The following is a 56,972-nucleotide window of genomic DNA, read 5'->3' on the forward strand; positions in this document are numbered from 1 at the left end:
GGACGGCACCGGCTACACCGTCGAGGGCTACGAGGACGGCCACTGGATCGGCCTCTCGCTGCTCGACAAGGTGCCCACGTCGGCGGACGCGTACAAGGACGAGATCTTCGGCCCCGTCCTGTGCGTGCTGCGCGTCGACACCTACGAGGAGGGTGTCGCCCTCATCAACGCCTCGCCGTTCGGCAACGGCACCGCGATCTTCACCCGGGACGGCGGCGCCGCCCGCCGCTTCCAGCTGGAGATCGAGGCGGGCATGGTCGGCGTGAACGTGCCGATCCCGGTGCCCGTGGGCTACCACTCCTTCGGTGGCTGGAAGGACTCCCTCTTCGGGGACCACCACATCTACGGCAACGACGGCACGCACTTCTACACCCGCGGCAAGGTCGTCACCACCCGCTGGCCGGACCCGTCCGAGGCGCCGGCCGGCGTCGACCTGGGCTTCCCGCGCAACCACTGACACAGCCCCTCGGTGCCCCGGAACCGCGAGCCGGTCCCGGGGCACCGGTGCGTCCGGGGAGCGGATCCCTACCGCTCGGTAGCCGTGCCGGCCCCCGAGAAATTCAGGTGAATTTGAACGGGCGAGCTGCGGTTCCCGTGTGCGGGTGATGAAACGGGTGGCGCAGGCGTTTCGCTCCCCATGCCTTCGAAAGCAAGGTCAGATTCTGCTGAGTCTTGGTGATTGCCATATAGGGGCGCACAAGCCTGGGAAAGCGATGTGACATGGGTCGCTCCGCTAGTGCGGATTCCGAAGGTAAACGACCATTGACGCAACGGTTTCCGTCAAGGTTCCATCAACGTCGGGAGCGGACGAAAAGACGTACGACGCGAGCCGCCGGAGGCGATATCGCTCCCGCCCGAATCACCTGACGCACGAGTCGATCGGAACCGCTTCATGACCGACACGCTCCGCCCTGTCGAGACCGCAGTCCTGGACGCCGCCTCCCCGGCGCCGGACAGCCCTCGAAAGCTCAAGCGCTCCATCGGCGTCGTCGGCGGCACCCTGCTGACGCTCTCCTGCGTGACGCCCGCCTCCACGCTCTTCGTGGTCGTTCCCGACCTGTTCGGCTCGCTCGGCACCGCCACCGCCCTCACGATCGCCATCGGCTCCCTGCTCTGCATAGCGGTGGCGTTCTGCTATTCGGAGCTGGGCACCCTCATCCCCAGCGCCGGCGGCGAGTACGCGATGGTCTCGACGATGGCCGGACGCCTCGCGGGCTGGCTGGTCTTCGTGCTCTCCCTGCTGGTCGTCATGATCGTGCCGCCGGTGATCGCGATGGGCACCGCCGACTACCTCGCGCCGATCGTGCACCTCGACCCCGCCATGACCGGTGCCGGCGTCATGCTCCTCGCCACCCTCGCGGGCCTGCTCGACCTGCGGGCCAACGCCTGGATCACCGGCATCTTCCTGGTCCTCGAAGTCATCGCGGCGGCCGTCGTGGCGGTCCTCGGCTTCGCCCACAGCGAGCGCGGCCCGGGCAGTCTGGTCTCGATGCAGGTCGCGGGCTCCGGAGGCCACACGGACACCGTCACGGCCATGCTGGTCGTGTCCGGACTCGCCATCGCCCTCTTCGTCACCCAGGGCTTCTCCACCGCCGTCTACCTCTCCGAGGAGCTGGAGAACCCGCGCCGCAACGTCGCCCGCACGGTCCTGGCCACCCTCGCCATCTCCACCGTGATCATCCTGGTCCCGGTCGTCGCCATCACCATGGGCGCCTCGGACCTCTCCGCCCTCACCGGCGGCGACATCAGCAGCATGGTCACCGCGTGGTCGAACTCCGCCGTCGGCACCTTCGTCAGCCTGTGCGTCGCCCTCGCGATCATCAACGCGGGCATCGTCATGGTCATCCAGAACTCGCGGGTCCTGTTCGCCTCCGCCCGTGACAAGGCCTGGCCCGAGCCCGTCAACAAGGGCCTGTCGCGCCTCGGCCGCTTCGGCTCCCCCTGGGTCGCCACGCTCCTCGTGGGCGTCCCCGGAGCGCTCCTGTGCTTCGTCAACCTGGACACGCTGTACGGCGTCACCGGCGTCTCCGTGACGGCCATGTACCTCCTCGTCGCCGTCGCCGCGCTGCTCGCCCGCCGCGGCCAGCACCGCCACACGCAGGCCTGGCGGATGCCGCTGTGGCCCGCGATGCCCGTCGTGCTCATCGCGGTCCTCGCCTACGTCCTCAGCCAGCAGGAGACCTCCTACCTGCTGTGGACCGGCGGCATCACGGCCGTCGCCACCCTGTACTGGGCCTTCTACCTGCGGCCCCGACGCGAGACCCGCTGGCTGGTGTCGATCCCGGAGGACGCGCAGGCCTAGGCGAAGTCCCAGGTCACCACCGTGCACGACCCGTCGTCCTTGCCACCCGCGCTGCGGTAGGTGGCAAGGGCGACGTCGTTCCCGGTGTCGACGCCGACCCACATGCCGTAGCAGCCGCGCTCCCGGGCCGGCGCGGCGAGCGCCCGCACCAGCGCGCTCCCGGTGCCGCGCCGCCGGAACGGTCCGGCGACCGCCGGCTCGTACAGGAACATCTCGGTGCCCTTGTCGGGGTGGACCGTCTCCACACCGCTGACGAACCCGACGGGCCCGCCGTCCTCGTACGCCAGGAACAGGTGGTGGCCCTGGGTCCCCAGGAAACGCCGGGCCCGTTCGGGGCGCAGGGGGTGGTCGAAGAGGTACTCGACGGCGGTCACTTCCCCGACCGTGATGGCGCGGCGCATCTCCATGGGCCGTTCGTACCACGGACGCGGTACGCCGGTACCCGCCCGTACTCCTGTGGGAGGGGCCGGGGTTCAGCCCGGTGGCTGCATCCGTCGCCGGTCCCCGCCCGTACCGTTGGAGCATGGATCTTCGACTGCCCCGACCGCGCGGGCCGCGCCGGGGCCCGCTCTCCGGCCGGACGTGGCCGGGCACCCGGGGGAGGTTCGCCGCCGCGGCCGCCGCCCTCGTCGTGCTCGCCGGCGCCGGCACCTGGACGGCCGTCGCCTCGGACGACGCGCCGCCCGTGCACCGCGCCGACCGCGTCATGGCGATGAGCGGCGGCGTGCGCGTCGACACCTCGTACTTCACCGCGGGCCCGTCCTCGCACCGCCGCCCCGCCGTGCTCCTCGCACACGGCTTCGGCGGCAGCAAGGCCGACGTCCGGGACGAGGCGGAGCAGCTCGCCCGTGACGGATACGCGGTGCTGACCTGGTCGGCACGCGGCTTCGGCCGCTCCACCGGCACGATCGGACTGAACGACCCGGACGCCGAGGTCGCCGACGTGTCCCGGCTGATCGACTGGCTCGCGCGGCGGCCCGAGGTCCGGCTCGACGCGGACGGCGACCCGCGCGTCGGCGTCACCGGCGCCTCGTACGGCGGCGCCGTGTCGCTGCTCGCCGCCGCGTACGACCGGCGGGTCGACGCGATCGCCCCGTCCGTCACGTACTGGAACCTGGCCGACGCCCTCTTCCCGAACGGCGTGTTCAAGAAGCTCTGGGCCGGTGTGTTCGTCAACACCGGTGGCGGCTGCGACCGCTTCCAGCCCCGGCTGTGCGCCATGTACGACCGCGTCGCCGAGTCCGGCAAGCCCGACGAGGCGGCCACCCGGATGCTCCAGGAGCGCAGCCCCTCCGCCGTCGGCGACCGCATCAAGGTGCCCACGCTCGTTGTCCAGGGCCAGTCCGACTCGCTGTTCCCGCTCGGCCAGGCCGACGCGACGGCCCGCGCGATCCGGGCCAACGGAGCACCCGTGGACGTCGACTGGATCTCCGGCGGCCACGACGGCGGCGACATGGAGACCGGCCGCGTCGAGTCCCGGGTCGCCGCCTGGTTCGACCGCTACCTGAAGGACGACAAGGGCGCCGACACCGGCCCCGCCTTCCGCGTCACCCGCACCGGCGGCATCGACTCCACCGACGGCGCCGCACAGCTGCGCGGGGCGAGCGCGGACACCTATCCCGGCCTGACCGACGGGCGGCGCACCGTCCCGCTGAGCGGCCGCGAGCAGAGCTTCGACAACCCCGCCGGCGGCGGCCCGCCCGCCATCTCGGCGCTGCCGGGCCTCGGCGGCTCGGGCGGCCTCGCCCAGCTGTCCTCCCTGGGCGTCGGGGTCTCGCTCGACTTCCCCGGCCAGTACGCGCACTTCGATTCCCCGGTGCTCCGCGACGACCTGCGGATCACGGGCACCCCCACGGCGACGGTGCACGTCACGTCGAGCGCCGACGAGGCGGTCCTGTTCGCGAAGGTCTACGACGTCGGGCCGGGCGGCCGGCAGCAGGTGCTGCCCTCCCAGCTCGTCACACCGCTGCGCGTCGAGGGCGCCAGGACCGGCAAGGACGTCACGGTCACCCTGCCCGCCGTCGACCACGAAGTGCAGAAGGGCCACCGGCTGCGCCTCGTCCTCGCCTCGACCGACCTCGGCTACGCCTCACCGTCCGCCCCGGCCACGTACACCGTGTCGCTGAAGGGCGACCTCACGGTCCCCACGGCGCCCGGCGTGAAGACCGCCGCCGCGCCGCTGCCCTCCTGGGTGTGGTGGCTGCCGCTCGCCGGAGCGCTGGCCGCGCTCGCCCTGCTGCTCACCGCCCGCCGCCGCACGGCACCGGCCGGACCCGACCCGGACCTCGCCGAAGTCCCGCTCCAGATCACCGGTCTGAGCAAGCGGTACGCCGGGTCAGCCGACCGGTACGCGGTACGGGACCTGTCGTTCCGCGTGGAGAAGGGCCAGGTCCTCGGCCTGCTCGGACCGAACGGCGCGGGCAAGACGACAACCCTGCGCATGCTCATGGGCCTCATCGGGCCGGACGACGGCGAGATCCGCGTCTTCGGGCACGCGATCCGGCCGGGCGCGCCGGTTCTCTCCCGGGTCGGGGCATTCGTCGAGGGCGCGGGCTTCCTCCCGCACCTGTCCGGCCGCGAGAATCTGGAACTGTACTGGCGGGCGACGGGCCGCCCGCCCGAGGACGCCCACCTGGAGGAGGCCCTGGAGATCGCGGGCCTCGGCGACGCGCTGGCCCGCGCCGTCCGCACCTACTCCCAGGGCATGCGCCAGCGCCTCGCCATCGCCCAGGCGATGCTCGGCCTGCCCGACCTCCTCATCCTCGACGAACCGACCAACGGACTGGACCCGCCGCAGATCCGCGAGATGCGCGAGGTCATGATCCGTTACGCCGCCGCGGGCCGCACGGTCATCGTCTCCAGCCACCTCCTCGCCGAGGTCGAGCAGTCCTGCACGCACCTCGTGGTCATGGACCGCGGCCGGCTGGTCCAGGCGGGCCGGGTGAGCGAGATCGTCGGCTCCGGCGACACCCTCCTCGTCGGCACCGGTTCGCCCGTGGACGAGCCCGTCGTCGAGAAGGTCGGCGCGCTGCCCGGCGTGGCATCGGCCGTCGCCACCGAAGGCGGACTGCTGGTCCGGCTCGCCCCCGGGGGCAGCGCCGAGCGCCTGGTCGTCGAACTCGTACGGCTCGAAGTGCCCGTGGCGTCGATGGGCCCGCACCGCCGTCTGGAAGACGCGTTCCTCACCCTGATCGGAGGCTCCGCATGAGCACGCTCGTCGAGCGCGGCGAGACGGCCGACGGGTACCGCGCCCGGCGCACCCTGCCGCTGCGCGTCGAACTGATCCGGCAGCTGAAGCGGCGCCGCACCCTCGTGATGGGGGCGATCCTCGCGGCGCTGCCCTTCGTCCTGGTCGTGGCGTTCGCGATCGGCGGCGACCCGGGCTCGCGCAACGGCCAGGTCACCCTCATGGACACGGCCACCGCGTCCGGCGCCAACTTCGCCGCGGTGAACCTGTTCGTGTCCGCGGGCTTCCTCCTGGTGATCCCGGTCGCCCTGTTCTGCGGGGACACGATCGCCTCCGAGGCGAGCTGGTCGTCGCTGCGCTATCTGCTGGCCGCGCCCGTGCCCCGGGCCCGGCTGCTGTGGTCGAAACTCGTCGTCGCCCTCGGCCTCAGCCTCGCCGCGATGATCCTGCTGCCGGTCGTCGCGATCGCGGTGGGCACCGCCGCCTACGGCTGGGGGCCGCTGGAGATCCCCACCGGCGGCGCGCTCCCCGCGGGCACCGCGACCCAGCGGCTCCTCGTGGTGATCGCGTACGTCTTCGTGTCCCAACTCGTCACCGCGGGCCTCGCGTTCTGGCTGTCCACGAAGACGGACGCCCCGCTCGGCGCGGTCGGCGGCGCGGTCGGCCTGACGATCGTGGGGAACGTCCTGGACGCCGTCACCGCCCTCGGCCACTGGCGCGACTTCCTGCCCGCGCACTGGCAGTTCGCGTGGGCCGACGCCGTCCAGCCGACCCCGGAGTGGAGCGGCATGATCCAGGGCACGGCGATTTCCATAACGTACGCGCTCGTGCTGTTCGCGCTGGCCTTCCGCGGTTTCCGGCGCAAGGACATCGTGTCCTAGGTCTCCGGAGGATCACCCACCGGTCTCGAAGGCCCCCCGTCGTGGCCGCTTCGAGATCCATCCGCAACACCCCGGAGCGCACGTCCAGGCCCCCTCGGCCGTCACAGTCACAGACGTCGGCCCACACACGGCCGCTCACCGAGGGGGCAGCATGGGGACGCACCTGACACGAATACGCGCACGGGCCGCCGGAGGCCGCCGGCTGCGCGGCACGCTGCTCGCGCTGACGGCCGCGGGCGCCGTCCTGCTGACGGGATGCAGCGCGAGCGACGGCAGCAATTCGGCGGACCGCGCCGACAAGTCCGGCGGGCGCACCCTCCCGCTGCCCGCCCCCGCCGGGCCCACAGGCGACGCCCAGGGCGCGCGGGAGGGCGAACAGACCGGGGCGCCCGACCGGGAGATCGCGCCGTCCCCCGACTACCTCTCCACCTTCGCCCTGGACGTCGACACCGCCTCCTACGGCTACGCCCGCCGCACCCTCGCGGGCGGCAGGGTCCCGGACCCCTCCACCGTCCGGCCCGAGGAATTCGTCAACAGCTTCCGCCAGAACTACCGGCGCCCCGACGGCAACGGCTTCACCGTCACCGTCGACGGCGCCCGCACCGACGACGAGCGCTGGTCACTCGTCCGCGTCGGCCTCGCCACCCGCGCCGCCGAGGACGAGCGGGAACGGCCGCCCGCCGCCCTCACCTTCGTCATCGACATCTCCGGCTCCATGGCCGAGCCCGGCCGTCTGGACCTGGCCAAGGACTCCCTCGACGTGATGACGGACCGGCTGCGCGACGACGACTCCGTCGCCCTGGTCACCTTCAGCGACAAGGCCGAGACCGTCCTGCCGATGACCCGCCTCGGCGACCGCCGGGGTCGCGTCCACGACGCGATCGGCAGCCTGGAGCCGACGGACTCGACCAACCTCGGCGCCGGCGTGGACAGGGGCTACGAGACGGCGGTCGAGGGACTGCGCGACGGCGCCACCAACCGGGTCGTGCTCATCTCCGACGCTCTCGCCAACACCGGCGACACGGACGCCGACAGCATCCTGGAACGCATCTCCGACGCCCGTCGCGAGCACGGCATCACCCTGTTCGGCGTCGGGGTCGGCAGCGACTACGGCGACGCCCTCATGGAGCGCCTCGCCGACAGGGGCGACGGGCACACGGTGTACGTCTCGGACCGCGACGAAGCCCGTACCGTCTTCTGCGACCAGCTCCCGCGGAACATCGACCTGACGGCCCGCGACGCCAAGGCGCAGGTCGCCTTCGACCCGCAGACGGTCGAGCAGTTCCGGCTCATCGGCTACGACAACCGCGCGGTGGCCGACGAGGACTTCCGCGACGACCGGGTCGACGGCGGCGAGGTCGGCCCCGGGCACACGGTCACCGCGCTCTACGTCGTCCGCACCCGCCCCGGCGCCTCGGGCCACCTCGCCACCGCGAGCGTCCGCTGGCTGGACCCCGACACCCGCGCCCCGCACGAGGAGTCAGGCCTGCTGGAGGCCGGTTCCCTCGACGGCGACCTGTGGACGGCCGACCGCTCCCTCCAGGTCGCCGCCGTGGCCGCCTATTTCGCCGACGGTCTGCGTGCGGGCGACGCCCGGTTCGACGCCCTGCCCGGCGCGCTTCCGCTCGGCGCACTCGCCACCCGCGCCGACCGGCTCGCCGACGACTCCGAGGACCCGGCGGTACGCGGGCTGGCGACCGCGGTCGAGCAGGCGAACCGGCTGAAGGACTGAGCCGAGGGGCCTGGAGGGCCGACCGGGGGCCCCGGAGGGCCGGACAGCGGGCGTCCGCCGCCGTCCGGCCGGTCCGGCCCGGTTCATCGACCCTGCACAACCCATTGAATTTCTGTTACGCCTGAGTAAGTTGACTGCGGAGTAAGTACCCCGAGCAAGTCCCCCCGACCGGGAGCCGTCATGGGCGTACGCAAGGATCTGAAACGGGCGAAGCGGCGCGCCGACCTGGCGGACCGCAGCAGGGTGGAGCTGGTCCGGGACGAGGACGGCACGGTCCGCGAGGCGCGTGCCGCACGCCTCGCCCCGGCCCCCGCCACCGGCAGCACCGCCGACCTGCCCTTCACCAACGCGGCCGAGGACCCCGACGCGGTCGTCCTGCGCCGCGCGGAGAAGGGCGTGTGGCGGCCGGTGACCGCGGCTGCCTTCGCCCGCGAGGTCACCGATGCCGCCAAGGGCCTGATCGCGGCGGGCCTGGAGCCGGGCGGCCGCGTCGCGGTGATGTCCCGCACCCGCTACGAGTGGACGGTCCTCGACTTCGCCGTCTGGGCGGCCGGCGGACAGACCGTCCCCGTCTACCCGACCTCGTCGGCCGAGCAGGTGGAGTGGATCGTCAGGGACTCGGGCGCACGGTTCGTCGTCGTCGAGACCGACGAGAAGGCGGACACCGTGGCCACCGGCACGGCACGGCACCCCGAACCCCCGCGCGTGTGGCGGCTGGACGCGGACGCGATCGGCGAACTCACCGCCCTGGGGCGGGACATCGCCGACGAGGAGGTGGCCAAGCGACGCGCCGCGCTGACCCCGGACACCGTCGCGACCGTCTGCTACACCTCCGGGACCACCGGACAGCCCAAGGGCTGCGTCCTCACCCACGCCAACCTGCACGCCGAGGCCGCCAACACGGTCGAGCTGCTGCACCCCGTCTTCAAGGAGGTCACCGGCCAGACGGCCTCGACCCTCCTCTTCCTGCCGCTCGCCCACATCCTGGGCCGCACCCTCCAGATCGCCTGCCTCATGGCGCGCATCGAACTGGGCCACTGCCCGAGCATCAAGCCGGACGAACTCCGGCCCGCGCTACGGCAGTTCCGCCCGACCTTCCTCGTCGGCGTCCCGTACCTCTTCGAGAAGATCCACGACACCGGGCGGGCCACGGCCGAGAAGATCGGCCGGGGAGCCTCCTTCGACCGCGCCGACCGTATCGGCGTCCGTTTCGGCGAGGCCTACCTGAACAAGTTCCTGGGCGTGGGCAAGGGCCCCGGCCCCGGACTGTACGCAGCCTGGGCGCTGTACGACCTGCTCGTCTACCGCCGTATCCGCAAGGAACTGGGCGGCCGGGCCCGCTACGCCATCAGCGGCGGCTCCCCGCTCGACCGCAATCTCAACCTGTTCTTCTACGCGGCCGGAATCATCGTCTACGAGGGGTACGGCCTCACCGAGACGTCCGCGGCCGCCACCATCGTCCCGCCCCTCGAACCCCGCCCCGGGACGGTCGGCCTGCCGGTGCCGGGCACCGCCGTGCGCATCGCCGACGACGGGGAGGTCCTCATCAAGGGCGGCATCGTCTTCGGCTCCTACTGGAACGATCCGGCCGCCACCGACGCCGTCCTCACCGACGACTGGTTCGCCACCGGCGACCTCGGTGCCCTGGACGAGGACGGCTACCTCACCATCACCGGCCGCAAGAAGGACATCCTCGTCACCTCCGGCGGCAAGAACGTCTCGCCCGCCGTCCTGGAGGACCGGCTGCGCAGCCGGTCGCCCGTCGGCCAGTGCGTCGTCGTCGGCGACAACCGCCCGTACGTCGCGGCCCTGATCACCCTCGACGCCGAATCCGTCGCCCACTGGCTCGCCGTGCGCAAACTGCCCTCGGACACCCCGCTGTCCGACGTCGTCGCGGACCCCCGGATGCGCGCCGACGTCCAGAAGGCCGTGGACTACGCCAACGCGGCGGTCTCCCGGGCCGAGTCGATCCGCCGCTTCGCCCTGGTGGCGGGCGAGTTCACCGAGGACAACGGTCTGCTCACCCCGTCGCTGAAGGTGAAGCGGCACGCGGTCACCACCGCGTACGCGGCGGACATCGAGGAGCTCTACCGGAGCTGAGCGGCCCCCGTGGCGGCACGGGGGAGCGGCCGGACCCCGCACACGGGAACAGCGGGCCGCCCCGAAGGGCGGCCCGCTGTCCGCGGTACCGGGAGGTCAGCTGCCGGTGGCGCCGTTGCCCGACAGGACCGGGATGTTGTCCAGGATGTGCGAGAGCGGCTCGTCGCCCTTGGCCTGGGTGGAGTTCTCGGCACACTGCTGGGTCTGCGGGGCCGACAGGACCGGGACGTCCTGGACGGCGGTGATCGGAATCGCGCCGACGACGGAACCGACGTTGACCTTGGCGGGCAGGCCCACGCAGGGCTTGTTCAGCGTGCCCTGCACCGCCGAGAGCTGGGGGCTCAGGTCGCCGTTCGTGGCCTGGTTGCCGAAGGCCTGCGTGGAGTCGGTGCCGTTCTCCGTGGTGACGCCGTTGTCGTTGCCGATCGCCAGCGCCTGCGGCGCGGCGGCAGCCGAGACGCCGGCGAGAGAAGCGGCAATGGCCGCGGTCGCCCACAGCTTCTTCATGTTCGTTGCCCTTTCGGATGGCGGACTCCGGTGCGGAGCCGCGTAATGATCAACGCTGGTGCGGGCCGTCGGGTGCTGCGTGTGCCCCGAACGGCCCAAGGGGGCCGAGGGATCCGAGTGCCGGTGCCGCTGTCGTCGTGGAGCCGACAGCGGCAGCGGGCCGCCGGGACACCCGGCGGCCCGCTGTGCGCGGTGCCGGAAGGTCAGCTGCCGCTGGCGCCGTTGCCCGACAGGACCGGGATGTTGTCCAGGATGTGCGAGAGCGGCTCGTCGCCCTTGGCCTGGGTGGAGTTCTCGGTGCACTGCTGGGTCTGCGGGGCCGACAGGACCGGGACGTCCTGGACGGCGGTGATCGGGATGAGACCGACGACCGAGCCGACGTTGCCCTTGACGGGCAGGCCGATGCAGGGCTTGTTCAGCGAGCCCTGGACGAGAGCCATCTGCGGGCTCATGTTGCCGGAGGTGGCCTGGTTGCCGTAGATCTGCGCGGCGTCGGTGCCCTGGGTGGTGGTGACACCGTCGTCGTTCCCGATCGCCAGCGCCTGCGGCGCGGCGGCAGCCGTGGCTCCGACGACGGAAGCGGCGACCGCCGCGGCGGCCATAACCTTCTTGATCACTTGCTGATCCCTTCTGGAGTAACCCCGTACACCGGAGCGCTCTGGACAACTGGAACCGGTCCACATGGTTGCTCCGGTTCACCCCAATGGCCCATACGGGTGGCGTCTTCGCCGAGTCCTCGGGCCAGAGGTTCCGTGAATTCCGCAACCCTGAACGCACCATCCGGGTGACGGGACGAAACCAATCGCGTCGGCGTCGGTTGATGTGGAAGCAGGAATACCTGTCTCTGCCAGGAAAGGACCGGAGTAATGCTCAAGAAGGCAATGGCCGCGGCGGCGGTCGCGGCTTCCGTCGTCGGTGTCTCGGCGACGGCCGCCCCGCAGGCGCTGGCGATCGGGAACGACGACGGCGTCACCACGACCCAGGGGACCGGTGCCGAGCAGGCCTACGGCAACCAGGCCACCGCCGGCAACATGAGCCCCCAGCTCTCCCTCGCCCAGGGCGACCTGAACAAGCTGTGCGTGGGCCTTCCCGCCAAGGCCAACGTGGGTTCGGTCGTGGGTGTCCTGGTGCCCGTCACCGCCGTCCAGGACGTGCCGGTGCTGTCGGCCGCGCAGACCCAGCAGTGCGCCGAGAACTCCACCCAGGCCAAGGGTGACGAGCCGCTCTCGCACATCCTGGACAACATCCCGGTGGCTTCCGGCAGCGGCGCCACCAACAGCTGACGGCTGTTCACGGGAGGCTCGGGCCGAGTTCCGCGTCATGCGGCCGGCCCGAGCCTTTCCGTGTTTTCCCGCCGTGGGCGACGAGATATGGGGAGCGGCCGGGAGAAGCGTTTCTTCCGATGTGAATTTTTCGTGCGCATTCGGTGCGGGCGATTCGAGTGAATTAACAAGCCGACCGGGTTTCGCAGTTTCTTCGCCCCGCTGTCGCTCGTTTGCAGCCCGTAGGTCATGGTGCGAGCCGTTCATGCTGTGCTCGCTCGGTTTCGGCCGTCAAACGGGCATGACCGCAGAGAAGGGAAAGTGCGTGAAGCTCAAGAAGAGCGCTGCAGTCGTCGCCGGCACGATCGCGGCCCTGGGCATGGCCGTCCCCGCCTTCGCCGACTCCGGTGCCCAGGGCGGCGCCGCCGAGTCCCCCGGTGTCCTGTCGGGCAACGTGGTCCAGGTCCCCGTGGACGTGCCCGTCAACCTGTGCGGCGACACGGTCGACGTCATCGGGCTGCTGAACCCGGCGCTGGGCAACGGCTGCGCCAACAACGACTGACGCGGCGACGGATCAGCCGCATCGGCTGAGCCGCGGCCGGCCTCGGACTGCCTCTTCGCGTCCGGGGTCGGCCTTCCTCACTTCTACCAGCAGGAAGATCAACGAGATTGCGACAGACTCTGAGTAGGGGAATGGTCGTGGCCGCGGCCGCGACGAGCATCGTGTCCCTGTACGGGAACCCGGCTTTCGCCGACGCGGGCGCGGAAGGGGTCGCCGCGGACTCGCCCGGCATCGCCTCCGGCAACAACGTCCAGGTTCCGCTGAACGTACCGGTGAACGCCTGCGGCAACACCGTCGACGTGGTCGCGCTGCTCAACCCGGCCTTCGGCAACTCCTGTGCCAACGGTCCGGGTTCGCGCGGAACGAGCGGGACGTCGAGTGTGCCCGGTGTGTCGCACCAGCCCGTGCAGCACGACGACTCCGGTTACGGGTACGACGACTCCGGTTACGGGTACGACGACACCGGTTACGGGTACGACGACACCGGTTACGGGTACGACGACTCCGAGCACACCGTGACGCCCGGCCCGTACGGGGGCTCCTCGGCGCACGGGGAGGCCACCGGTTCGCCCGGCGTCCTGTCGGGCGGCCTGTTCCAGGTGCCGGTGGACGTGCCGGTGAACGCCTGTGGCAACACCGTGGACGTGGTCTCCGCGCTCAACCCGGCCTTCGGGAACGAGTGCGGCTACGGGGACACGCCTCCGTCGACGCCTCCGCCGACGACCACGCCGCCGACGACGCCTCCGCCGACGACGCCTCCGCCGTCGACGCCTCCGCCGACGACCACGCCGCCGTCGACGCCTCCGCCGACGACGCCTCCGCCGGCGTCCACCCCCCCGGCGTCCACCCCGCCGCCCCCGGTCGAGGAGCAGACGCCTCCTCCTCCCGGCGGAACGCTGCCGCACACGGGCAGTGAGGGCACCCTCGCGGCGTCGGCCGCCAGCGCCGCCCTGCTGGCGGGCGGAATCCTCCTGTACCGGCGAGGCCGAGCCGCCTCCCGCCGGTAGCACCCCGCTGCGGGTGCCGGACGACGCAGGAACGCGTCCGGCGCCCGAGCGGGTACCCCGCGCGGCGGCCACTCGGAGCAACGGTCCCGCCGTGTCCGCGGCGGGCGGGCCGAGCCCGGTCGCTCGACGCGTCCAGGGAACCCGGCGTGATCGTGACGGAGAAGAGAGGGGGCGGCTCCCGGCCACGGTCATCCGTGCGAGTGATCATCACCGATGAAGACCGATGCCATGTCAGGCAAAAGGGGTATTTGTATGACTGTATGTCAGTAGTCGAAACGCATGATGCGGTTCCGAGCGCGCCGGGAGCGGACATGGCCCCACAGCAACTGCGGCCCCGAAGCGGGCGGTCGGCGTTCGTCGCGGCCGGCGTCGTAGCAGCGGTCGTCCTAGCGGCGGGTCCGGGACACGCCGCCGGAACCGGAGCGGGCCAGGTCACCGATCCGGCAGTCCCGCCGCCCGCCCCGACGCCGTCGGCACCGGCGATCCCCGCCACGCCCAGCGCTCCCGCCGCACCGACCACCCCCGCGACGCAGCCGGGGACGGCGACACCGTCCGCCGAGCCGCCGCCGTCCACCGAGGGCCGCAACGCCTTCGGGGCCTACCTCGACTACGGCCCCCCGGGCATCGCCCGCATCGCGAAGTTCGGCAAGTGGCTGGGCGGCGCCGACGTGCGGGTCGGACACACGTATCTGCCGGGTGACCGCTGGAGCAATATCGAGGGCGCGCCCGACTTCCTCGACGACTGGGCCCGATGGCGGCGCGAACGGGACGACCGGCTGTTCGTCCTCAACGTGCCGATGCTGGAGCGCAACGAGGAGAACATCTCCGACGCCGGAGTCCGGCTGCGGCTGCGGCAGGGAGCGGCCGGGTTGTTCGACGGTCACTTCCGGGCCCTTGCCGAACGTCTCGTCGAGCTGAAGGTGCCGGACACCGTCATCGTGCTCGGCTGGGAGATGAACGGCATCACGTACACCCACCGGTGCGGTCCCGACCCAGCGGCCTGGAAGAAGTACTGGAAGCGCATCGTCACCACCATGCGCGCCGTGCCGGGGCAGAAGTTCCGGTTCGAGTTCACCCCCAACCGCGGCCGCGACGCCATTCCCTGGACCCAGTGCTACCCGGGGGACGACACCGTCGACATCATCGGCATGGACGCGTACGACCAGCCGAACGGGCTGCCCTTCGAGGAGCAGGTGACGGAGCCGTACGGCCTCCAGCGGCACGTGGACTTCGCGAAGGCCCACGGAAAGCCCGTCGCCTACCCGGAGTGGGGGCTCTACCGCAACGGCGACGACGTGTCGTACATGAAGGGCATGCTCGCGTGGTTCGACGAGCACAAGCCGGTGTACAACACGATCACGGACTACTGCCCGCACGGCGTCTGGCAGTGCGGAGAGAACCCGGAGGCGGCCGCGGTCTACCGTGCGGCGCTCCTCGGACGCACCGACCCGACTCCCACGCCCACTCCCACACCTACGCCGACCCCCACTCCGACGCCGACCCCCACGCCGACGCCGACGCCGACTCCCACGCCTACGCCTACGCCGGAGCCGACTCCGACACCCACGCCGACACCCACGCCGGAGCCGACGCCGGTGCACCCGCCGGGCTGCACCCCCGTCGACCTGGGGGAGTGGGTCGAGTACTGGATGGGCGGCAAGCTGTGCCTGCGCTTCGACTGGTGGTCGCGCAGCCGGTGAGACGAGGAAGGCGGCGGGCCGTTCACGGCCTGCCGCCCTCCTGCTCCTGCCGGCCCCGCATCAGCTCTCTGCCCCGATTGCGCGCGGCGACGTCGCAGACCACCGCCGACATCAGCGGCGCGGTGCGGTGCCGGGCGAGCAGCAGACGCTGATTGACGACGGTCTCCGGGCGCCAGTGGTGCTTGTACGGTTCGTCGCCACGCAGCAGGCTCAGCGTTCCGCGCCCGCTCCCCTCGGTGTGCCGGGTGCAGGCGCTGAGCAGCATCACGGCCACGTCCGCCTTGCGTTCGCGCAGCCGGGGATGCGCGCCGTACAGATAGCCGCCCACGAGGCACCGGGACAGCAGGGTGAGGTCCACGGCCACCACCGAGTCGTCGAGCCGGAACTCGGTGACCACCGCGTCCCCGGAGCGCACCATCGGGACCACCGACCGGACCAGATGCTCGCAGAACCGCTCCTGGACGTGCTCGGCTGTCATCGACCGGCCCTCCCACTGGAGCCGGTGCAGTTCGAGGAGCCGGTGCAGCGCCGCGCCCACCCCGTCGGGGCCCACGACGTGCTGCTCCACACCCAGCGCGGTCAGCTTGCGCAGCTTGGCGCGGACGCGCTGGGCCTTCGAGGAGGCCAGTCGGCCCGCCAGTTCGTCCATCGAGGTGGCGGGCAGCTCCAGGCACACGGAGTCCCGCACCCGCCGGCGCGGCCCGCGCCAGCGTTCGTAGATCCGCTCCGCCGCACCGCCCGGGCGGACCTCGCGGAAGTCGATCAGGGCGCTGCGGGCGGCCTCGGACAGCCCCTCCGTGAGCGTGGCCGCCGCCCGGTCCGCGTACTCGTCGTCGAGCAGCACGTCCCCGTAGTCGGTGATCGACCCGCCGAGCGGTACGAGGGCGGGCAGCGGTCTGCGCTGCCGCATCAGGGGCGCGACGGCGCGGAGTTCGCCGCCGTCGCGGACCACCATCAGGCGCAGCCGTCCCGGCATGCCGTACGAGAGCCACCAGGAGTGCAGCCAGGCGTGGTTCTGGAACGGCGTGGCGGCCCCGCAGCGGCGGTACAGGCGCCCCCAAGCCGGTTCCAGTGCGGCGAACTCCCGCTCGTCGGTGACGAGTTCCGTCCTCGACGAGCCTCGTACCGCCGTCTGCAGGGTGCCGCTCACAGCTGTCCGTGCACTTCGACGGCGGGCGCCGGGCTCGGTACGGACGCCGGGCGGGCGGCCTCCGCGCCGCGCCGCGGGCGGACGAGCAGCAGAAGGCCGCCGAGCAGCCCGCCCGCGCTGGCGCCCACCAGCCCCGTCACCGTCGGCGACGGCGAGGAGGCCTGGGTGGGACGCACCGCGCGGGAGAACGAGACCAGTTCGACGTGGGTGCTGCTCCGGTTGTCGTTCGCGTGCCGGGTCAGCGAGCGGGCGACGGCGTTGGCCATGTCGGCCGCGACGTCCGGGCGCCCGGAGGTGGCCGACACGGACACCATCGGGGCGTCGGGCGAGGTCGCCGTCCGCACGTCCGACTGGAGCGTGCGCACCGGCACGCCCGCCCACACCTGGGCGTCCCCGAGCACCGCGAGCTGGGTGGCGACCCGGCCGTAGGCCTGGGCGAAGCCCAGCGCGGCCGCGGGGTCGCCCTTGTCGGTCGGCACGGCGATGACGTAGCTCGTGGCGGTGTACGTCGGGGGCTTCACCATCCCGTAGGCGCCGCCCAGCGCGCCGCCGAGCACCGTGCCGGCGGCGAGCAGCGACCAGGACGGCAGGGCCCTCGTGCGGGCGAGGGCCCTGCCCGTCGGACGATGGCCTCTGGTGTTTTCGGACATGAGGAACTCACTCCCAGTCAGGTGCACGAGACGGCGGCCGCGTACACGTCCATGAGCTGCGCGGCGCTGCGGGTGATGGAGTAGTGGTGTGCGGCGTCCGGCGCCGAGCGTGCGGAGGGGCCCCGCGCACGGAGCCGGGTCAGTTCGCCGACGAAGGAAGCCGTGTCGCCCCGGACCCGCACGGCCCCGCCCGCGGCGTCCGGCGGCAGGTCCTCGACGGCCGGGCAGGACACGTACAGCACGGGCAGTCCGGCTGCCAGCGCCTCCACGACGGCGAGGCCGAACGCCTCCTCCGCACTGGGAGAGGCGAGGACGTCCATGGCCGCCAGCAGCGACGGCAGATCGGCTCCGGGGCAGTCGCCGGTGGGGCGCTCACCGGTGAACAGCACCCGGTCCGCCACCCCGGCCCGCTGCGCCGCCCGTCGCAGCATGCTCTCCCCGGTGCCACCGCCCACCAGCAACAGCCAGTGGTCGTCAGGAAGTTCGGCGAGTGCGCGGATCAGTACGTCGAACCGCTTGCCCGCCGTGAGCCGGCCCACCCCGCCGACGACGTACGCGCCCTCCGGCAGGCCCAGCCGGCGACGGGTGAGGTCGCGCAGCTGCGGGTCGAACCGGAACCGGGCCACGTCGATGCCGTTCGGCACGATCTCGATGCGCGGCCCCGGCACGCCCCAGCGCCGCAGCCGGGCGGCGACGGTCGGGGAGACGGCGACGGTCGACCGGCCCAGCCGCTCGCTGGCCAGGTACAGCGCGCGTACGCCGGCACTGAGCCGGCGCCCCTCCATCTGCGAGTCGCCGAGCGAGTGCTCGGTCGCGACGACCGCCTTCACCCCGGCCAGTCGCGCGGCGAGCCGCCCGTACACGCAGGCCCGGTACAGGTGCGTGTGCACGAGGTCGTAGTCGCCGGCGCGGATCACCCGCACCAGGCGGGGCAGGGCGGTCAGGTCGCGGTTGCCGGACATGCCGAGGTGGATGACGCGCACACCGTCGTCGGCGAGGCCGTCCGCGACCGTACCCGGGTCGGTGAGCGTCACCACGTCGCAGTCGACCGGCAGATGGCCGAGCAGCAGGCGCAGTTGCTGCTCGGCCCCGCCGACACCGAGACCGGTGATGATGTGCAGGGCCTTCACCGGAGCCCCGCGACCGGGCGCCGGCGCAGGCGGTGCAGCCTGTACTTGAGCAGGAGGCGTACGGCGTTGTCGTTCTCGCCGATGTGGAGGCGGGGCAGGGCGTGCCGTCCGGTGAGCGGGCCGGGGTCGATCGCGCAGGCGTACCCGTATCCGGCCGCGCGGACCGCGTCGACCACCCGCCCGTCGACGGTCCCGTACGGGTAGCAGAAGCCGTCGACGGGGGCGCCGGTCAACTCCGAGAGCACCGCCCTGCTTTCGGCGACCTCCGCGTGCAGCAGGGCGTCGTCCGCCCGGGTCAGGTCGACATGGGTGAGCCCGTGCGAACCGACCTCGATGCCCTCGGACGCGGCGGCCAGCCGGATGCCCTGCTTGTCCAGGAGCGGTTTGCGGGGGCCCAGCGGGTCCCACGCGTTGTCGCCGCCGAGCCGGCCCGGCAGCACGAACAGGGTCGCGCCGCAGTCGTGGCGCCGCAGCAGTGGAAGCGCTGTCTCGACGAAGTCGGCGTACCCGTCGTCGAAGGTGAGGCCCACCAGGCCGTGCGCGGCGCCGCGCGCGTGGGCGGCCAGGAGGTCGGTCATGCTCACGCCGCGCAGACCGCGGCGGCGCAGCCAGCCCAGCTGCCGGTCGAGCCGGTGCGGCGAGACCGTGATGCGGTACGGGTCGTCCGAACAGTCGCCCACGGAGTGGTACATCGCGATCCAGGGCGGCGTTTCGGGGGAGTGCGTGCCGGTACGCCTGATGCTGTCAGCGGAAACGGACATGCGGGAGCCTCCGTGTGACGGAACGGAATGCGGGTGCGCAGGCCTGGACCTTGAGGGCCCAGGCCAGCAGGGCGAAGACGACGGTCACGACCGTGCCGCCGACCACGAGACCGAGCACGGGGGAGCGGGTGCCGCTCGCGGCGACCGCCCCCGCCACGGCGGCGACGGCCGCCGCCCGTACGGGTTTGCCGAGCTCCGACACCACGCGACGGGTCCGGATCGGCACACTGCGCGGCCCCATGCCGCACAGCAGGAGCACGGCGCTGACCGTGATGCCGAGGGCGTTGGCGGCCGCGATCCCGTGCACCCCCCAGACGCCGACGGTCAGCGCGCCGGCCCAGGACGTCACGACGAGCCCGACCGTCATCGCGATCAGCGGGTACCAGGTCGGCCGTCCCGCCGAGAAGAACGAACGGACCAGCGCGCCGACCAGGGTGTGGCCGAGCAGTCCCAGGGTGTACACGCGCATGACCGACGCGGTGGCCGCCGTGTCCCGTGCGGTGAACGCCCCGCGCTGGAAGAGCAGTTCGACGATCTGCGGAGCGCACGCGACGACCGCCGCGGCGCCGAGCAGCACCGTGCAGGAGACGAGCGCCAGGTCGCGTTCCACCCGTGCCCTGGCCTGCTCCGTGTCGCCCTCCGCCTGCGCCCGCGCGACCACCGGAAAGGTGACCGTGCAGAGCATCAGGGCGAGCACCATCGGCATCTGGGCCACTTTCTGGGCGTAGTTCAGATGCGAGATGGCGCCCGCGGGCAGTGAGGACGCGAGGAAACGCTCGATGAGGACCTGGCACTGCCGGCACAGGGCGAACAGCAGAACTGTCGTGATCAGCGTCAGGTCCACCGGCCGGGCCTGGGCGCCGGCGTCCGCGTCGACGGCCCGCGCCATGACGGCGAGGTCGTCGCCGGGCGCCTTCCCGGCCCTGAGCTGCCGCCACAGCGAGGGCAGTTGCGCCCCCACCATCAGGGCGCCGCCGAGCGCCACGCCGAGGGCCGCGGAGCGCACGCCCCAGTGGCCGCCGAGCACGAGCATCGTCGTGATGATCGCCGCGTTGTACGCCACGTAGATGGCCGCCGGCGCGACGAACCGCTGGTGTGCCCGCAGCACCGCGCTGCAGTACCCGGCGAGCCCGAAGCTCAGCACCCCGGTCGCCGTCAACCGTGTGCAGTCCACGGCCAGTCCGGGATCGGGCAGGCCGGGCGCCAGCGCCTCGACGAAATACGGCGCCCCGACGACCAGCACCCCGGACGCGGCCATGAAGGCCAGCGACAGCCGGGGCAGGGTGGCGCCGACCAGGGCGCGGACCGGGTCACCTGCCGTCCCCCGGGCGCGGCGCGCGACGGCCACGCTGAACGCCGGTACGAGCACGAAGGCCAGACCGTCCTCGATCAGCAGCGTCGCCGCGAACTCCGGCACCGTCCAGGCCACCAGGAACGCGTCCGTCTCCGAACCGGCCCCGAACAGGCGTGCAAGCGCCTGGTCCCGGCCGAGGCCCAGCAGCGCCCCGGCGATGGAGAGGGCGATCGTGACGAGCGCGGCCTTGGCGAGGAAACGTCCGGCGGCCGGTTCCTGCGGTTCGGCGGGGGCGGCAGGAACGGCTCTGCGGGCCGTGGGCAGCACTACGGGGGGCCGGGGGCGCGGGGGACTCACGGTGCGAGCCGGGACCGAGGAGCGCACCGAGCCGGCGCCGGCACGTCCGGCGCCTGCGCCGCCCGCCGCGTCACCGGCCTGCGCCGCGCCGGCCTGGTCGGCCTCCGCCGTGCCGACCTGGACTCTCTTTGTCGTGCCGGCCGCGCCGGCCCGGTCGACCTCAGCCGTGCCGGCCGCTCTGCCCCGGCGTGCCTCCGGCGCGCCCGGCGAGCCGACCTGGTTCGCCTCCGGCGCGCCCGGCGCTCCGCCCCGGTCTGCGTCCGCCGGCCTCGGGGCGCCGGCCGCCGAGCGGATCACGGTGCCCGCCGCCTCCGCCGGGTTCGGGGCGCCCGCCGGGTCCGCAGGGAGTTCGCCGTGCCGCCCGGTCCTACGCTCGCCGTCGGCAAAGGGGACGTTCTCGGGCGTGGAGCCGGGCTCCGGGTGTTCCTCCGTGCCCGTACCGGGCGGATCCACCGTCATCGTGCCGTCGCTCCTTCCGCCGGGGCGGGCGTCGCGGCGGACGCGTACACCGGAGCTGTCGTGGACGTGGGATCCAGCAGCGCCCACCACGCCGCCAGCCCGAGCACGAGGCCCGTCAGCACGGTCGAGGGCCCGCCGATGTCCGCGTACACGAAGTCGGTCAGCTGCCAGACGAGCAGCCCGCAGGCGACGAGCGCGCAGTCGAGGCCGGACGGGGTGCGTCGTACCCGGACGAGTCCGCGCAGTGCGCACACCAGGAGCGCGAGCCAGCTGCCCGCGAGGGCGAGCAGTCCGATCAGCCCCTGTTCGCCGAGCACCAGCAGATACATGTTGTGCGGGGAGAGCAGCGGCTGGCGGTGGTACGCCTCGCCGGCGCCGCCGACCTCGCTGCCGGAGGACAGGGCGAGGGAGGCGTGGCCGTCGCGGTGGCCGGGGAAGCCCTTCAGACCGACCCCGGTCAGCGGGTGCCGGCGCCACATGTCGACGGCGGCCGCCCACATCGTGTACCGGTCGACGACCGACTGGTCCGGCGCGTCGGCGACCTGGGTGATGCTGTTGATCCGTTCCTGGAGCATCGCGGTGCCGACACCGAGCCCGCCCACCAGGATCACCGCGGCGGCGGCCACGGCGGCGCCCGCCTTCACCGCGCGCCGCGCCCCGGCGAGCGCCAGCTGCGTTCCGCAGGTCACGGCGGTGGCGATCCACGCGCCCCGGCTGAACGAGAGCGCGAGCGGCAGCGACAACGCCACGGCGCACACCACGGCGACGGACCGCCCCCAGGACCTGGGCGCACCCTGCCCACCGGGTGCCGTGGACGGCCCGAGCGCCAGCGCCACCGCGCACACCAGTCCGAAGGAGACCACGGTCGCCATGCCCATCACGTCGGTGGGCCCGAAGGTGCCCACGGCGCGGATGTCCTCGCCCATGTACGTGGCCCCCGTCCCGGTGGCGTACTGGTGCACCCCGACCGCCCCCTGCCACAGGGCCAGGGCGATGAACGACCAGGCCAGCAGCCGGAAGTCGGCGCGGTCGCGCACCGACAGCAGGACGGCCGCCGGGACGAGCACGAAGATCTGCAGATAGCGGCCGAGCCCCGCGAGGCCCGCTCCCGGGCTCGCGGCATCGGCCGCGGCGACGGCGATGCCGATCACGGGCAGCCCGACGATCAGGGCGGCCGTGCCGGACAGGGGGCGCAGGCGGCCGCGCAGGAGCCGTACGGCGCACAACACCACGAGCAGGCCCGACATGGCGTCCGCGGGTGTGGCGCCGCCCTCCGTGCCGGGCGCGTGCTCCAGACCGAGCAGGGCGATCACCGCCATGGCGGGCAGGACGGGCAGCGCGCGCCGGACGGCGGACACGAACGTGTCCAGCGGCGTGAGGGGCAGGGCGTGGCTCAAGGGGCTCAGCTCCCCGTCGGGCGTACGAGCGAGGCGGCGGTGCGCAGCAGGATGCAGACGTCCTGCCACAGCGACCAGTTGTCGATGTAGGCGTTGTCGAAACGGCAGCGGTCCTCGATGGAGGTGTCGCCGCGCAGCCCGTGGATCTGGGCGAGCCCGGTCATGCCGGTCGGCATGCGGTGACGGGCCGCGTAGCCGGGGTAGGTCTGGCTGAACTTCGCGACGAAGTAGGGCCGTTCGGGCCGGGGGCCGACCAGGCTCATGTCGCCCCGGAAGACGTTCCACAGCTGGAGCAGCTCGTCGAGCGAGGTACGCCGGAGGAACTGGCAGAAGCGGCTCATCTCCTGTTCGTTTGCGACGCTCCAGCGGGTCGCGGCCTCGTGTGCGTCGGCCGGCCGGTGGGTGCGGAACTTCAGCAGCGTGAAGGGCCGCCCGTCCTTGCCGATGCGCTCCTGGCGGAAGACCACGCCGCGGCCCTCGCTCAGCCGCAGCGCCGCCGCGCACATCAGCAGCAGCGGGCTGACGAGCAGCAGCAGCGTCCCGGACACGGCGACGTCGAGGACCCGTTTGCCGACTCCGCCGCGTCGCCGCCCCACGGACAGCCTGCGGCAGGGGAACCCGGCGAGCGTGTGCCGGCTGCCCCTGTCGTACGCGGGCGAGTCCGCGTCGACCTCCCACAGGGCGCACCCCGCTTCGGCCAACGCCCGCAGCAGCGGCTCGCGTTCGCCGCGGGGCTCGACGACGAGCACGGCCCGTACGCCGTTCTGGATGAGCGCCCGCTGCACCTCCTCGCCGGTGGTGAGGACCGGCAGCCCCACGCCTTTCGCCGCGCGGTCGGAGACGACACCCACCGGCCGCAGACCGCAGCGCGGATGGCGCAGGAAGGCGGCGGCCACCCGCTGGGCGGTCGCGGCGGGCCCGATCACCAGGGCGGCGCCGGGGCGCAGGAGGAGCGTCCTGCGGCGTCGCCGGTGCACGGTGGCGCGGCTCGCACAGCTCGTCGCCGACTGGAGGGCGCAGCCCGCCGCCAGGGTGGGGGCGGACAGCGCGGCGGACGGGGCGAGCGCCGCGACGACGGCGGCGAGCGCGCACCACAGGACCGTGATCCGCACGCACAGGGCGGGCAGTTCGTCGAGGACGGCGGGTACCGGCTCGGGCCGGTACAGCGACGACCGTGCGTTGACGGCGACCATGCCGAGCAGCAGCGCGCCGAGGAGCAGCGGCCGGCGCTGGATCTGCGGGAGGGCGAGGCCCGTCAGCAGAGCCGCGGCGACGTCCGCGGTGAACAGCGGCAGCCACGCGGCCCGTCGGCCCGACGGCCGCCGCCCGGCAGGGAATCTGAAGCCGCCGTCCGCGCTGCGGGCGGGGATGACCGAGACGGCCGAGAATCCGTACTCCCGGGGCTGGGCGCCGGGGGAGGGAACGGTGCTTTCCGCAGTCACGTGTGGATGGACTCCCTGCACTCGGTGTGGTCCTCGCACGTGACGCGCCCGGCGTGCGGTGTCCGTCGGCCGTTCAGCAGGTCGCGGTACACCTCCGCGACCGCGTCGGTCATGTGGCGCACGTCGTGCGTGGTCAGTACGTGGTCGCGTCCCTCGCGGCCGAGCGAGTCGCGCAGGAGCGGGTCGCGCAGCAGGGCGCTGATCGCCTCGGCGAGCGGTCCGGGCGCCTGCGCCGGCACCAGACAGCGTGTGGCGAGCGCCGGCGGCAGACTCTCGCGGGCGCCGTCCACGTCCGTCACGAGGACGGGACGCCCGCAGGCCATGGCCTCCAGCGGAACGAGCGCCATGCCCTCCCAGCGGGACGGCAGGACCACCAGATCCGCGGCCGAGTACCAGGGCGCGGTGTCGTCGGCGGCCCCGGCGAAGAGCACGCCGTCGGGTGCCGCGGCCCGCAGCGGTGCCGCGTCCGGCCCGTCGCCCACCAGGACCAGCCGGGCGTCGGGCATCTCCCGCAGCACCGAACTCCAGGCCTCGAGCAGGACGTCCTGCCCCTTCTGCCGGCACAGCCGCCCCACGCACACCACCACAGGAGCCGCCGGATCCACCCCGGCCCCGGCGAGCAGCGGAAGCCCGGCCCGCGCGGAACGGGCGTCGGCCGGACGCAGGCGTGCCGTGTCGACGCCGTTGGGGATCACCTGCCACTGCGCGTGCACTCCGGCGCGCACGCCGGTCCTGCGCTCCGCCTCGCTCACGCACACCACGCGCGACGCCCAACGTGCCCCCCAGCGCTCCCAGACCACCGCCATCCGGGCGGCGGTCCCGCCGACGGCCTCGAACGACCAGGCGTGCGGCTGGAACACGGTGGGCACCCGCCCGCGCACGGCCAGCCGCACGGCCAGCCCCGCCTTGGCGCTGTGCGCGTGCACCAGGTCGGGCCGTGCCCGCGCGACGAGGCGACCGAGCCGGTGTACCTCCTGCGGCAACCGCGGTCCCGGCGCACGCGTCGCCCGCCAGTGCCGTACGTCGGCGCCGAGCGTCCGCAGCGAGCGGGCCAGGGGGCTGTCGTCCGGGCACGCGACCGTGACGTGTGCACCCGCGGCCAGTTGGGCCCGCGCCAGGTCCGTGACGACCCGGGGCACCCCGCCGTCGACGGGCTGGGTGACGTGAAGGACCCGCGACGGAGGGTCGGTTGACAGTTGCATGCGCGGTTCCTTGCTCACGGGCGGCGCGCAAAGGCGCGCGCGTCACTGCTTCGCGTCGACGGCGCCGAACTGTGCGCCGATCCAGGCCGCGTCCCGCTGCGAAACGATCCGGGGGGCCAACTGGTCACCCCTGCACCGGATCGCGGGGCCGGCCCGGCGCCCGGAGCGCCGCGCGGGCCGAGCGGTCCACCGGCGCGTGGCGCGGCGGAAGACCCGGGGAACGACGCATGACCGGCGATGCCCTTTCGGGGAGAAAAGGTTCTGGATCAGCGGACGGTCGGAATCTGTACATCACATGAATACGAGTCGACTCCCCGTCCTTCGGAGGCCTGTTGACGTCTGGCCGACGTCCGGTTCCAAGCGGCGCCAGGAGGAGCCCGACTCTAGCCCTCTATCCGCATTTGTCGTCGAAACCCTTGAAGTGTGTCGGAATGGTGAAGCTGCGTGTTTTGCGGCATCACCCTTCCGGGGCACAACCCGCGCGTGGCTCATGCGTTGACTTTCTGTGCCGGGCGCCCCGCCCGGATGTCGTGTCGATCTCCAAGGAGCACTTCTCCATGTCGCGTATCGCGAAGGGCCTGGCCCTGACCTCCGTTGCCGCCGCCGCTGTGGCCGGTACCGCCGGTATCGCCGCCGCCGACAGCGGCGCGCACGGCGCGGCCGTCCGGTCCCCCGGCGTCCTGTCGGGCAACGTCGTCGAGGTCCCCGTGCACGTCCCGGTCAACGCCTGCGGCAACACGGTCGACGTCATCGGTCTGCTGAACCCGTCGTTCGGTGACCGCTGCGCCAACGACTGACGTCCGCGCGGACCCTTCCGGCCGTCCTCCGAAGCGGAGGGCGGCCGGTTCGCGTTGCCCCGAATGGGGGGAATGTGCCGCAATCCCCCGCATGGCTCCTGACCAGGGGCGATGACGGTGTTATGGACGCGAGGTTGCTACGCAGAGCAGTCGTTCGGTTGCACACGGCGACAACCGCTTTCACGGTGATTCCAGGTTCGACCAAACATCGAAGGGAACATCCATGCGTGCTCTGCCCGCACGACGCATCGCCTCCACCGCTCTCAGCGCCACGCTTCTGCTCGGGATCGCCGCTCCGGCCGCCATCGCAGCCGACGGCGACTCGTCGCGTGGCAACAGCCACGCGGCGGCGGCACCCGTCCCCGGCGCGGACGCGCTTCTCGCGCAGGTCCAGTCCCTGGCCGACATAGGTGGCGTGCTGAGCCCGGTGACCGACCTGCTGAACACGGTCCTCAAGGCGGACAACGGCCAGCTCACCCCGGACCAGGCGACGAAGCTCGGCCAGGCCGTGAAGGACGCCATCGCCAAGGTCACCGCGGCCGTCCCGGCGACCCCGCCGGTCGCGCTGCCCGACACCACGACGCCGACCACCACCACGCTGCCGTCGGTGACGAAGAGCACCGAGGCCAAGGACGGCAAGGTGCCGGCCACCAAGGCGCCGACGGACCTCAAGGGCGACGCCCTGACCGCGCTCCAGGCGGCGGTCGACGCGCTGCTCAAGGCGGCCACCTCCGGCGACCCCGCCCAGGTCGTGCCGGCGGTCACCGCCGTGGTCACCGGCCTCGTCAACTTCGTCGTCGCCACGGTCCTCGGCGGCGGGCTCCCCGCGGCCAACCTGCCGGGTCTGCCCTCGCTGTCCGGCGTGACGAGCACGCTGCCCACGTCCGACGTCACCAGCACGCTGCCGACGGGCGGTCTCCTGCCCACCCGCTGAGCCCGGGGAGCGGTGTCTGAGGCGAAGCAGTCGCCACCCTGCCGTCATGCCGACCGTCTCCGGTCGGCATGACGGCTGTTTTGTATGAGAATGCGACACGCCGTTCGTTCGGGTGGGGTGCAGGAATTTTCTGCACGCGGGGTTTCCGGCGGGGGCGGGGCTCGTTAGCCGGGCGAAGAGGAATTCCCTCTGGTGACCTGAGTTGCCGATGAAAGGAACCCGATGAAGTCCCTGAAGGCCGCCGCTGTCGTTGCCGGGTCCGTGGTCGTCGCTGGTGCCGCCGCGCCCGCCTTTGCCGCCGATGCCTCCGACCTCACGCCCAGCAGCCTCAACGGCGCCGTGGAGACCCTGACCAGCCAGCGCACGCTGAACGCCGAGGACCTGATGCCCCTCCAGCACCAGTCGAACGCGCTCGACACCGAGAGCAAGGGTTCGCTGCTCAACTCCGTGGACGGCGTCACGGAGGCGGTCAACTCCTCCGGCACCCCGGCGAAGCTCCTCGGCGGACTTCCCCTCCAGAGCTGATCGGTTCATTTCATCGCGTGTCTTTCCGGGGGCCCTGCGGCGATTTCCCTAGGATTTGGGGCAAATCTCCCAGGAAAGGGTTGATGATGAACACTGCCAAGAAGGTCGCTCTCATTCTTGCCGCCGCCGGAATGGCCATGGGTGTCGCTGCCGGCAGCGCCGTCGCCGACACCGGTGCCGAGGGACTCTCGGCCAACTCCCCCGGCGTCGTCTCCGGCAACGTGATCCAGGTTCCCGTGCACGTCCCGGTGAACGCCTGTGGCGACTCCGTCAGCGTCATCGGTCTGCTGAACCCGGCGTCCGCCAACGGCTGCGCCACCGACTGACGTCGTAAGCGATACGGAAAGGGCCGACTCCGCAGAATCGCGGAGTCGGCCCTTTCGTGCCACAAGAATCGGCCCTTTCGTGCCACAAGAAGTGGGACCGGCTCTTCCGCGCTGTTCGAGAAGCGTCCCTCATTCGTGTGGTCGACCCTCCGGTCGTCCCCCGGGCGGGTGATGAACCGGTCGGACCCGTTCGGGTGCGTCGATAAGGTTCCGCGGTGACTTCAACCCCAAGTGAAACGCGCCCTTTCCGGGCCGCCGACCTCGGCACGCTCGCCGTCATGGCCTTCAGCGGTGAAGCCCCCGACGGAGACATGCCCTATCTCCTCGCCTACTCCCTGGGCGACGGCGCGGGCGGCCCCGAGGCCTCCGCGACTGCCATCGAGCGGCTGCTCACCAGCAACGGCCTGCCCGTCGGCGAGACGCTCCTGGACGCCTCGCGCAAGCCGAGCCTGCCGCTCACCCTCCTCGTCGAGGCCGGTCAGGCCGTCGTCACGATGCCGCACCTCAACGCCCAGTGCGTCGCACCGCCGGAGTGGCTCGCCGCCGTGGCCGAACGCGGTTACGCCTACTTCCTGTTCGCCACCCGCGCCTGGCCCGAGGCACAGCCCGGCAAGCCCGTCGCGCCGGAGAGCCTGAGCGCCTTCGCGGGCGACGAGGAGACCCTGCTCAGCGCCGCGCACGTGCTCCTGCCCGCGCGCACCCTGCGCGGCTGATGGCGTCCACCGCGGGGCGGGGGACACACGGCGAGCACGGCGCGTCCGTACGGACCGCGGGCAGCAGTCGCGCGTTCGCCCTGATGCTGGTGATCACCGGAGCCGCCGGGCTGCTCGCCGCCTGGGTCATCACGATCGACAAGTTCAAACTGCTGGAGAACCCGAACTTCGTGCCCGGGTGCAGCCTGAACCCGGTCGTCTCCTGCGGCAACATCATGAAGAGCGACCAGGCCTCCGCCTTCGGGTTCCCCAACCCGATACTGGGACTGGTGACGTACGGCATCGTCGTCTGCGTCGGCATGAGCCTGCTGGCGCGCGCCGCTTTCCCGCGCTGGTACTGGCTCACCTTCGACGCCGGCACGCTCTTCGGCGTCGGATTCTGCACCTGGCTGCAGTTCCAGTCTCTCTACCGCATCAGCGCGCTCTGCCTGTGGTGCTGCCTCGCCTGGGTCGCCACGATCATCATGTTCTGGTACGTGACGTCATTCAACGTACGAAATGAATTCCTGCCCGCGCCCGCCTGGATCCGTCAATTCCTCGGGGAGTTCACCTGGGTCCTGCCGCTGCTGCACATCGGCATCATCGGCATGCTGATCCTGACTCGTTGGTGGGATTTCTGGACGAGCTGACTATTGCGTCCGTCGGGGGAATCTTGCACTGGTGGCGTTCTCGGCATCGTTACGCGGTACGGACGCTGAGCCAGCCGAACCCTGAAAGGGCCGTACCTGAGATGAAGCCGACCACACGAGGAACTCTCGCCGCCGTCATGACCGGCGTCGTGGCAGCGGTGGGCGCCGCCGCCGCTGCCCCCGCCGTCGCGGCGGGCACGGTCCCGGTCCCCGTACCTCTGGAAGGCGTCGAGAACGCCCTCAACCTGCCTGCCCCCAAGATCTCCGGGCAGGTGCCGCTGCCGACGCCCGGCAGTCCCGAGGGCCCGCGGTACGTCGAGGGACGGCTGATCCCCGAAGGCGCCCTGCCGCAGTTGCCGCTCAGCGGCGGACTGCCCGGGGCGGACCTGCATGCGCCCCTCCCGCACGTCCTCGGCGACGGCTTCGAGCACATCGGCGTCGACGCGCCCGCGACCGGCCTGCGGACGCTGACCCCCGGACTGTCCCTGGACGCCCCGCTCGGTCCCCCGAACCCCCACCACCTCGGGCTCCCGGACACCAAGCTCCCCCAGGCCGCCGTGCTCACGCCGCTGCTCAGGACGACTCCCGCCGCGAACGTGGAGGCGGGGTCGGGCTCCTGAGGGGCTTCGACGAAACCCCTGGGGCCTGGCCGCAGCAGGGGGCGAGGCCCGGGTGTCCGGCTCCGGCCCGCCGCCGCCACTGATCCGGACCGAATCCGCCTAGGAGAGAACCATGTTCGTCAGTAGAGCATCGGCCGGGGTGTCCGGCGGGGCGCCGGGCAGCACGTCGAGGCGGGTGCCGAGGCGTGTGTCCGACGGAATGTCGGCGACCCGGCGCGGCGCCCTGCGCGGCCTGCTCGTGTCGGCCGTGGCCGTCGCGCTGGCCCCGGTCGTCGCGGCCTCGCGGCCCCCGCGGGCCCTGCGCCCCGTGGACCAGTCGTTCGACGAGATGTACCACGGCCGGCACATCCTCGGGACGAGGAGCGGCTCCGACGGCCGGGCCGCGTACGGGGCCGGCGGCGCGTGGGTGGTCACCGTCGACGGCCGTCCGCTGCATCTGATGCGTCGCGCGGACGGCAGTTACATGAGCATGGTCGACCACTACCAGTCGTATCCGACACCGCTCGACGCGGCCCGCGCGGCCGTCGACGGGCTCGGCCCCTCGGAGCACCTGCGCGACATGGACATGGGCAGGCCGGCGGCCGGCGGAGGCGGCCTGGGGAACGGGGCGCTCGGACGCGGAGGCCTCGGGCGGACGGACACCGGGGGCAGCGGGACCGACCGGGGCGGGGCTCTCGGGAGCGGCACGGAGGGGGGCAGCCACCACCATGGTGTACACGCGTAAGGACGTCAGCACGCTCACCCGCACTGAGCGGCGCCGCTTCGTCGACGCGCTGCTGGCGGTCAAACGCAGGGGCGAGTACGACGAGTTCGTCCGCATGCACATCGAGTACTACGTCCCCGACGGTGAGGGCGAACTGCGTGCGGCCCACATGGCGCCGTCCTTCCTGCCGTGGCACCGGCGGTTCCTGCTGGAACTGGAGCGTGCCCTGCGCCGGGTGGACCCGGCGGTGAGCGTGCCCTACTGGGACTGGACGCGGGACCGCACGGCCACGTCGGTGCCCTGGACCGAGGACCTGCTCGGCGGCACCGGACGGGGCTCGGACCGGCAGGTCATGACCGGGCCCTTCGCCCACGCGCACGGCAAGTGGACGATCAGGGAAGCGGTGACCGACGGCGAGTTCCTCACCCGCGAGCTCGGACGCCCGCGCAGTCCGATCCAGCTGCCCACGCGGAACGAGCTGAACTCCGCACTGGACGAACGCGTCTACGACACGTCCCCGTGGAACTCCACGTCCACCCGCGGGTTCCGCAACAAGATCGAAGGGTGGGGCTCCGGTTCCGGCAGCTCGGCCTGGCGCAACCACAACCGCGTCCATCGCTGGGTCGGCGGACACATGCTCGGCGGCGCCTCCGTGAACGATCCGGTCTTCTGGCTGCACCACGCCTTCGTGGACCTTCAGTGGTCACGCTGGCAGAAGCGGCACGGCGGCGCTCGGTACCTGCCCGACCGGCCGCCGGCCCGGGGCGAGTCGCAGCACGGCCGGATCGTCGCCCGGCACGAGAAGATGCCGCCGTGGGGCGTGACTCCGGACTCGCTGGAGGACCACAGCGCCATCTACCGGTACGCGTAGGTACGGGGGTGCGGGCCCGGCACGCGGACCGCCGGCACGGTGATGTGGCCGCCACGCGTGGTGTGCGGCCGGTCGGCGGGCGCGGTCGCATCGGCAGTGCGCGGTCGGCGCGAGCGTTCGGATCGGCGGTGGTGCCGCCGGACACATGGGAGACAGCGGAAGGCCCCCGGCGGTGAACGCCAGGGGCCTCGCTCGTGCGCGTCGGGCTCAGTTGCCGTAGCCGCCGTCGTCGCCGTAGCCGCCGCCCTCGTGGTCGTCGCCGCCCTCGTGGTTGTCGACGTTCCCGCAGTGGTTGCCGAACGCCGGGTTCAGCAGGCCGATGACGTCGACGGTGTCCCCGCACAGGTTGACCGGCACGTTGATCGGGGCCTGGACCGCGTTGCCCGACACGGCGCCGGGCGAGCGGACGGCCTCGCCGGCGGCACCTGCGTCTGCCATGGCGAGACCGGCCCCGCTGAGCATCACGGCACCCGTCCCCATGGCGACGACGGTGGCCTTCGCGATGCGAGACATCACGTTCTCCTTTGAGTCGATGAGCGCGGCTGCACGGACGCGACCGCACTGCCCCTTCAACGCGCCCGTCCACACCTGGTCACGGCGTCGGTCGGGGGATCACCCTTTCCGAGCTGGGCTTTCGATGCGTCCACTGCCGTACGGCCGAAGGAACGGGAGGAAGAACGGGAGGAAATTCGTTACGGCGCCCGGCCCGCCCAGGACTAGCCTGCCGGGCATGCCGACCGACGAACCGACCGACCTTCCCACCGACCGGCCCACCGACCCGCCGAGCGGTCGGAGCGACCTGCCCGATCTGCCGGACCCCGCCGAACTCGTCGGCCTGATCGGCCTGTTCGCGGAGGAGAAGCGGGTGCGCGCCTTCGCCGCGGTGGCCCTCGGGGCGGACGACCCGACGCAGGTCAGGGAACGGGCGGGACTCTCCCCGAAGGACACCGCCGTCGCCCTGCGACGGCTCCGGGACCAGGGCGTGATCGCCGAGGCCGACGGACGCCTGGGCGTCGCCCACCAGCGCTTCCGGGATCTCGCACGTGCCGCCCGCCCGCGCGCGGCGGCCACCGAGGACTACGGCTCGCGGGACGAGCGGTCCGAGACGGTGCTGCGGACCTTCGTGCGCGACGGCCGCCTGGTCCGGCTGCCGTCGCAGTGGGAGCGCAAGCTGGTCGTGCTGCGGCACATCGCGGAGCGGACCTTCGAGCTCGGTGTCGAGTACCCGGAGCGGACCGTCAACGAGAAGCTCCGCGCCTGGTGCGAGGACGCCCCCGTCGACCATGTGACCCTGCGGCGCTACCTCGTGGACCTGCATCACCTGCAACGCCAGTACGGCTTCTACTGGCGGCCCGCGGCGACGGCCTGAGGGCTCGTGGCGACGACCTGAGGGCTCGTGATGACGGCCTGAGAGCTCGCGGCGACGGCCCGAGTGCCTGCGGCGCCGGCTCGGGCGCCCGCGGGCCGGGTGCTCAGCCCAGCCGGCGCACGGGCTCGCCGGCCAGGAACGCCTGGATGTCCTCGACGGCCGCGCCGTAGTACGTCTCGTAGTTGGCCCGCGACACATAGCCGAGGTGCGGGGTCGCCAGCAGGCGCGGGGCCGAGCGCATCGGGTGGTCGGCGGGGAGCGGTTCGATGTCGAACACGTCGACGCCCGCGCCCGCGATCCGGCCCTCGTGCAGGGCGGCGAGCAGCGCGTCCTGGTCGACGATCGCCGCGCGCGAGGTGTTGACGAGGTACGCGGTCGGTTTGAGGAGCGCCAGCTCGGACGCGCCGACCAGGCCCCGGGTGCGTTCGCCGAGCGCGAGGTGGACCGAGACGAAGTCGCTGCTCGCGAGCAACTCCTCCTTGGAGGCCGCCCGTTCCACACCGACCTCGGCGGCGCGCTCCGCGGTGAGGTTCTGGCTCCAGGCGCTGACCCGCATGCCGAAGGCGAGTCCGACCCGGGCCACCCGGCCGCCGATCTTCCCGAGCCCGAGCAGGCCGAGCCGGCGGCCGTGCAGATCGGCGCCCACGGTGCTCTGCCAAGGGCCGCCCGTCCGCAGCGCGTCGTTCTCGGTGACGATGCCGCGGGCCAGGCCGAGCAGCAGCGCCCAGGTCAGCTCCACCGGGGGCGTCGAGGAGCTGGGGGTGCCGCACACGGTCACGCCGTACGTCTCGGCGGCGGCGTAGTCGATCACCGAGTTGCGCATTCCGGAGGCGATCAGCAGCCTGAGCCGGGGCAGCCGGGCGAGCAGCGACGCCGGGAAGGGCACCCGCTCGCGCAGGGTGACGACGATGTCGAAGTCCGCCAGCGCCGCCGCCAGCGCGTCCTCCGCCGCGGCCTCGCCGCCCACGGCGGAGCCGGCGGCCCGGGGCCGCTCGCGGAAGCTGACGACCTCCACGTCGTCGGCGAGCGGCGACCAGTCGGCCACCTCGGTCGCGACTCCCTGGAAGTCGTCGAGCACGGCGCAGCGAAGTCGCATGTCAGGTCCCTCCCAGGATCAACCGGACCCTATCCGAGCCGTGTCGGGGCCGGAGCGTCCGGATGCGGGGCGGCTCCCGGGAAGCCACGACGGCCCCTCCCGCCGCATGGCAGTATCTGGGCTCCATGAGTGCGTCCCCGGCAGTACGGAGCCTGCGCGCGGCGGTGTTCGCCGTGCTGTGCGTGCTGCTTGCCGCCGGGGGACACGGACTGGCCACGGGACAGGCACCGCCGCTCCGGGCGGACGCTGCCGGGATCCTCGCCGTCTTCGTCGCCGCCTGTCTGCTGGGCGGCCGGGAACGGTCGCTGCTCGGGATCGGCGGCGGGATGCTGGCCGCGCAGGCCGGGCTCCACTTCGGGTTCGAGGCCGCCCGGCCACGCATGGCGATGCCCATGCACGGGGCGCACATGACGCACACGCACGCCATGACACCGCACGCCACGGCCGCACATCTGGCCGCGGCCCTGCTGGTGACCTGGTGGCTGCGGCGCGGTGAGGCCGCGCTGTGGACCCTGCTGCGGTGGGCCGTGACGCTCGTCCCGGGTCTCGTGGCGTGGTGGCGGGTACGGACGGGAACGTCCTTCGCACCGGCGCGCCGGGGTGCCGTGCACCGCGTGTCGGTGCCGGCGCGTCCGCTGCGGCAGGTGCTGCTGCGGTACGCCGTCTTTCGTCGGGGACCGCCGGCCGGGCTCGCGTACACGACCTGACCGCGTTCCACACCAGTACGGAGTCCCCTGATGTCCCCGATGAGCACCACCCTGCGCCGCGCCGGCGTCGTCGCCGCCCTGAGCACCGCCGGAGTCCTGGCCGCGGCGGGTGCCGCCTTCGCGCATGTGACGGTCCACCCCGAGAGCTACCCCAAGGGCGCCACGGACGGTGTCCTGACCTTCCGCGTCCCCAATGAGGAGGACACCGCCAGCACCACGAAGGTGCAGGTGTTCCTGCCCACCGACCATCCCGTCCTGGGTGTTCTGGTCACTCCGCAGGCGGGCTGGACCGCCAAGGTGACGACCACCCGGCTGAAGAAGCCGATCAAGACGGACGACGGCACGATCACCGACGCCGTCTCGGAGATCACCTGGACCGGCGGCCGGATCCGGCACGGCGAGTTCCAGGACTTCGACGTCGCCTTCGGTCAACTGCCCGACGACACCGACCAGCTGACCTTCAAGACCCTGCAGACCTACTCGGACGGCAAGGTGGTCCGCTGGATCGAGGAGACGCCGAAGGGCGGCGAGGAGCCGGAGAGCCCGGCGCCGCTGCTCTCGCTCACCGCCGGGAGCGAGGGCGGAGCGGGCTCCGGTGAGGGGTCGTCCTCGGCCTCCTCGTCGGCGCCGGCGTCGGAGTCGACCGCCAAGGCCTCGACGGCGAGCGACAAGAGCAGTGACTCGACCGCCCGCGGCCTGGGTGTCGCCGGGCTGGTCGTGGGTGTCCTCGGGCTGCTCGCCGCAGGGTTCGCCCTCGCCCGCGGCCGGAACGCACGCTCCTAGCCGCCGCGCGGCGCCCGCGACCGGAACGCGGGCGCCCGTCCACAGCGCGGCAGCCGCCCCGCCGGTTCCGGTCGGTGGGGCGGCGGCTCGGTGTCAGTTCCCGTCGGCGGGGCGGACCGCCCAGCGCTGCTCGACCTTGGCGAGCCGCCAGTACGCCACCGCCGCCGCCCAGACGACGACGAACAGGCCGACGATGATGTACCCGACGTTGTCCAGGTCGAGGCCCGCTATCCAGCCGGTCACCGCGTCGCTCAGTTCGAGCTTGTCGTGCAGGACGCCCACCAGCTCGATGGTGCCGATGAAGAAGGCCACCGCGATGGACAGGCCGGTGATGGTGAGGTTGTAGAAGACCTTCCGGACCGGGTTGGAGAAGGCCCACTGGTAGGCGAAGTTCATGAACGTGCCGTCCAGGGTGTCGAACAGGCTCATCCCCGCGGCGAACAGCAGCGGCAGGCACAGGATCGCGTACCAGGGCAGCCCGGCCGCGGCGCCGCTGCCCGCCATCACCATCAGCGTGACCTCGGTGGCGGTGTCGAAGCCCAGGCCGAACAGGAAGCCCAGCGGATACATCTGTCCCGGCCGGGTGATGGACTTCGTGAAACGGCCGAGGACGCGGTTCATGAACCCGCGTGAATCCAGGTGCTGTTCGAGTTCGGCCTCGTCGTACTCGCCCGCGCGCATCGCCCGGAACACCCGCAGGATGCCGACGAGCGCCACCAGGTTCAGGGCCGCGATCAGGTAGAGGAACGACCCGGAGACCGTGGTGCCCATGACACCGAGCACCTGATGCGTGCTGGAGCCCTCGTTCATGATGCGCCCGGCCAGCTGGGTGCCTCCGGCGATGAGCGCGGCCAGCAGGACCACGACGCTGGAGTGCCCGAGCGCGAACCAGAAGCCCACCGACACCGGTCGCTTGCCGTCGGCCATCAGCTTCCGGGTGGTGTTGTCGATCGCGGCGATGTGGTCGGCGTCGAAGGCGTGCCGCATGCCCAGCGTGTAGGCCGTGACGCCGAGTCCGATGCCGAAGGCCCTGGAACCGACCTCGTAGTGCTCGGGCACCACGAGCAGGAACAGGATGCCGAAGGCGACGACGTGCAGGCCCGCGATCGCGGCGAGGAGCACGGCGGTCCGTACCGTGTCCTCGCGCCGCCAGCGGAACGTGGCGGCGGAAGGGGACGACTGCGTGGGCAGGGTCATGCGGTCACGCTCCAGCACCTCGTGGATCACTTCGTGAGATGCCGTGGCCGGTCTCCTGGCTGACGGGTTCGCGCGTCCGCCCCTGCCTTCCCGGCCGCACGGCCAGTGGCGCCGCCCGAGGAGGGCGGCACGGGACGGAAACTCCCCGATCACAGTGGCGAGGGCCGCTCCGGCCTGGGCCCCTGAGGGGCCGTCACCGGTCTTCCCGAACACCACGGCCCGACAACCGTAGGGGCGGCCCGGGCCCGCTGCAAAGCCGAGCGCCCGTGCGGGTATCGAAGATCACAAACGGCTGCCCGCGGCGCGGGACCGCCTGACCCGGGGTGCGGGACACGTCCGGCCGGCCGGTGGAGCGGCCCCTCGGCAGGGCCCGTGCCCCCGGGCGCCTGGGGCGGGCCGGGGCCACGGGCTCACGAAGCCGTCCTGAGTACGGTCACCCGCTGCCGAGCTGCCGAGCTGCCGGGTGGCTCAGTCCTGTGCGGCTCAGTCCTGCGTGGGTGACTTCTTGCGGCGGACCAGGACCACCGCGGCGCCGCCGATGACGACGAGGGCGATGGCGATCCCCGCGATGACAGGCGTCGCGTTCGAACTGCCGGTCTCGGCGAGATCGCTGTCGCCGGCGGACGTGCCGCCCACCGAGGCAGGGCTCGGCTCACTGACCGTCTGGGTCGTGATGTCGTTCGCGCTGCCCTGGGTCTTGCAGTCGAGGACGCCCTTGAACCGCTTCTGGAAGCCGTTCGGACCGGTGATCGTGAAGTCGTACGCCTGGTCCTCCTGGAGCGGAATGGTCACCGTCCCGGACGCGCCCGCCCCGATGGTGTGCTCGCTCCCCATCAGCTCGAAGGTGAACGGCTCGTCGCCCTCATTGGCCGCCGTGATGTCCACGCCACCCTCGGCGCAGTTCTTCTTGGCGGACAGAGCCGGTATGGCGCCCTTCTCGGCCCAGTTGGCGGTCGCCGTCGCGGAGACCGTCGACTCGCTGGAGCCCGCGAGGATCTGGGTCTGGCTGCGGGTCTCGGAGGTGAAGGCACGGCCGACCGGCACGGTCGTGGAGGCCTGCACCGTCAGCGCGGCCGAACCGTCCGCGCTGTCCTTCGGGACGTCGAAGTAGACGTGGCCGCCGTCGACGGCGGACGTCACCGGCTTGCCGTCCTTGTCCACGATCTTCACGCCTGCGGCGTCCGCCGGGGGCGCCACCGCCACGCTGTCCGCGTTGGTGTGCACCGTGACCGGGCCGAGCCGCTCGCCGGCATGGCCGGAGACCGCGGGCGGGGTGAGGCTCAGCGAGGCCTTGGGCTCGGGGAGGTTCCGCGCGCTCTTCTGCAGGTAGTCCGCGAGCTTCTGCGCGCCGGGGTCGGCCGCGTCCACGTCGGCGCCGTCCGAGTACCGCCAGATGGCCACCTGCGTGCCGGCGGCCGCGTCCTTCTCCGTGAGGCTCGCGACGCCGGCCTTCGCGGCGAGGGCCGCGAGGTCGTTCACCTGCGGGTAGGAGTTCTGCAGGATCCAGCGGATCTTGCCCGCGTCCTTGTTGGCGCCCAGCGACGTGCCGCTCCAGGGCGTCTCCTGGTACTTGGCGTCCCGCTGGGTCGGGTTGTGGAGGTCGACGCAGTAGGTCTGCAGCATGCCGCCGTCGTCGACGGACATCTCGAACAGACCCGCGGAGACCCACGAGTCCTCGCCGTGGTCGTGGATGACGGCGGAGCCGTAGGTCTTCAGGTCGCCGATGGTGGCGGTCGCGCCACCGAGGCTCTGCGGGGTCTCGTCGGCGGCGGCCGTGCCGGCGGTGGCGAGCGCCCCCGCGGCGACGAGACCCGACACCAACGTCGCGGCGGTGAGACGGGCTGTCACCCGCCTGCGCGCGAACGACGCAGAGAACGAACGAAACACAGAATTCCCCTTCGCGCAGGACCCGTTGATGTGGGGGAAGGTCCCGCCAGCAGAATCAGAAGCCCCGTGAGCTATGCCCGGCATCCTAAAGACGCGGCGCACCACGCTCCCCGGTCATTCCATCCGATAACCGATCCGACTCGGAATCGTTATCGCTCACCTGCTTGTGAGCTGCGCTTATCGACAAATCAATGATGGCGGATCGGTTTGAATTCGCCGATAAGTCGCAGTTCGGTCAGATCGCGCGGTCCTCTGACATCACGTCACTCCGACAGGCTCGGACCGCTGTTGGGAGGCCGCGTCCGGAGAGGCGGGTGGAGGTGTCTCCCAACTCGGTTCAGGGCGGGGCGGCGAGACCGGTCCCGTGTCCCCCTTCGGCGGTCGGCGGAAGGCCGATGTGCCGCGTGACAGGTCGTGTCCGACCGCCGTCGCGTCGATGTCCGCGGACGTCCAGCTCTGGCCGTCCCGCGTCTCCGTACGGACCTTCAACCGCCCCTGGACGAGGACCGGATCGCCCACGGAAACGGACGCCCCCACGTTCGTCGCGAGGGACCTCTTCGCCCACACCGTGAAGAAATTGGTGTGCCCGTCGACCCACTCGTTCTTCTCGCGGTCCCAGTAACGCGAGGTGACCGCCAGCCGGAACCGGGCCGACGCCCCGGTCGGCGCCTCCCGGTAGACCGGTTGCGTCGCGACGTTCCCCACCACGCACACCGTCGTCTCGTTCATGCCCGAACCCCTCTCCCGTGCGAATGCGTCCGACGCGGCGACCGCTGCGCTGCTGCGGTCGCCGCGAGTTCAGACTGCCTCCGCCGGGCCGGGCCCGCCGGGCCCTGTGGGTCACCGGCCGATTGTGGACAACCGTCTCACTCGAAGGAGTGGCAGCCGTCCGGCACGACGCGTCACCCGACGGAGGCCGGCGCCGCCCCCGTCACCCGCCCGTACTCCTCGCGGACCTCCCGGTACCGCAGCAACTCCGCGGCCAGGGGATCGAGCACACGGGCCCTGCCGCATCCGGTGGCCGCCTCGCGCAGCCGCCGTTCCGCCTCCTGCCCATAGCGCCGGGCCGGCCCGCGGGCCGCCATTCTGCTGCCCCACTCGACGAGCGGGCCTCCGACGATGCCCGCCACCATCAGCAGCACCGGCACCCCGAGGTTCGGGGACATCACCCCGACGATCTGCGCCACCAGCCACAGACCGCCGACGATCTGAAGGATCGTCATCGACGCCTGCGCGAGCACGGCGACCGGCCACCAGCCGGGCCGCGGTGGACGCCTCGCCGGTGTCGTGGCGCGCACCGCCATCTCGTCCAGGGCCTCGGGCAGCCCCTGCGCCCCTCGCACGGCGGCCTCGCGCACCGCCAGGGACCAGGGGGCGGGCAGTCCGTACGCCGCCCGGTCCGCGACCACCCGTACGGCCTGCTCCACGCGCTGGCGTGCCGTGGCCTCCTCGTCCGCGGGGTCCCGCACCGGCAGACGCGCCGTCTGGGGATCGCGCCGCTCCTGCGTCCACCGCCACAGCCGCAGCCAGGGCGTGCCGCAGGCCCGGTTGGCGTTGCGGCGCCAGGCGCGCTCGGCCGCCTCCCCGGCCGCGACGGCGCCCACCGCGTCCGCGAGCCGGTCCGAGAACTCGTCGCGGGCCTCCTCGCTGAGCCCGACGCGCCGACCGGTCACGTACGCCGGGCGCAACTGCGCGGCGGTCGCGTCCACATCGGCCGAGATCCGGCGCCCGGGCGCCTTGCGCCTGGTCACGAACTGGCCGAGGACCTCACGCAGTTCCCCGACTCCGTCCCCGGTGAGCGCGGACAGCGCGAGCACGGTCGCGCCCGGTTCACCGTGCTCGCCGAGCGCGATGCCGTCCTCGTCGAGCAGCCGCCGCAGGTCGTCCAGGACCTGGTGGGCGGCCTCCCCGGGCAGCCGGTCCACCTGGTTGAGCACGACGAACATGACCTCGGCGTGTCCGGCCATGGGCCGCAGGTAGCGCTCGTGGATGACGGCGTCCGCGTACTTCTCGGGATCCACCACCCAGATGACCGCGTCGACGAGCTTCAGGACGCGGTCGACCTGCTCACGGTGCTGGACGGCGGCGGAGTCGTGGTCGGGCAGGTCGACCAGGACGAGACCGCGCAGCTGCGCCTCGGCCTCCGGGCTCTGCAAGGGCCGTCTGCGGAGCCGGCCCGGGATGCCGAGCCGGTCGATGAGCGTGGCCGCGCCGTCGCTCCAGCTGCACGCGATGGGCGCCGCGGTGGTCGGCCGGCGGACGCCGGTCTCCGAAATGGCCACGCCCGCGAGCGCGTTGAACAGCTGGGACTTGCCGCTGCCCGTCGCCCCTGCGATGGCCACGACGGTGTGCTGCCCGGAGAGCTTGCGCCGCGCCGCGGCTTCGTCGAGGACCCGGCCGGCCTCCGCGAGGGTGTCGCTGTCGAGCCGCGCCCGCGAGACGCCCACGAGTTCACGCAGTGCGTCCAGACGCGCGCGCAGCGGGGCGTCGTACGCGAGTGGTGCCGGCGGGGCCTGCACGGCGGGTCTGGTGTCCGGCGCGGGCGGTTCCCCGCCGGTGGCCGGCTCCGTCACGCGCCGTGCGATGAGCCCGTCGTCCCAGACCGCGTCGCCGTCCGCGCGCGCGGACCCGTCGTCGCCGTTCACGCGCGCGTGCCCGTCGCCTTCACCGGCGGCGGCGCGCTGGGGGAGCCCGGCCGCGGCGGGCTTCCTGGCTCCGGCGCCCCTGCGGAACCGGCCCTCGGCGGCAGCCGCCTCCTTGCGGACCGCCGGCCGCTCCTTGGCGAGCCCGGTGTTCTTCCGGCGCGTGTCCTCGGAGGGGGTGTCATCCTTGGCGGCGCCCGCGGGGCGCTCGTCGCCCGCGCGGTTCCGGCCCGGTCGGCCGCCGCCCTCGGACGGGGCGTCCCCGGACCGGACGCCTCCGGACGAGGTGGCCCCGGTACGGGCGTCGGCCCGCCTGTCCTGGGAGCGGCCCTCCTGAGTCCCGCTTCCTTCGGACCGGGCCTCTCGCGGATTCCGACCTTCGGAACGGGCCGGTGAGGGCTCGGTACCCCCGGAGCGGGCCTCGTCGGACCGGGCCCCTGCGGGGCGGGCCTCGTCCGACCGGCCCCCTGCGGGGTGGGCGTCCGCTGATCGGGCCTCTGCGGACCGGGCGTCCGCCGGGCGGGCGCCCTTGTCCCGGCCCTGCGGCGTGCCGCCGCCTCCGGACCGTTCGTCCCGTGGGCGGCCTTCCCGCGGGCCGCCCTCCGCGGGGCGGCCCTCTCCCTCGGGTCCCCGGGTGCCGCGTCTCTCACCGTCGTGCGCGTCCCCGTCGTGCCCACCGGCGGGACGGTCGCCCCCGAGGCGTCCGTCCCCGGGGCGTCCGTCGCCGGGGCGCTCCTGACCGTGCGCGGCCTCCCCGCGGGGACTCTCTCCGCGCGGATCGTCCCCCTGCGGGTCGTCTCCGGGACGGTCGGCGTGATCCGTGTGGTCAGTGACGGCAGTCACCGCGGTCACCTCTCCTTCTGCAGTACGGACAGCGCGGCGATGAGTTCGGCCTGGGGTTCCGCGTGGACGTCGAGTGCGTCGAGCGGCGCGAGACGGCGTTCCCGCTCGTTGTTCAGGGTCCTGTCGAGGTAGTCCGTCAGCAGTCGGCCGCCCCGGTCGCGCAGCCGCAACGCGCTGTGGGCGCCGATCCGCTCCGCGAGCCCCTCGCCCGCGTTCCGCGCCCGGCGGCCGCCCAGGAGCGCGGTGGCGACCAGCGCGGCCACCATCTCGGTGTCGGGCGCGACGCTCTTCTCGAGACCGCGCACCTCCTCCTCCGCGTACTCCTCCATGACGCGCCGCCAGCGCCGTACGGCCATCCCGATGCGGTGCTCGGCGCTCTCCAGGGTCGGATCGCGGTCCATCAGGCCCGGGGCCTCCGCGGCCGGTTCGCGCCGCCACACCTCGTCCACGCGCTCGTCGGCCGCCGTGACCGAGCACAGCAGCAGCGCGCTCAGGCTCTCGACGAGGGAGTCGAGCAGCTCGCCCGCGGTGCAGTCCAGGGGAAAGGCGCGCCACCGCTTGAGCGCACCCCCGGAGAGCACGGCACCGGCCTGCAAACGGCCCTTCACGCGCGCGTGTTCGAGGTCGTAGGCACTCTCGACGGCCGAGGTGAGACGCAGCGCCGCGGCGTACTGCGCGGCTGCCGCACCGGCCAGTTCGGGCATCCGCCTCATCAGAGAGTCGAGCACTCCCTGCGCCGTCCGGGCCATCGCCTCGTGGCGGGCGCCCGGCTCCTGCGCGCGGTGCACGAGCCACGTACGCAGCGGCGCGACGGCACTGGCGGGCAGCAGACCGCCGCCCCACGCGGACTCCGGCAGCTCGGGCACGGTGAAGCGGGGCACCTCGCCGAGCCCGGCCTTGGTGAGCAGGGCGCCGTACTGGCGCGAGACCTCCGTCACCACCTGGTGGGGCACCCGGTCGAGCACGGTGACCAGGGTCGCCTTGTTCTCCTTGGCCGTGCGCAGCATGTGCCACGGCACGGCGTCGGCGTACCGGGCGGCCGTAGTGACCATGACCCAGATGTCGGCCGCGCAGATCAGCTCGGCCGCGAGCACACGATTGTCGGCGACCAGGGAGTCGATGTCGGGGGCGTCGAGCAGGGCGAGGTTGCGGGGGAGGGTGTCGGCGGTCTCGATGCGCAGCACCGGCTCCATGGAGTGCCCGGAGAGCCCGGGAAGATCGTCGCCCGGCTCCTGATGGGGTTTCCACACGCGCGTGAGCTGGGGCAGCACGCGCATCCCGCTGAACCAGTGATGGTCTTCGGGATGGCATACGAGCACCGGGGTACGGGTCGTCGGCCGCAGCACCCCCGCCTCGCTGACACGCCGTCCGACAAGGGAGTTGACGAGAGTCGACTTGCCCGCGCCGGTCGATCCACCGATCACGGCGAGCAGCGGTGCTTCGGGCTGTCTCAGCCGGGGCACCAAATAGTCGTCGAGCTGTGCGAGCAGTTCGTCGCGGTTGGCACGCGCGCGTGGAGCCCCCGCCAGGGGCAGCGGGAAGCGTGCGGCGGCGACACGGTCGCGCAGGGCGGAGAGTGCGTCGAGCAGCTGAGGCCGTACGTCCAAGGTCACCACATGCGAAGAATGCCCAATTTTGGCGGCATTCTGAAGCATATGGGTGTGTCTGCGCGCCGACAGGACACACGGGGCGGAAGGGATGACTGGGGCGCAGGCATAACGAGTGCACAACACCCGATGCGTGAGGCGCCAAAAGCGGTGCACGATTCGTACCCGCCTGCGATTATCGGGACCGCTTCACTGAACCTCCACATCGAGCCACGGAGGCGAAGCACGAGGGACAAGGAGGCGAGAGCCCTATCCTTGTGCCCGGCAAGGTCAAGGATCAGCCCACACCCGGGCACCGCGACACAGGCCACCACACCCGGCCCCCGTAGCTCAGTGGATAGAGCAGGCGCCTTCTAAGCGCTTGGCCGCAGGTTCGAGTCCTGCCGGGGGCGCCATGCTGCTCAGACCTGCGGATTCGCGGTTCGATCAAGCACTCGGGGCTGTGATCCATCCGCGTCATCGAGCTCGGGCCGAGCGCCTGTGGCCACCTTCGCCCTCCTCTCCGGCCGTACGCCCATGAGCGTGCTCAGCGCGCTGCGACGGACGACCTGACGGCGCGGACCCCGGGCCGGCCCGCGCGAGTACGGACGCTGGAAGCGGCTCTCCGGCGCGATCTCGGATTTCCGGAATGTCATCGCCCGGATGGCCGTCATCGTGGACGACGCACCGGTCCACGCCGCCTGCCGAAAGGCGCCGCGTGCCTGGTGCGCTGACGGCTCCTCAGTGGCGGCAGCGGCCCCTTCCGTCCGGCGCGTGCCCGCCCGCCGTGAGCGGGCGCGAGTGCCTGCGTACGAGGGCGTCCGTGCGTGCGACGGCGTCCGTGCGTGCCACGGTGTCCCTGCGTGCGGAGCAGTCCCTGGGAACGAAGGCGTCCCGCACCGTGAATCCGGTGCGGGACGCCCCGCCGATGTCGGCGGCCCGGTCGAAGAAGTCGGGCCGGAGAGGCCCGGTCGTCCCGGCTGCCCGGGTCGACCCTGATGGGGGAGGCCCGGTTCCGTCCGACCGGGCGCGCTGCCCGGACCCGCCCCGGTCGGGAAGGTCCGTCTCCGGCCGACCGGGCACGGCTGCCCGGACCGAAGGGGCCCGGGGCCGGTCCGCTCGGGTCAGGCCCTCAGCGGGTGCGAGGTCCTGCCCGACGCCTCGTCGATCTCGTCGTGTGCCTTGGTCAGCAGCCTCATCGCCAGCTCGTTCAGAGCACGAGCCCCCGCGACCTCCTCGCCGACCCTCGGCTGATTCGAGTCGGAGGGGTGGCGGCTGGCGTATCCGTGGGCGCGTACCTCACTGCCGTCGGGCAGTCTCAGGAGCGCGGCGGCACGTGTGCGGTGGTCGTCCTCCTCGAACTCCATCTCCACATGCCATCCGACCGCGGTCCGTGTCTTTGTCTCCATCATTGTGATCACCTCCGGGGCAGGCCCCAGCCCCTACTACCAGAATGTGCCCCTTCGCACCGCTCCGCACGAGGTGGCGGTCGACCAGGACGCGCAGTCACGCGGCGGTCACCCACAGGGCCCGGCGGGGAGCCGGCCGGCGATCACCCGCGCCGCTTGGCGATCTGCCACCAGCTCGCGAGCGCCACGACGACGATGAGGCAGAGCAGCCCCACCACCCAGCCCGATCCGCCGAAGTAGTAGAAGTGGAAACCTCTACCGCGTCGCCGTATCGCGAGTTCGAACACGGTGTCCACAGAAGTCATGGACAGGGACTGTAGGCCAGGCCGCGGCGCACCGTGCCGACCGTCGTCCGGGTGATCACGCCCGGGCCGTCCCTGGGCCGTGCGCGCCCGCTCGGCAGCGACCGACGGCGACGGCCGGCGACAGATCAGCTACGGACGGAGGCGGTGAATGGCCAGGTCACGGCCCCGCGACCGAACGGGTTTCCTTCGAGGGGTAGCCGTCAGGCAAGATGGGGTGTATCTGCCCACTGCCGATTTCAAGCGTCCGGACGGTTTCTCTTGGCTGAGTTCATTTACACCATGCGCAAGACGCGCAAGGCGCACGGCGACAAGGTGATCCTCGACGACGTCACCTTGAACTTCCTGCCGGGTGCGAAGATCGGTGTGGTCGGTCCGAACGGAGCCGGTAAGTCCACCGTTCTCAAGATCATGGCGGGCCTCGAGCAGCCCTCCAACGGTGACGCGTTCCTGTCGCCGGGCTACAGCGTCGGCATGCTGCTCCAGGAGCCTCCGCTCGACGAGTCCAAGACGGTCCTGGAGAACGTGCAGGACGGCGCCGCCGAGATCATGGGCAAGCTCAAGCGCTTCAACGAGGTCGCCGAGCTCATGGCGACCGACTACTCGGACGCGCTCATGGAGGAGATGGGCAAGCTCCAGGACGACCTGGACCACGCCAACGCGTGGGATCTGGACGCCCAGCTGGAGCAGGCCATGGACGCCCTGGGCTGCCCGCCCGGCGACTGGCCGGTCACCAACCTCTCCGGTGGCGAGAAGCGCCGCGTCGCGCTGTGCAAGCTGCTCATCGAGGCGCCCGACCTGCTGCTGCTGGACGAGCCCACCAACCACCTGGACGCCGAGTCCGTGCAGTGGCTGGAGCAGCACCTCGCGAAGTACGCGGGCACCGTCGTCGCCGTCACCCACGACCGGTACTTCCTCGACAACGTCGCCCAGTGGATCCTCGAGCTCGACCGCGGCCGCGCCATCCCCTACGAGGGCAACTACTCCACGTACCTCGACAACAAGGCCTCCCGCCTGAAGATCGAGGGCCAGAAGGACGCCAAGCGCGCCAAGCGGCTCAAGGAAGAGCTGGAGTGGGTGCGGTCCAACGCCAAGGGGCGTCAGGCCAAGTCCAAGGCGCGTCTCGCGCGCTACGAGGAGATGGCGGCCGAGGCCGACAAGATGCGGAAGCTGGACTTCGAGGAGATCCAGATCCCGCCGGGCCCGCGCCTGGGCTCCATCGTCGTCGAGGTCAACAACCTCTCCAAGGCCTTCGGCGAGAAGGTCCTGATCGACGACCTCTCCTTCACGCTGCCGCGCAACGGGATCGTCGGTGTCATCGGCCCGAACGGCGCCGGCAAGACCACGCTCTTCAAGATGATCCAGGGCCTGGAGACGCCGGACTCCGGCTCGATCAAGGTCGGCGACACGGTCAAGATCTCGTACGTCGACCAGAGCCGCGAGAACATCGACCCGAAGAAGACGCTGTGGGCCGTCGTCTCCGACGAGCTGGACTACATCAACGTGGGCCAGGTCGAGATGCCGTCGCGCGCGTACGTCTCCGCCTTCGGCTTCAAGGGCCCCGACCAGCAGAAGCCGGCCGGCGTCCTCTCCGGTGGTGAGCGCAACCGCCTCAACCTGGCGCTGACGCTCAAGCAGGGCGGCAACCTACTGCTCCTCGACGAGCCGACCAACGACCTCGACGTCGAGACGCTGTCCTCCCTGGAGAACGCGCTGCTCGAGTTCCCGGGCGCGGCCGTGGTCGTCTCCCACGACCGCTGGTTCCTCGACCGGGTCGCCACGCACATCCTGGCGTACGAGGGCGACTCCAAGTGGTTCTGGTTCGAGGGCAACTTCGAGTCGTACGAGAAGAACAAGATCGAGCGGCTCGGCCCGGACGCGGCGCGTCCGCACCGTGCCACCTACAAGAAGCTGACCCGGGGCTGATCGATCTTGCGGCACATCTACCGCTGCCCGCTGCGCTGGGCGGACATGGACGCGTACGGCCACGTCAACAACGCGGTCTTCCTCCGCTACCTGGAGGAAGCACGTATCGACTTCCTGACCCGCCCGGACAAGCAGTTCAAGCAGGGGTCCGTGGTGGCGCGCCACGAGATCGACTACAAGCGGCAGCTCGTCCACCGGCGCGAGCCGGTGGACATCGAGCTGTGGATCACGGAGATAAGGGCGGCGGCGTTCACGATCACGTACGAGGTCAAGGACGCGGAGCAGCTCTACGTCCGCGCCGCGACCGTGGTCGTGCCGTTCGACTTCGAGGCCCAGCGCCCCCGTCGCATCACCGCCGAGGAACGTGAGTTCCTGGAGGAGTACCGGGACGACGAGGGCGGCAAGGGCGCCGAGGCCGCCGAGGCCGGAAAGCTCGACGAGGACGGCGAGGCCGTCGCGGCATGACCGTCCTGCACCTCGTCGACGCGGGGGAGGCGGCGGACCTCGCCGCCTTCCTCTCCCGGCTGGTCCACTACGACCGCGCGGCGGCCGTGCGCCTTCAGGCGCACGGCACCACGCTCGCGGTCTTCGGCCGGCCACCGTCGTTCGAGGTCCTCGCCGTCCGTACGGCGCGCCTCGCCAAGCCGTACGAGAACGGGCTCGACCTCACCCTGGACGTGACCGTCTCGGCCGGTGAACTCCTGGAGTCCGTCGACGAGTCGGCGGCCACCGCCGCGGTGCCGGCCGCCGTCACCGGGCCGCCGTGGGCCGGGGTGCTCCCGCCGCGCGGCGGCTGGAGGCCCGAGCCGGGACTGCCCGCCGCGGACGCCGTGCGCGCCATGGTCGCCGGTGCGGTGGCCGAATTCCGTTCCCGTACACAGGAGTTGGCGCCCGATCGGCGTACGCGCGCCGAACTCGACCGGATCGGGCGGGAGATCTGGTCCCGGCCGATCGGCGACACCGGCCTTCCGGTACGGGCCGCGCACGCGGCGCAGTCACTGGGATTCCTGCGACCCGCGCGGCCCGGGACGGGGTCCGGGGCCGCGGCCGGGGAGAGCCCGCTCGGGCTGTACTCGTCGGGCGCGTGGCTGCGGCTGCGCACGCCGTACGGGTCGATCGTGGTCCGTCGGACGGGACTCGGCGCGCTGGACGTCAGCGTCCGCTGACCGCGCGCCCGACCGCCTTCGCGGGCCTCGTCCGCCGACCGTGCAGGGCACCGCCTGCGTGGGCTTTGTCCGCCGACCGTGCAGGGCACTGCCTTCGCGGGCTCGTCCGCCTGCCGGGCGCAAGGCACCGCCTTCGCGGGCTTCTCAGCCGGGCGCGCTGTCGTCCGGCCAGACGCCGATGTGGTCCGGCTCCAGTTCCAGCGCCACGCGGTCCCGCATGCCCAGCGCCTCGGTGTACTCGGCGGGGAGCTGGAGGCGGCCCGCCCGGTCGAGCATCGCGTACTCACGGGCCACCACCGCCTCCTGACCGGTCGTGGCGTCGACCTCGGTGCGGCGCAGCACCTCCGTGGACGTGCGGCCGTCGCGGATCGCGACCGTGCGGCGGACCTCGCCGGCGACCGCCTGGTCGTGGGTGACGATCACGATGGTGGTACCGAGGTGTTCGTTCGCCGTGCGGAACGCGGCGAAGATCTGCTCGGCGGTGTGGGAGTCCAGTTCGCCGGTGGGCTCGTCCGCGAGCAGCACGGCGGGGGCGTTCGCCAGCGCCACGGCGATGGCGACGCGCTGCTGCTGACCGCCCGACATCTGGTGCGGGCGACGGTTCCGGCAGTCGGCGATCCCCAGCAGCTCCAGCAGTTCCAGGGCGCGTTCGGACTGGGCACGGCGGGTGCGGCGGCCTCCTCGGGCGGCGCCGGACAGCTGCATCGGCAGGGCGACGTTCTGGGCCGCCGTCAGATAGGGGAGGAGGTTGCGGGACGTCTGCTGCCAGACGAACCCGACGACCTCCCTGCGATAGCGCAGCCGGTCCTTCGACCCCATGGTCAGCAGGTCGCGTCCCGCGACGCGCGCGGCACCCGCGGTGGGGGTGTCCAGGCCGGCCAGGATGTTCATCAGGGTCGACTTGCCGCTGCCCGAAGCGCCCACCAGGGCCATCAACTCGCCCTCGCGGACCAGCAGGTCGAGCCCCTGGAGCGCCTGGACCTCCACACCGTCGGTGGAGAAGATCCGGACCAGTCGGTCACAGGTGATCAGGGCGTCGTGGCCGTAGGCGGGACGGTCCCGGCGCGCGGTGGCACGGTCGGCGAGATCGGCGAAGGTGGGATCGGTGGTGGTCATCGCCTGCCTCCGGCGGGGGTCACGGGGACGCTGGTCGAGTACGGGTCCGGACGCACGGCCGGACGAGCCGAAGGGCCGTGCCGGGCCTGGCGGCTTCCTGAACCGGGGGCCTGCCGGTCCGGGCGGCTCCCAGGACGACAGGCCTCTCGGGCCGGGTGGCTTCGTGAGCGGGTGGTGACCTCTCGGACCGGGTGGCCTCCAGGGCCGCGGATCTTCCCGGCCGGCGGGTTTCCTGGGCCGGAGTGATGCAGGGCCGGCCCGCTTCCTGGGCCAGGGACCTGCCGAGCCGAGCCGCTTCGTGCGGCACGGTCCTGCCGGGCCGGGCGGCCCACTCCGCTCGTGCCCTGTCCAGCCGGGCGGGACTCGCGGCACATGACCGGGCGGGCCGAGGCGTGCGCCGGGGCCGTGCCCGGGGTCGAGGGGATCATCGGGAGTCCCCCGCCCTCAATTCCCGGACCGACCCCCGTCGACCCGACCACCACGCCTGCGCCGCCGCGATGCCCGTCGCCAGGGCCAGGACGGTCAGGGACGGAAGGATCAGCGAGACGGCGTCGGCGCGCAGCCGGGCGCCCCCCGACGAGGAGTCGGGCGTGGCGAGGGCGATCGCCGTCAGGTCGATGCCGGGGGACAGCAGACGGATGGCCGCCCAGCCGGTGAGCGCGCCGCCCGCCGCGGCCAGCAGAGCCTGCGGCAGGGCCTCCAGCACGAGCAGGCGGCGGCCCTGGGCACGGGTGAGCCCCATGGTGCGCAGGCGGGCGAGGAGCGCGGTCCGTTCGGGCGCGGCGCGCACGAGGGCCAACAGCAGCGCCAGCACGGCGTACCCGGCGCCCGCGGCGACCGCGGCCGTGTAGATCCGCTCCGCACCGGACTGCAACGGCGAGTCCACGTACCCGTCCCGCACCTCGGCCCGCAGCCGCACCTCCACACCGGTGCCCGCCGCGTCGCGCAGGGCGCCCCCGTCGAGGTGGCCGCCGGTCACGAGCAGCGCGGTCGGCCGGGCGGAGCGGGCGGGCAGACCCGCGCGGTCCACCACCAGGAAGTCGAGGTCGGAGACGGCCGGGGTCAGGTCCCGCACGGCGGTGATCCGCACGGTCACCTGGCTGCCGTCCTCCAGCCGCACCGCGAACGGACGTGTGCCGTACCGGCCGGCGACGGCGGGCGAGGCGAGCGCGGGGAGCACCTGCTTCTTCGCGTTCGCGGTGCTCCCCGTGCCGGTCCCCGAGGAGCCGCGCGCGGCGGGGACGGCCAACTCCGTGGCGGAGAAGCCCCCGAGGCCGACGCGCCGGGCCAGCCGCCCGTACGCCCCCGGCTCCACGCCCGCCAGGGCCACCACTTCCTGCTCGGTTCCGGAGCCGTCGCCGATCTGCGCCTCGTAGGCGATGCTCACCGGTGTGACCTCGCGGACGCCGGACGTCCGCCGGACCTGGTCCGGCAGGGCGGCCGGGAGCGGGTGGGTCGCCTCGATGCGGGCGTCCGCACCGGTGACCAGGAGCGCCGCACGGTCGCGGGCGTCGTGGACGCCCGCGAGGACCGAGCCGCCGAACGCGGCGGTGGTCAGGGCGGTGAGCAGGGCGAGGAGAGGCAGCACGGTGGAGGCGGAGGTGCGTCCCGCGCGGGCCAGCGAGAGGTGGGCGACGGCGCCCCTCAGCCGCCCGGCGGGCCGGGCCAGCCGGCGCAGCGGCAGCGGGTAGAGCCGGACCAGGACCAGCGCCGCGATGACGCCCACCAGAACCGGCGCCAGCGCGACCAGCTGATCGCCGGACGCGCCGCGGCGCCGCAGCGCGACGACGGCACCCGACGCCAGCACCAGCAGCGTGAGTTCCGCGACCGTGCGACGGCGTGAGGGGCGTACGGACGCAAGGTCCTCGCGGCCCCCGTGGATGCGTACGGCGCGGTGGGCGAACGCCGCCCGAGCGGGCAGGGTGGCACAGGCCAGGGCGGTCACCGCGACGGCGGCGCTGACGGCGTGGGCGAGGCGGCCCTCGGGCACGGCGAGCAGTGCCACCGCGAGGCCGAGCGCGCCCGCGGGCACCGCGACGACGGCCGTCTCGGCCAGCAGCCGTCCCGCGACGCCGCGCAGGGAGCCGCCGCGGGCGCGCAGCAGGGCCAGTTCGGCGCGGCGCCGGTCGACGGCGAGGCCGCCCGCCATCAGCAGCACGACGGCCGCGACCGTGCCGGTGCCGAAGGCGGCCACGGCCACCAGCGGGCCGATGCCGGACCGCAGCCGGACGAACGACGTCAGGACCTCGTCCAGATCCGTGGTCGCGTCCGCCAGCGGGTCGACCTTCTCGCGCACACGTCCGAGTCCCGGCCCCGACTCCAGCGCGGCGATCGCGGAGGACAGCCGGTCCACCTCGTGCGCGGTCAGCGACGCGGTGTCGGGAGCCAGCTGCCAGTAGCGCTCGGGCTTCCCGGCCGTGCCGAGCAGGGCGGGCGCCGCGTCCGGCGGCAGCAGCAGCGCGCCCAGCCAGTACCTGTTCGGCACGCCGGCCGGGGTGGCCAGCTGGACCAGGGAGGGCTTGCGCAGCACGGGCATCGCCGACCAGTACGAGCCGTCGGGCTCGCGTGGTTCGACGATCCCGGTGACCCGTACGGCCAGCGGCTCGCGCTCCACGCCGGGCAGGTGGATCACCGAACCCACCTTGATCTTGAGTGTCCTGGCCGTGGCGGTGGTGACGGCCGCCTCCACCTCGGGCGTCGCGGCGGTCACGGAGCCCCGCACGCGGGGAAGGCGGCCTTCGCGCAGCCTGGCATGGTCGGCGAGACCGTTCTGCGCGGTCAGCGACATACGGGCGGGCAGCCCGGTGGGCCGGGGCAGCCAGGGGTCCAGCGCGGCGCCGGGGTTGGCGGTGCGGACCCCGTACGAGGACTGGTCGCGGTCGGGCACGAGGGGCCGCTCGACGGCGCCGAGCACCTTTCGGTACGCCGCGCGCAGGGCGGCGCCGCGCAGGGCCTGTTCCCTTTCCGCCTGCGGGAGTTCGACGCCGGGCTGCGGGGCGTACAGCTGCACGGTGGTCCGCTGGGCGGTGGCGTCGTCGAGCAGCCGGCGCAGCCCCGCGTCCTCGTAGCGGTCGACCGCCCGCGGGAACGCGGCGGCCAGACACGCGGTCAGCGCCACGAGCAGAGCCAGGGCGACCGCCACGCCGGGTGCGGCGCGCAGCCGGGTGCGGACCCACGGGGCCACCACCACCGCCGCGACGCCGGTGGTCGCGGCGGCGCCGGTGCCCCTCGCGCCGCCCGTGTCGCCCGCGCCGTTCGTCTCGTCCGTGGGGCCGGTCATGTCACTCACCCCCCTGCCGTCGCAGTGAAGTCGCCGGGTCAGGGCGGTGCAGCGAAAGGAAAGCCGTGATCGCCAGCGGGGTCACCGCCACGGCGGCCAGCAGCACCGCCACGTGCGGGAGCGGGAGTTGGACCAGGACCTCGGGGGTCGGCCGGGTCGCCTGGGACGTCAGCACGATCAGCGGCACCACGGCCCGTGCCAGCACCGCGCCCAGGGCCACGCCCACCACCAGCGCCAGGGTCACCAGGACGCCCTGCTCGACGGCGATCAGCCGGGCCAGCTGGCGGCGCGGCGCGCCGAGTGCCCGCAGTACCGCGAACTCTGCTCCGCGCTCGCGCAGCGACCCGGCGGTGCTCACCGCGAATCCGACCGCCGCGAGGGCGGCGGCCACCACGGCCGCCGCGGCGAACGCGGCCTCGGGGCCCGCCCCGAACGGGTCGTCGCGCAGCCGGTCCGCGATCTCGTCGCGGACGACGACCTGCGACGGCTCCATGCCGGGCCGCTCCCGCAGCTCCGCCGCGACCCGTGCCGAGTCGCCGGGCGCGGCCCGCAGCCACCACTCACTGGGCGGGACGCTCTGCCCGTAGCGCGCCTGGAGCACCCGGTTCACCGACCGGAGGTCGATGACCAGCGCACCGCCGTTCTCCGAGGCCCGGATCGTCTCCCCGGCCGCCGTGCCGTCCGGTGGGCTGTCCGTCGTCGGCAGCGCGCGGACGGCGTCCACGATCCGCACCGGCACCGTACGGCCGCCGAACGGCACGTCCACCCGCTCTCCGGTCCGGGCGCCCGACGAGGCCAGGAAGCGTTCCGTCGCGACCGCCGTGATCTCCGGCGCCTTCGGTTGCACCACCTGCATACGGATGGTCACCGAGGTGATCTGCCAGGCGAGTTGGAGCGGGAGGTAGCCGGTGCCGTAGCGGACGGAGAACGACCGCTTCGAGGCCTTGTCCACGCGCGGGGGAGTGGGGCGGGTGGCCTCGTCGGGGGACGCCGCGGTGCTGGTGCTCGCCGACGCCGTCTTCCAGTCGGTGGGCAGCGGCAGCTCGCGCTCCTTGCCGTCGGCACCGGTCGCGTTCAACGCCTCGACGTCGAAGCGGTGTTGCTGCGCGGTGTCGGTGGGCTGGGTCATGTCGAGCTGGAGTCCGGTGAGCAGCAGGGGCGCGGTGCTCCGCGGGAGGTCGAGGGCGAGCGGGTGCGCCCGCCCGTCGGAGGGGAGCCGGCCGATCCGCAGCGAGTGCGGCGTTCCGTAGCGGTCCTCCAGGGTGACCGACAGGTCCGCGGCCGTCGTGCCGCCCGTGCTGCTCAGACGTACGGTCATGCCGAGCCGTTCGCTGCCCTTGGGGACCAGCGTCCCCCGGGAGGCCCCCTTCGGCGCGAGACCCGCGAGCAGCGGGCGCACCGGCCGGTCGGCCAGGTCCCGGCGCAGCAGCACACCGTCCGCCGCGTGCGCCGTGTCGAGGGCCAGCACCGTCGCGGTACGGCTGCCCGACAGCGGCAGCGTGGTGCGGACGGCGGGGGCGGCCTGTTGTACGCCGGGGAGGGCCGCGTACGCCTCGGCCTGGCCGAGCGCGTCCTCGTCGCCCGCGAGGACACGGACCGACGTACCGGCCCGGAAGTCCGCCTGGTCGTCCTGCGAGCGGTTCCAGGACGCGCCCTGGCCGATGGCGAGCATGCCCATGGCGACGGCGAGCACGAGCAGCAGGACCGGTCCGGCGCCGCGCATCGGGCGGCGGCTGAGCTGCCAGCCCGCGAGTGCCGTGGGCAGTCCTCGGCCGCTCGCGGCCCGGTGTTCCGCGAGCCGCGCCACCGGCGGCAGCAGCCGCAGCGTGAGGACGGTCCCGGCGAGCAGGGCGAGGGCGGGGGCGGAGACCAGCAAGGGGTCGACGCCGAGCGTGCCCGAGGTGTCGCCGCTGACGGCGCCGGACGTCTGCCGGTCCAGCTGCCAGTACGCGACGCCCGCGATCGCCAGCAGCCCGACGTCCGCGCCCGCGCGCACCGGCGCGGGCAGCGTGCGCGCGCGGCCCCTGTCGCTGTCGCCCGCCGTCAGCGCCGGCACGATCACCGCGAGCGCGCAGCCCAGCGCCACGCCCGCCGCGACCAGCCACACGGCGCCGAGCCCCTGCGAGGTGTCGAGGCGCAGCCCGATCCGCGCCAGCGCCCCCTGCCCGGCGAGCAGCCGGGTCAGCGGTCCGGCGAGGAGGGGCGCGCAGAGCGCGGCGGGCAGGGCGAGGAGCAGCGCCTCCAGCGCGGCGAGTGTTCCGACACGGGCGCGCGAGGCGCCGCGCGCCCGCAACACCTCGGTCTCGCCGACTCGTTCGGCGCTCAGCAGCCGGGCGACGAGCAGCAGCGCGTATCCGGCGAGCAGGGCCAGCTGCGACGCGACGATCAGAAGTGTCGAACGCGAGACGAGCAGCGAGCGCTCGACGCTGTCCAGGACCTCGGGCAGCGAGGTCGACACGGCCGTCGCCCTGGTCAGGGCCGGGTCCTTGCGCAGCTTCCGCTGGCCCTCGCGGGCGGCCTCGCGCAGCGCGCCGATCTCTCCCGGCGTCAGCGTGGAGAAGTCGGCTGACGTCAGCCACGCGGTCTCCCCGGCGCTCACCCGGCCCCCGGAGAGGACCGCGGGATCGGTGAGCAGCGGCCCGTACGTCGTGAAGTCGACCTTGTGGATCCCCCGGCCGCGCAGCGCGTCCAACTGCCAGTACGGGGCGGTGGTGCGGACGGGCTTGTAGAGGCCGGTGATGCGGACGTGGACCTTGGGGCCGCCGAGCCGGTCGACGAGGGTGAGCCGGGCGCCGAGCTTCAGGCCGAGGCGGTCGGCGGCGGCGACGGGCAGGGCGACCTCGACGACCGGGCCGCCCGCGCCGCCGGGCAGCCGCCCGTCGGTGACCCGCACCTGGCTGTGGTCGAGGGCGGCGAAGTGTGTGAGGTCCGGGTCCCCGGCGCGAGCGGCGGCGGGCTGCAGGGAGCGGGGCAGGGCGTACGGACCCGAGCGCGTCAGGGTGCGCCGGGTGACCGGCAGCCCGGAGAAGGTCTTCCGGGCCCCCGCGCGCACGGCGCTGTCGGCGGCCCCGCGCTCCTCGGCCGACACGTCGGCCCGGACGATCAGGGCGGTGCTCACGGCGTTCTCGGGGTCCTTGAGCGCGTGGCGCAGGGACGCGTCGCCGATCGAGCCGGAGTAGGCGGTGAGGGTGGCCAGCACCGCCGTCGTCAGCAGGACGGTGAGCAGCGCAGCGGCGAGCAGCAGGCGGTGCGCCCTCGCCCGCAGTAGTACGAACCCCGTCACCCGGACCCCCGCCCGCCCCCGTCACCCCGTCGGCCCCTCTGTCGTCGTCCCGGGACCTTCGGGCGATGCTGGCAGAGGGACGGGGCCGGGGGTAAGCGCTTGTAGGCAGGCCTTGACCGGATTGTGACCGGAATCCGGCGTCCGGCGACCGGAATGCGCGCGTCAGCCTTCGTGCGAGGCCGGAACCGGTCCGTCCGGAACCGGCGCCGGATCCGCCGCCGAGCGACGGACCGGCGGGGCGGGGATCAGCCCGCGGTGTTCACCATCGAAGCCGCCGCGTACGTCAGGTAGTTCCACAGCGTGGTCTCGTGCTCCTCGGAGAGGCCGAGCTCCTCGACGGCGACCCGCATGTGCTTGAGCCAGGCGTCGTGCGCCGCCTGGTCCACGGTGAAGGGGGCGTGGCGCATCCGCAGCCGGGGGTGGCCGCGGTTCTCGCTGTACGTGGTCGGGCCGCCCCAGTACTGCATCAGGAACAGCGTGAGCCGCTCCTCCGCCGGGCCCAGGTCCTCCTCGGGATACATGGGCTTCAGCAGCGGGTCCTCGGCGACACCCTCGTAGAACCGGTGCACCAGGCGCCGGAAGGTCTCCTCGCCGCCGACCTGCTCGTAGAAGGTCTGCTCCTGAAGCGTGCCGCGCCGAATCTCTTTCACCCGTCCATGGTCTCAGACGGGGTGACCGAGGACTCGAGGCTTAGGACTCCTCGTCGTCGGCCGGTCCGTCGCTCGCCCGGCGGCCCGTCCGGCAGCACAGTGGAGACATGGGCGCGCACACACTCGACCACGGACTCGACGACCTCGCCGCGCAGGCGCGGGCCGCGATGGTGCGCGAGATCGAGGCGAGCGGCGCCTGGGAGGCCGACCCCGTCTGGAGGGAGGCGTTCGAGACGGTCCCGCGCCATCTCTTCGTGCCGTACTACTACGTCGGCGTCCTCGGGGGCTTCGAGCGTGTGTGGGGCGAGGACCCCGATCCGCGCAGCCGGGAGCGCTGGGTGCGCGGCGCGTACGCCGACGCCCCGCTGGCCACCCGCGTGCGCGACGGCGTACTGGTCTCCTCCAGCAGCCAGCCCTCCTTGATGGCGGCCATGCTCACCGAACTGGAGGTACGGGACGGGGACGCCGTCCTGGAGATCGGTGCCGGGACCGGCTACAACGCGGCCCTGCTCGCCCACCGGCTCGGCGAC

General features: G+C 72.9%; 50 protein-coding genes, 1 tRNA gene and 1 riboswitch (2 of these 52 cut by a window edge). Of the genes, 27 read left to right on the top strand and 24 right to left on the bottom strand.

Annotation, left to right across the window (positions count from 1 at the left end):
• Together mmsA and ABEB03_RS04275 are read left to right on the top strand one after the other, a co-directional pair.
• On the top strand, positions 1-457 hold the end of the coding sequence (gene mmsA / locus ABEB03_RS04270) for a CoA-acylating methylmalonate-semialdehyde dehydrogenase (protein WP_345641340.1). Its footprint begins 1,046 nt before the window's first position; the window shows 457 of its 1,503 coding nt (coding positions 1,047-1,503); its start codon lies off the left edge, out of view; it ends in the stop codon at positions 455-457.
• A 435-nt stretch (positions 458-892) separates the two neighbouring features.
• Positions 893-2,302: an APC family permease gene (locus tag ABEB03_RS04275; RefSeq protein ID WP_345641343.1), complete on the top strand. Its 1,410-nt coding sequence runs from the start codon at positions 893-895 to the stop codon at positions 2,300-2,302.
• Here the strand turns inward: ABEB03_RS04275 and ABEB03_RS04280 are convergent.
• Complete coding sequence (locus tag ABEB03_RS04280; RefSeq protein WP_345641346.1) at positions 2,299-2,709, bottom strand: GNAT family N-acetyltransferase; 411 nt, start codon at positions 2,707-2,709, stop codon at positions 2,299-2,301. The two genes, ABEB03_RS04275 and ABEB03_RS04280, sit on opposite strands and share 4 nt — an antisense overlap.
• A gap of 116 nt (positions 2,710-2,825) precedes the next feature.
• Here ABEB03_RS04280 and ABEB03_RS04285 point away from each other — a divergent pair, with 116 nt between their 5' ends.
• The 4 genes from ABEB03_RS04285 to ABEB03_RS04300 all read left to right on the top strand — a co-directional run bounded on the left by ABEB03_RS04285 (position 2,826) and on the right by ABEB03_RS04300 (position 10,202).
• Complete coding sequence (locus tag ABEB03_RS04285; RefSeq protein ID WP_345641349.1) at positions 2,826-5,510, top strand: alpha/beta fold hydrolase; 2,685 nt, start codon at positions 2,826-2,828, stop codon at positions 5,508-5,510.
• Positions 5,507-6,370, top strand: coding sequence for an ABC transporter permease (locus ABEB03_RS04290; RefSeq protein ID WP_095934435.1), 864 nt, complete (start codon positions 5,507-5,509; stop codon positions 6,368-6,370). The genes ABEB03_RS04285 and ABEB03_RS04290 overlap by 4 nt, the downstream gene beginning before the upstream one ends.
• Before the next feature lie 151 nt (positions 6,371-6,521).
• On the top strand, positions 6,522-8,102 hold the full coding sequence (locus ABEB03_RS04295; RefSeq protein WP_345641355.1) for a vWA domain-containing protein: 1,581 nt from the start codon (positions 6,522-6,524) through the stop codon (positions 8,100-8,102).
• Between the two features lie 180 nt (positions 8,103-8,282).
• Complete coding sequence (locus ABEB03_RS04300; protein WP_345641358.1) at positions 8,283-10,202, top strand: AMP-dependent synthetase/ligase; 1,920 nt, start codon at positions 8,283-8,285, stop codon at positions 10,200-10,202.
• A gap of 96 nt (positions 10,203-10,298) precedes the next feature.
• On the opposite strand, the gene ABEB03_RS04305 is transcribed toward ABEB03_RS04300, so the two are convergent.
• Positions 10,299-10,709, bottom strand: a complete 411-nt coding sequence (locus ABEB03_RS04305) for a rodlin (protein WP_345641361.1) — start codon at positions 10,707-10,709, stop codon at positions 10,299-10,301.
• A 203-nt stretch (positions 10,710-10,912) separates the two neighbouring features.
• Entirely contained in the window at positions 10,913-11,326 is a 414-nt protein-coding gene (locus tag ABEB03_RS04310; protein WP_345641364.1) for a rodlin, read from the bottom strand.
• 249 nt (positions 11,327-11,575) lie between these two features.
• Here ABEB03_RS04310 and ABEB03_RS04315 point away from each other — a divergent pair, with 249 nt between their 5' ends.
• The 4 genes from ABEB03_RS04315 (at position 11,576) to ABEB03_RS04330 (ending at position 15,240) form a co-directional block, all read left to right on the top strand.
• Positions 11,576-11,992 (top strand): rodlin, encoded by a 417-nt coding sequence (locus ABEB03_RS04315; RefSeq protein ID WP_345641367.1) that lies wholly within the window; start codon positions 11,576-11,578, stop codon positions 11,990-11,992.
• 280 nt (positions 11,993-12,272) lie between these two features.
• The gene (locus ABEB03_RS04320; protein WP_345641370.1) at positions 12,273-12,533 is read left to right on the top strand and encodes a chaplin; all 261 of its coding nucleotides are present in this window, start codon (positions 12,273-12,275) and stop codon (positions 12,531-12,533) included.
• Positions 12,534-12,664: 131 nt separating this feature from the next.
• A complete protein-coding gene (locus ABEB03_RS04325) occupies positions 12,665-13,540 on the top strand; it encodes a chaplin (protein WP_345641372.1) in 876 nt (291 codons plus the stop codon).
• Between the two features lie 311 nt (positions 13,541-13,851).
• Positions 13,852-15,240, top strand: coding sequence for a glycoside hydrolase family 26 protein (locus ABEB03_RS04330; RefSeq protein ID WP_345641375.1), 1,389 nt, complete (start codon positions 13,852-13,854; stop codon positions 15,238-15,240).
• A gap of 22 nt (positions 15,241-15,262) precedes the next feature.
• On the opposite strand, the gene ABEB03_RS04335 is transcribed toward ABEB03_RS04330, so the two are convergent.
• From ABEB03_RS04335 to ABEB03_RS04370, 8 genes are all read right to left on the bottom strand, one after another.
• Positions 15,263-16,390, bottom strand: a complete 1,128-nt coding sequence (locus tag ABEB03_RS04335) for a GNAT family N-acetyltransferase (RefSeq protein WP_345641378.1) — start codon at positions 16,388-16,390, stop codon at positions 15,263-15,265.
• Positions 16,387-17,040, bottom strand: coding sequence for a YveK family protein (locus ABEB03_RS04340; protein WP_345641381.1), 654 nt, complete (start codon positions 17,038-17,040; stop codon positions 16,387-16,389). Before ABEB03_RS04340 ends, ABEB03_RS04335 begins: the two co-directional genes overlap by 4 nt.
• 17 nt (positions 17,041-17,057) lie before the next feature.
• Positions 17,058-18,170: a glycosyltransferase gene (locus tag ABEB03_RS04345; protein ID WP_345641384.1), complete on the bottom strand. Its 1,113-nt coding sequence runs from the start codon at positions 18,168-18,170 to the stop codon at positions 17,058-17,060.
• Complete coding sequence (locus ABEB03_RS04350) at positions 18,167-18,931, bottom strand: polysaccharide deacetylase family protein (protein WP_345641387.1); 765 nt, start codon at positions 18,929-18,931, stop codon at positions 18,167-18,169. Before ABEB03_RS04350 ends, ABEB03_RS04345 begins: the two co-directional genes overlap by 4 nt.
• Positions 18,915-20,609: a murein biosynthesis integral membrane protein MurJ gene (murJ, locus tag ABEB03_RS04355; RefSeq protein WP_425589198.1), complete on the bottom strand. Its 1,695-nt coding sequence runs from the start codon at positions 20,607-20,609 to the stop codon at positions 18,915-18,917. Before murJ ends, ABEB03_RS04350 begins: the two co-directional genes overlap by 17 nt.
• Before the next feature lie 428 nt (positions 20,610-21,037).
• Positions 21,038-22,438: an O-antigen ligase family protein gene (locus ABEB03_RS04360; RefSeq protein ID WP_425589179.1), complete on the bottom strand. Its 1,401-nt coding sequence runs from the start codon at positions 22,436-22,438 to the stop codon at positions 21,038-21,040.
• A 5-nt stretch (positions 22,439-22,443) separates the two neighbouring features.
• On the bottom strand, positions 22,444-23,880 hold the full coding sequence (locus ABEB03_RS04365; protein WP_345641390.1) for an exopolysaccharide biosynthesis polyprenyl glycosylphosphotransferase: 1,437 nt from the start codon (positions 23,878-23,880) through the stop codon (positions 22,444-22,446).
• Positions 23,877-25,082, bottom strand: coding sequence for a glycosyltransferase (locus ABEB03_RS04370; protein ID WP_345641393.1), 1,206 nt, complete (start codon positions 25,080-25,082; stop codon positions 23,877-23,879). The genes ABEB03_RS04365 and ABEB03_RS04370 overlap by 4 nt, the downstream gene beginning before the upstream one ends.
• A gap of 557 nt (positions 25,083-25,639) precedes the next feature.
• On the opposite strand from ABEB03_RS04370, the gene ABEB03_RS04375 reads away from it, so the two are divergent.
• From ABEB03_RS04375 to ABEB03_RS04415, 9 genes are all read left to right on the top strand, one after another.
• Positions 25,640-25,879 (top strand): chaplin, encoded by a 240-nt coding sequence (locus ABEB03_RS04375; protein ID WP_345641396.1) that lies wholly within the window; start codon positions 25,640-25,642, stop codon positions 25,877-25,879.
• A gap of 223 nt (positions 25,880-26,102) precedes the next feature.
• On the top strand, positions 26,103-26,813 hold the full coding sequence (locus ABEB03_RS04380; RefSeq protein WP_345641399.1) for a hypothetical protein: 711 nt from the start codon (positions 26,103-26,105) through the stop codon (positions 26,811-26,813).
• Between the two features lie 222 nt (positions 26,814-27,035).
• Entirely contained in the window at positions 27,036-27,338 is a 303-nt protein-coding gene (locus tag ABEB03_RS04385; RefSeq protein ID WP_345641402.1) for a hypothetical protein, read from the top strand.
• A gap of 86 nt (positions 27,339-27,424) precedes the next feature.
• Positions 27,425-27,664 (top strand): chaplin, encoded by a 240-nt coding sequence (locus tag ABEB03_RS04390; protein ID WP_345644045.1) that lies wholly within the window; start codon positions 27,425-27,427, stop codon positions 27,662-27,664.
• A gap of 215 nt (positions 27,665-27,879) precedes the next feature.
• Positions 27,880-28,377 carry a DUF5949 family protein gene (locus ABEB03_RS04395; protein ID WP_345641405.1) on the top strand — a complete coding sequence of 166 codons (498 nt, stop codon included), beginning with the start codon at positions 27,880-27,882 and terminating at the stop codon, positions 28,375-28,377.
• The gene (locus ABEB03_RS04400) at positions 28,377-29,006 is read left to right on the top strand and encodes a vitamin K epoxide reductase family protein (RefSeq protein WP_345641407.1); all 630 of its coding nucleotides are present in this window, start codon (positions 28,377-28,379) and stop codon (positions 29,004-29,006) included. Before ABEB03_RS04395 ends, ABEB03_RS04400 begins: the two co-directional genes overlap by 1 nt.
• 101 nt (positions 29,007-29,107) lie before the next feature.
• Positions 29,108-29,626 carry a hypothetical protein gene (locus tag ABEB03_RS04405; protein WP_345641410.1) on the top strand — a complete coding sequence of 173 codons (519 nt, stop codon included), beginning with the start codon at positions 29,108-29,110 and terminating at the stop codon, positions 29,624-29,626.
• A gap of 112 nt (positions 29,627-29,738) precedes the next feature.
• The gene (locus ABEB03_RS45285; protein WP_425589180.1) at positions 29,739-30,350 is read left to right on the top strand and encodes a tyrosinase family oxidase copper chaperone; all 612 of its coding nucleotides are present in this window, start codon (positions 29,739-29,741) and stop codon (positions 30,348-30,350) included.
• Complete coding sequence (locus ABEB03_RS04415; RefSeq protein ID WP_345641413.1) at positions 30,334-31,200, top strand: tyrosinase family protein; 867 nt, start codon at positions 30,334-30,336, stop codon at positions 31,198-31,200. The genes ABEB03_RS45285 and ABEB03_RS04415 overlap by 17 nt, the downstream gene beginning before the upstream one ends.
• A gap of 207 nt (positions 31,201-31,407) precedes the next feature.
• Here ABEB03_RS04415 and ABEB03_RS04420 read toward each other — a convergent pair whose 3' ends face one another.
• Entirely contained in the window at positions 31,408-31,713 is a 306-nt protein-coding gene (locus ABEB03_RS04420) for a chaplin (RefSeq protein ID WP_345641416.1), read from the bottom strand.
• Between the two features lie 217 nt (positions 31,714-31,930).
• Here ABEB03_RS04420 and ABEB03_RS04425 point away from each other — a divergent pair, with 217 nt between their 5' ends.
• Positions 31,931-32,569 carry a DUF2087 domain-containing protein gene (locus ABEB03_RS04425; protein ID WP_345641418.1) on the top strand — a complete coding sequence of 213 codons (639 nt, stop codon included), beginning with the start codon at positions 31,931-31,933 and terminating at the stop codon, positions 32,567-32,569.
• Between the two features lie 103 nt (positions 32,570-32,672).
• Here ABEB03_RS04425 and ABEB03_RS04430 read toward each other — a convergent pair whose 3' ends face one another.
• Complete coding sequence (locus tag ABEB03_RS04430) at positions 32,673-33,665, bottom strand: D-2-hydroxyacid dehydrogenase family protein (RefSeq protein WP_345641421.1); 993 nt, start codon at positions 33,663-33,665, stop codon at positions 32,673-32,675.
• 125 nt (positions 33,666-33,790) lie between these two features.
• On the opposite strand from ABEB03_RS04430, the gene ABEB03_RS04435 reads away from it, so the two are divergent.
• Both ABEB03_RS04435 and ABEB03_RS04440 read left to right on the top strand, forming a co-directional pair.
• Entirely contained in the window at positions 33,791-34,372 is a 582-nt protein-coding gene (locus tag ABEB03_RS04435) for a hypothetical protein (RefSeq protein ID WP_345641424.1), read from the top strand.
• A 30-nt stretch (positions 34,373-34,402) separates the two neighbouring features.
• Positions 34,403-35,155, top strand: coding sequence for a YcnI family copper-binding membrane protein (locus ABEB03_RS04440; RefSeq protein ID WP_345641428.1), 753 nt, complete (start codon positions 34,403-34,405; stop codon positions 35,153-35,155).
• A gap of 93 nt (positions 35,156-35,248) precedes the next feature.
• Here ABEB03_RS04440 and nicT read toward each other — a convergent pair whose 3' ends face one another.
• The 5 genes from nicT to ABEB03_RS04465 all read right to left on the bottom strand — a co-directional run bounded on the left by nicT (position 35,249) and on the right by ABEB03_RS04465 (position 43,340).
• Entirely contained in the window at positions 35,249-36,352 is a 1,104-nt protein-coding gene (gene nicT, locus ABEB03_RS04445; RefSeq protein WP_345641431.1) for a Nickel transporter NicT, read from the bottom strand.
• A 28-nt stretch (positions 36,353-36,380) separates the two neighbouring features.
• Positions 36,381-36,584, bottom strand: a riboswitch (cobalamin riboswitch).
• 251 nt (positions 36,585-36,835) lie between these two features.
• On the bottom strand, positions 36,836-38,200 hold the full coding sequence (locus ABEB03_RS04450) for a Cys-Gln thioester bond-forming surface protein (RefSeq protein ID WP_345641434.1): 1,365 nt from the start codon (positions 38,198-38,200) through the stop codon (positions 36,836-36,838).
• Positions 38,201-38,497: 297 nt separating this feature from the next.
• Positions 38,498-38,968 (bottom strand): single-stranded DNA-binding protein, encoded by a 471-nt coding sequence (locus ABEB03_RS04455; RefSeq protein WP_345641437.1) that lies wholly within the window; start codon positions 38,966-38,968, stop codon positions 38,498-38,500.
• 173 nt (positions 38,969-39,141) lie between these two features.
• Positions 39,142-41,724: a GTPase gene (locus ABEB03_RS04460; RefSeq protein WP_345641440.1), complete on the bottom strand. Its 2,583-nt coding sequence runs from the start codon at positions 41,722-41,724 to the stop codon at positions 39,142-39,144.
• Between the two features lie 5 nt (positions 41,725-41,729).
• Positions 41,730-43,340, bottom strand: coding sequence for a dynamin family protein (locus ABEB03_RS04465; protein ID WP_345641443.1), 1,611 nt, complete (start codon positions 43,338-43,340; stop codon positions 41,730-41,732).
• A gap of 310 nt (positions 43,341-43,650) precedes the next feature.
• On the opposite strand from ABEB03_RS04465, the gene ABEB03_RS04470 reads away from it, so the two are divergent.
• A tRNA-Arg gene (locus ABEB03_RS04470) sits at positions 43,651-43,726 on the top strand.
• Positions 43,727-44,434: 708 nt separating this feature from the next.
• Here ABEB03_RS04470 and ABEB03_RS04475 read toward each other — a convergent pair.
• Together ABEB03_RS04475 and ABEB03_RS04480 are read right to left on the bottom strand one after the other, a co-directional pair.
• Positions 44,435-44,719, bottom strand: coding sequence for a DUF1876 domain-containing protein (locus ABEB03_RS04475; protein WP_028802710.1), 285 nt, complete (start codon positions 44,717-44,719; stop codon positions 44,435-44,437).
• 143 nt (positions 44,720-44,862) lie between these two features.
• The gene (locus ABEB03_RS04480; protein ID WP_345641446.1) at positions 44,863-45,024 is read right to left on the bottom strand and encodes a hypothetical protein; all 162 of its coding nucleotides are present in this window, start codon (positions 45,022-45,024) and stop codon (positions 44,863-44,865) included.
• 258 nt (positions 45,025-45,282) lie between these two features.
• Here ABEB03_RS04480 and ettA point away from each other — a divergent pair, with 258 nt between their 5' ends.
• From ettA to ABEB03_RS04495, 3 genes are read left to right on the top strand one after another with little or no spacing between them, the layout of a single operon-like run.
• Positions 45,283-46,947 (top strand): energy-dependent translational throttle protein EttA, encoded by a 1,665-nt coding sequence (gene ettA, locus ABEB03_RS04485; protein ID WP_345641449.1) that lies wholly within the window; start codon positions 45,283-45,285, stop codon positions 46,945-46,947.
• Positions 46,948-46,953: 6 nt separating this feature from the next.
• The gene (locus ABEB03_RS04490) at positions 46,954-47,412 is read left to right on the top strand and encodes an acyl-CoA thioesterase (RefSeq protein WP_345641452.1); all 459 of its coding nucleotides are present in this window, start codon (positions 46,954-46,956) and stop codon (positions 47,410-47,412) included.
• A complete protein-coding gene (locus ABEB03_RS04495; RefSeq protein WP_345641456.1) occupies positions 47,409-48,113 on the top strand; it encodes a hypothetical protein in 705 nt (234 codons plus the stop codon). Before ABEB03_RS04490 ends, ABEB03_RS04495 begins: the two co-directional genes overlap by 4 nt.
• 144 nt (positions 48,114-48,257) lie before the next feature.
• Here the strand turns inward: ABEB03_RS04495 and ABEB03_RS04500 are convergent, their stop codons facing one another.
• From ABEB03_RS04500 to ABEB03_RS04515, 4 genes are all read right to left on the bottom strand, one after another.
• Positions 48,258-49,229, bottom strand: coding sequence for an ABC transporter ATP-binding protein (locus tag ABEB03_RS04500; RefSeq protein WP_345641459.1), 972 nt, complete (start codon positions 49,227-49,229; stop codon positions 48,258-48,260).
• Positions 49,230-49,653: 424 nt separating this feature from the next.
• Positions 49,654-52,509 (bottom strand): FtsX-like permease family protein, encoded by a 2,856-nt coding sequence (locus ABEB03_RS04505; protein ID WP_345641462.1) that lies wholly within the window; start codon positions 52,507-52,509, stop codon positions 49,654-49,656.
• Position 52,510: 1 nt separating this feature from the next.
• The gene (locus ABEB03_RS04510) at positions 52,511-55,792 is read right to left on the bottom strand and encodes an ABC transporter permease (protein WP_345641464.1); all 3,282 of its coding nucleotides are present in this window, start codon (positions 55,790-55,792) and stop codon (positions 52,511-52,513) included.
• Between the two features lie 245 nt (positions 55,793-56,037).
• Positions 56,038-56,442, bottom strand: coding sequence for a globin (locus ABEB03_RS04515; RefSeq protein WP_345641467.1), 405 nt, complete (start codon positions 56,440-56,442; stop codon positions 56,038-56,040).
• A 107-nt stretch (positions 56,443-56,549) separates the two neighbouring features.
• On the opposite strand from ABEB03_RS04515, the gene ABEB03_RS04520 reads away from it, so the two are divergent.
• Positions 56,550-56,972, top strand: the 5' portion of a protein-coding gene (locus ABEB03_RS04520) for a methyltransferase domain-containing protein (protein WP_345641470.1). 558 nt of this gene lie beyond the right edge of the window; 423 of the gene's 981 nt are visible here — the first part of the coding sequence; it begins with the start codon at positions 56,550-56,552; its stop codon lies beyond the right edge, outside the window.

The sequence above is a fragment of the Streptomyces siamensis genome (assembly GCF_039543605.1).
Classification (GTDB): domain Bacteria; phylum Actinomycetota; class Actinomycetes; order Streptomycetales; family Streptomycetaceae; genus Streptomyces; species Streptomyces siamensis.

Coding starts and splice junctions, on each gene's coding strand:
- ABEB03_RS04275 (WP_345641343.1), top strand. CDS start 893: ATGACCGACACGCTCCGCCCTGTCGAGACCGCAGTCCTGGACGCCGCC.
- ABEB03_RS04280 (WP_345641346.1), bottom strand. CDS start 2,709: ATGGAGATGCGCCGCGCCATCACGGTCGGGGAAGTGACCGCCGTCGAG.
- ABEB03_RS04285 (WP_345641349.1), top strand. CDS start 2,826: ATGGATCTTCGACTGCCCCGACCGCGCGGGCCGCGCCGGGGCCCGCTC.
- ABEB03_RS04290 (WP_095934435.1), top strand. CDS start 5,507: ATGAGCACGCTCGTCGAGCGCGGCGAGACGGCCGACGGGTACCGCGCC.
- ABEB03_RS04295 (WP_345641355.1), top strand. CDS start 6,522: ATGGGGACGCACCTGACACGAATACGCGCACGGGCCGCCGGAGGCCGC.
- ABEB03_RS04300 (WP_345641358.1), top strand. CDS start 8,283: ATGGGCGTACGCAAGGATCTGAAACGGGCGAAGCGGCGCGCCGACCTG.
- ABEB03_RS04305 (WP_345641361.1), bottom strand. CDS start 10,709: ATGAAGAAGCTGTGGGCGACCGCGGCCATTGCCGCTTCTCTCGCCGGC.
- ABEB03_RS04315 (WP_345641367.1), top strand. CDS start 11,576: ATGCTCAAGAAGGCAATGGCCGCGGCGGCGGTCGCGGCTTCCGTCGTC.
- ABEB03_RS04320 (WP_345641370.1), top strand. CDS start 12,273: ATGACCGCAGAGAAGGGAAAGTGCGTGAAGCTCAAGAAGAGCGCTGCA.
- ABEB03_RS04325 (WP_345641372.1), top strand. CDS start 12,665: ATGGTCGTGGCCGCGGCCGCGACGAGCATCGTGTCCCTGTACGGGAAC.
- ABEB03_RS04330 (WP_345641375.1), top strand. CDS start 13,852: ATGGCCCCACAGCAACTGCGGCCCCGAAGCGGGCGGTCGGCGTTCGTC.
- ABEB03_RS04340 (WP_345641381.1), bottom strand. CDS start 17,040: ATGTCCGAAAACACCAGAGGCCATCGTCCGACGGGCAGGGCCCTCGCC.
- ABEB03_RS04350 (WP_345641387.1), bottom strand. CDS start 18,931: ATGTCCGTTTCCGCTGACAGCATCAGGCGTACCGGCACGCACTCCCCC.
- ABEB03_RS04370 (WP_345641393.1), bottom strand. CDS start 25,082: ATGCAACTGTCAACCGACCCTCCGTCGCGGGTCCTTCACGTCACCCAG.
- ABEB03_RS04375 (WP_345641396.1), top strand. CDS start 25,640: ATGTCGCGTATCGCGAAGGGCCTGGCCCTGACCTCCGTTGCCGCCGCC.
- ABEB03_RS04380 (WP_345641399.1), top strand. CDS start 26,103: ATGCGTGCTCTGCCCGCACGACGCATCGCCTCCACCGCTCTCAGCGCC.
- ABEB03_RS04385 (WP_345641402.1), top strand. CDS start 27,036: ATGAAGTCCCTGAAGGCCGCCGCTGTCGTTGCCGGGTCCGTGGTCGTC.
- ABEB03_RS04390 (WP_345644045.1), top strand. CDS start 27,425: ATGAACACTGCCAAGAAGGTCGCTCTCATTCTTGCCGCCGCCGGAATG.
- ABEB03_RS04400 (WP_345641407.1), top strand. CDS start 28,377: ATGGCGTCCACCGCGGGGCGGGGGACACACGGCGAGCACGGCGCGTCC.
- ABEB03_RS04405 (WP_345641410.1), top strand. CDS start 29,108: ATGAAGCCGACCACACGAGGAACTCTCGCCGCCGTCATGACCGGCGTC.
- ABEB03_RS45285 (WP_425589180.1), top strand. CDS start 29,739: ATGTTCGTCAGTAGAGCATCGGCCGGGGTGTCCGGCGGGGCGCCGGGC.
- ABEB03_RS04415 (WP_345641413.1), top strand. CDS start 30,334: ATGGTGTACACGCGTAAGGACGTCAGCACGCTCACCCGCACTGAGCGG.
- ABEB03_RS04420 (WP_345641416.1), bottom strand. CDS start 31,713: ATGTCTCGCATCGCGAAGGCCACCGTCGTCGCCATGGGGACGGGTGCC.
- ABEB03_RS04425 (WP_345641418.1), top strand. CDS start 31,931: ATGCCGACCGACGAACCGACCGACCTTCCCACCGACCGGCCCACCGAC.
- ABEB03_RS04430 (WP_345641421.1), bottom strand. CDS start 33,665: ATGCGACTTCGCTGCGCCGTGCTCGACGACTTCCAGGGAGTCGCGACC.
- ABEB03_RS04435 (WP_345641424.1), top strand. CDS start 33,791: ATGAGTGCGTCCCCGGCAGTACGGAGCCTGCGCGCGGCGGTGTTCGCC.
- ABEB03_RS04440 (WP_345641428.1), top strand. CDS start 34,403: ATGTCCCCGATGAGCACCACCCTGCGCCGCGCCGGCGTCGTCGCCGCC.
- nicT (WP_345641431.1), bottom strand. CDS start 36,352: ATGACCCTGCCCACGCAGTCGTCCCCTTCCGCCGCCACGTTCCGCTGG.
- ABEB03_RS04455 (WP_345641437.1), bottom strand. CDS start 38,968: ATGAACGAGACGACGGTGTGCGTGGTGGGGAACGTCGCGACGCAACCG.
- ABEB03_RS04475 (WP_028802710.1), bottom strand. CDS start 44,719: ATGGAGACAAAGACACGGACCGCGGTCGGATGGCATGTGGAGATGGAG.
- ABEB03_RS04480 (WP_345641446.1), bottom strand. CDS start 45,024: ATGACTTCTGTGGACACCGTGTTCGAACTCGCGATACGGCGACGCGGT.
- ABEB03_RS04495 (WP_345641456.1), top strand. CDS start 47,409: ATGACCGTCCTGCACCTCGTCGACGCGGGGGAGGCGGCGGACCTCGCC.
- ABEB03_RS04500 (WP_345641459.1), bottom strand. CDS start 49,229: ATGACCACCACCGATCCCACCTTCGCCGATCTCGCCGACCGTGCCACC.
- ABEB03_RS04505 (WP_345641462.1), bottom strand. CDS start 52,509: ATGACCGGCCCCACGGACGAGACGAACGGCGCGGGCGACACGGGCGGC.